A 55,758-nucleotide genomic window follows, 5' to 3' on the forward strand; every position below is an offset into this window, starting at 1 on the left:
GGTGACGTGTTGTCAAGGCGGGAAAGCGTGCCTTGACAACACGTCGCCGGCCGCAAGGAGGCTTCGGATCGGGGTGCCGGGGTGGGGCTGGGTGCAGGTTCCGTCGCGTGGGTGGGTGGCGGTTGCGAGGGTGGACGCGGCCTGAGTGGGGGGTGATTCGGGCAGGTGGGTGGCGGTTGGTGGGGTCGTCAAAGTGCCCCGGTGCGGCGTTTGGGTGCGTTGGGTGCACCCGACGCCGCATTGGGGCGAGGCGTGGGGCTTGGGGGCTAGGCCGAGTAGGAGGCGGCCAGTTCCACCAGGGTGCGGGCGGCGAAGCCGGAGGCGCCGGGGACCACGTCGTCGTAGGTCTTGTCGGCGCGGGCGGGGCCGGCGATGTCCAGGTGGGCCCAGGGCAATCCGGCGGTGAACTCGCGGAGGAAGAGGGCGGCCATGATGCCGCCGGGGCCGCCGGGGGCCTGGCGGACGTCGCCGAGTTCGCCTTCGATGCCGGGGGCGTAGTCGTCGACCAGGGGCATGCGCCACCAGGATTCGCCGGCGCGGGTGCCCGCTTCGATCACGCGGGCGGCCAGGGCGTCGTCGGTGGAGAACAGGCCGCCGGTGCGCAATCCCAACGAGACCTTCATGGCGCCGGTGAGGGTGGCGGCGTCCACGACGAGATCGGGTTTGTACGTGTGGATCCCGTAGGCGAGCGCGTCGGCCATGACCATGCGGCCCTCGGCGTCGGTGTTGCCGACCTCGGTGGTGCGGCCGCCGTAGTGGCGGACGATGTCGCCGGGGCGGTACGAACCACCGGAGACGTGGTTCTCGGCGGCGGGGACCAACGCCGTCACGCGCACCGCCAGACCCAGCGCGGCGATGGCGCGCACGGAGGCGATCACGGCCGCGCCGCCCGCCATGTCGGTGCGCATGAGGTGCATGCCGTCGGCGGGCTTGACCGACAGACCGCCGGTGTCGAAGGTGATGCCCTTGCCCACGAACAGCAGGTGAGTCTTGGCGCCGCGCGGGCGGTACTCGAGCTCGATCAGGCGCGGCGGGGAATCCGAGCCGCCGCCGACGGCGAGCACGCCGCCGAAGCCGTTGTCCGCGAGCCACTTCTCGTCGCGCACGTTCACGGTCACCGCGGCCGAGCCGACGACCTTCGCGGCGGTGTTCGCGAGCCACGCGGGGTTCTTGATGTTCGACGGTGCGTTGGCCAGGTCCCGCGTCAGCGCGGCGGCGGCCGCGAGCTCACGAACGCGGGCGACCTCGTCTGCGTACGCCGCGGCCGAAGGACTCACCAGCCGGACGGTCTGCACCGCGGGCTTCGGGTCCTCTGTGGTCACGACGAACCGGTAGCCGCCCAGGAACAAGCCCATCGCGAGCTCGCCGACGTGCGCGGCGGACACGTCCTCGGGCAGCCCCACCTGGACGGTCCGAACCGGCTGGTCCACCGAGGACACCGCGCGCGCCAGCGCCGCCCCCGCCCGGCGGTAGTCGCGCGGTTCGCCCGCGCCGAGGCCGGCGACCCAGCGCACCGCGCCGTCGGCCGGGACTTCCTGCACGTCACCTGCCTTGCCGGTCGCCTTCACCCCGCCGAGTTCCACCTCTGCGGACGAAAGCGCCAGCACCACTTGCGGGGCCCCGCGCCGAAACGCGTCGGCGACCTCGATCTCGGGCAGTTTGGTCGGGACAGGCGGTAGCGAGTTACGCACAGTGAGCAACCTTCGGGCGCAGATGAACCGCGACCCCGGCCTCCATGAGGAGACCGGGGTTCGGTGAGTGGATGGGGAGGGGAGCCGGAATCAGCCGGTGACCTCCTGAAGTGCTGCGCCGAGGTCCTTCGCTTCTTCCGCGGAGAGCTCGACGACGAGACGGCCGCCACCTTCCAATGGCACCCGCATCACGAGGCCCCGCCCCTCCTTGGTCACTTCGAGGGGACCATCTCCGGTCCGGGGCTTCATGGCCGCCATAGCGTGCTCCCTCCGTCTCAACCGGCGCGCCCGGGTCGCGCACTCCCATGCCAGCCGGGTCTTGACCCCCATTGTCCCTCATCAGCGGCCGGGCGCGAACGCGGACCGATCATTTGCCGCCGTATCGGTGCTGGTATGCGCCACGCGGGGCTGAAAGACTCGGCGGAGGACCCACGATTACGCCAAGAGGAGCACCACAGTGACCACACCCGACGTCCTCCTGACCGCCGACGCCGACGGCGTGCGCACCCTGACCCTGAACCGGCCGGAGGCGTACAACTCGCTGACCGTCGAGCTCAAGGAACGGCTGCTCGCCGAGCTGCGCGCCGCGGCCGACGACGCGGACGTGCGCGCGATCGTGCTCACCGGAGCGGGCAAGGCGTTCTGCGCGGGACAGGACCTGAAGGAACACGTCGGGCTGCTGCAGGCGAACGACCCGGCCCCGCTGCACACGGTGAGCGACCACTACAACCCGATCGTCAAGGCCATCGTGGACATGCCGAAGCCGGTCATCGCCGCGGTCAACGGCACGGCCGCCGGCGCGGGCGCCGCCTTCGCCTACGCGAGCGACCTGCGGATCGCCGCCGAGTCGTCGTCGTTCCTGATGGCCTTCGCGAACGTCGGGCTCGGCCCGGACTCCGGCGCGTCGTGGACGCTGCAGCGGCTCATCGGCCTCGGCCGGGCCGCCGAGCTGATGCTGCTGGCCCGCACCGTCGACTCCGCCGAGGCGCAACGCATCGGCCTGGTCGGCGAGGTCGTGTCCGACGAGGAACTCGCCGCGCGCGCCCAGGCCGTGGCCGCGAAGCTGGCCGCCGGCCCGACGGTGGCGTACTCGAAGATCAAGCACGTGCTCGCTGTCTCCGCGCAGTCCTCTCTGGACGAAGCGCTCGCGGCCGAGGACGAGGCCCAGACCGCGCTCGGCGCCACCGCCGACCACACCGAGGCGGTGGAGGCCTTCGTCGGCAAGCGCAAGCCGAACTTCCAGGGCAAGTAGTCCGCCTGGGTGTTCCGTCCGGCCAAAACCGGACGGAACACTCACGAGCGGTTCGCCCGGAAGCAGCCCGAGACGTGGTCGTCGACCATGCCGGTCGCCTGCATCAGCGCGTAACAAGTGGTCGGGCCGAGGAACGCGAAGCCGCGCTTCTTCAGCTCCTTCGCCATCGCCTTCGACTCGTCGGTCACGGCCGGCACGTCGGCCATCGTCCGCGGCCGCTTGTGCTTCGCCGGGGCGAACGACCACAGCAGTTCGTCGAGCGGCACATCCAGATCAGCGATCGCGCGCGCGTTGTTGACGGCCGCCAGGATCTTCGCGCGGTTGCGCACGATGCCGGCGTCGGCCATCAGCCGCTCGATGTCGGCGTCGCCGAAGCGCGCGACCTTCGCCGGCTGGAACTTGCGGAACGCTTTGCGGAAGTTCTCCCGTTTGCGCAGGATCGTGATCCACGACAGTCCCGACTGGAACGACTCGAGCGACAGCCGCTCGTACAGCGCGGCCTCACCGTGCAGCGGCTTGCCCCACTCCTCGTCGTGGTAGGCGGTGTAGTCCGGCGTCGAGTTCCCCCAGGAGCAGCGCTTGACGCCGTCCTGGCCCAGCAGTTCGGTCACCGCTCACCGACCGAATAATCCTGCACGAACTTCGCGAACCGCTTCATCGACTGGTGCACCCCGAGCGAGAACGCCGGGCGCACCACGGGCCAGCCCAGGCGTCCGATCAGCCCGAACGGCAGGTCGAGGTGCTCGGCCCAGACGAACGTGGAGCGGGTCGGCCCGTTGGCCACGACCTGGAACGCCGCCGTGCCGCGCACGAGGCTGCCAAGGTGGCGCATGGTCACCCGCAGCGGCGGCTCCCACGCGGTGACCTCCATGGTGTCGGTGAACCCGAGGCCGCCGATCCCCGTGGTGGCCGCGATCTTCGAGCCGACGCTGCGTCCGTTGCCCTCGAGCACGCGCACGGTGGTGCCGAGCACCCACTCGCTCTGGCGCGGCCAGTCGGTGAGCGCCAGCCACGTCGTGCCCGCCGGTGCCTCGACCTCGACGGACAGGATCAGGTCACTACTCACCCGCGGGCCTCGGCTCCGGCTGGGCGGCTTCGAGCTCCGCGACGCGGACGCGCAGCTCGTCGAGCTCCACGCCGAGCCGGCGCATCACCCAGTCCACTTCGGACATCTTGTACCCGCGCAGCACGAGCTGGTAGCGCACGTGACGCACGTCCTCGCCGGTGATGTCCTCGGCAGGCAGGCGCGTGGGCGAGCTGCCCGGCGGCAGCGGGGCCAGCTCCTCGCCCCGGCCGAACACCACGGCGGCGAGCAGGAACACCACGGCGGCCACCAGCAGCATGACTACGAGGTAGATCAGCGCGGTCGTCACGCCACGATCGTGGCACACCGGCCCCAGGAACGTCGCGCGAGCACGACCAGACGCACCGACAGCAGTACATACGCCACCATCAGCAACACGCACGGAACGGACAGGAACAGCCGCGAGACGTCCACGAACCCCGTCGCCACCACGAGAGTGAGCACCGAAGCGAGGTTCACGCCGACAGCGCCGGCGATGAAGTACCCGCACGTGCGCGCCAGGCGAACGCCGTCGACGCGACGGCTCAGCCAGCGCGCGCAGACCAGCGCGATAAGACCCACGGCCGGGACCACGAACACCGCACCGTGGGAGAAGTGCGTGGCCACGCGGTACCACTCGGGCGTCGGGGTCGACAGCTTCGTCCAGTCGCCGAAGGTGAGGATCCGGGCGAAGTCCCAGGAAAGCTGCATCGCGGGCACGCCGAGCACGAGCTTCCACAGCGTGCGCACGCCGCTGTGCATGGACAGCTCGGCCTGGTAGTCGTCGGCGACCACCGCGACGCCGCCGAAGTCGGCCACCGCGCGGCGCTCGGCTTCCTCGGCCGGCCAGCCGCCTTCGCGGTACGCGTCGGCCGCGTCGTGCAGGCCGTCGCGTGCTTCGGAGAGCAGGTCGTCCTTCGTCGACCGGCAGCCGACGAGCCGCCGGTCGAGATCCGTCAAGTACCCCTCGATCGCGTTCACACGCACCTCCCCCGCCGTCATGCCTCCGCCCGCAGGACGCCGCCGATCACGGTGGTGAACTCCCGCCACTCGGCCCGCTCGGCGGCGAGCGCCTGCTGCCCGGAGCGGGTGAGCCGGTAGGTGCGGCGCTTGCGCCCCGACACTACGTCCCACTCGCTGGCCAGGTAGCCGGCTCGCTCCAGCCTGCGCAGCGCCGGGTACACGGTCCCGGTCGGCAGGTCGAGCGCGCCGTCACTCCGCAGCGAGAGCGCCTCGATGATCGCGTAACCGTGCAGCTTCCGGCCGTCGAGCACAGCCAGCAGCAGCGCGTCGAGGTGCCCGCGCAACGTGTCCGCCTTCATAGGTGGGCAGTCTACTCATGTCGTCCCCGGAAGCATAATCCCCCGTTCCACGCCGGGAACCCGGGGAAAACCCTGAAATGACCCGGATCTCCTAGATTTCTCTGCTACATGTAGCCGCGCTACCTATACACTCGCTCGCCATGGACCCCTTACCCATCGCGAGACTCCAGTTCGCGACCACGACGTCGTTCCACTTCCTGTTCGTGCTGCTCACGCTGGGCTTAGTGACCGTCACAGCGGTCATGCAGACGCGTGCGACGATCAGCGGCACTCCGCAACTGCTCCGCATGACCCGGTTCTGGGGCAAGCTGTACGTGATCAATTACGCGCTGGGCATCGCGACCGGAATCGTGATGGAATTCCAGTTCGGGCTCACCTGGACCGGGCTCTCCGCATTCGCCGGCGACGTATTCGGCGCACCGCTGGCGATCGAGACGCTGGTGGCGTTCTTTTTCGAGTCCACATTCCTGGGGCTGTGGATCTTCGGCTGGGGCCGGCTCAACAAGTGGCTGCACCTGGCGCTGATCTGGCTGGTCACGCTCACCGCGTACGCGTCGGCGCTGTTCATCATGGTCGCCAACTCGTTCCTGCAGAACCCGGTCGGCAGCCACCTGCAGGGCGGGCAGCTGCACCTCGACGACTTCGGCGCGCTGCTCACCAACCCCGCCCTCGTGGCGTCGCTGCCGCACGTCATCGGCGGCGCGTTGATGACCGGCGGCTTCTTCGTGACCGGCGTGAGCGCGTACCACTTCCTCAAGCGAACCGCGGAGGTCGACTTCTTCACCCGCTCGATGCGGTTCGGCGTGGTCACGGCGCTGATCGGCAGCATCGTCACGATCAACCAGGGCTTCGAGCAGTTCGGCGAGCTGGCGAAGTACCAGCCGGACAAGTTGGGCGAGAGCGCCGTCGGGGTGCCGCTGGCGGTGATGATGGGGATCGGGTTCGTCGCGCTGCTGTGCTCGCTGGCCGGCACGATCCTGCTGATCCGCAACTGGCTGATGCGGGCGAGGTTCCTGCACTACCTGATGGTCCCGGCGATCGTGCTGCCGTTCGCGGCCGCGATCGCCGGCTGGCTCGTGCGGGAGCTCGGCCGCCAGCCGTGGCTGATCTGGGGCAAGCTGCGCACGGCCGACGCGGTCGCCGACGTGCCCGGCGGCCAGGTCCTGTTCTCCTTCATCGCGTTCGGCGTGCTGTTCGCGGCACTCGCCCTGGCCGATTGGGTGCTGATGTCGCGGGTCGCGCGGCGCGGGCCCGAACCGGAAGAGGCGCGCGCGGAGCCCGAACTTCCCGTACTGAGCGGAGTCTGACGATGACGACCATCTGGTGGGGTGTGCTCGGGCTGCTGCTCGGCGGGTACTTCGCGCTGGCCGGCTACGACTACGGCGTGGGCTTCCTGCTGCCGGGCCTCGGCCGCGACGAGGCGAAGCAACGGCGGGCGCTGGGTGCGCTCGGGCCGTTCTTCCTGGCCAACGAGGTGTGGCTGATCGCCGCCGTCGGGGTGCTGTTCGGCGTGTTCCCGCACCTGGAGGGCCGGGTGTTCGCCGGCGCGTACGTGCTGGTGGTGGCGCTGCTGCTGGGGCTCGTGACGTTCACCGCGTCGGTGCAGCTGCGCAGCCGCCGGCCCGACGCGCGCCGCGGCCCGTGGTCGTTCGGCATCACGGCGGGCGCGCTCGTGACCACGCTGGCGTGGGGCCTGTTCCTGGGCAACCTCGTGCTCGGCCTGCCGGTCGACGCCCAGGGCAACCCGGTCGACGACGTGCTCGCGCTCTTCGATCCGTACGCCGTGTTGTGGGGGCTCGGGTTCGTGGCGCTGTTCGGGCTGCAGGCCGCGGTGTTCCTCGCCGTGCGCGGCCCGGCGGAGCTCGCCGGCCGGGCGGGGCGGTTCGCGAAGACGTTCGCGACGCCGGTCGGCACGTTCCTGGTGGTGGCCACGGTGTGGGGTGCGCTGGCGGTGTCGGCGATCTCGTGGGCCGCGATCGCGGTGACGGCTGTGGCGTTCGTCGCGTTCGGGACCGTCCTGTTCGGACTGCGGTCCAAGCGGTACCGGCTCGCGCTGCCCGCGGCGATGCTGCTGTCGGCGACCCCGGCGCTGGTGGTGGGCGCGCTGCGGTTCCCGACGATTCTGGTGTCCACTTCGGACCCCGGTTACGCGCTGACCGTTTCCGACGCCTTCACCGCGCCCGAGACAGCGGGACTGCTCGCGTGGTTCGCGGTGCCCGTGCTCGTGGTGCTGGTGGTTGTGCAGTGGCTGACCTGGCGGGCGAACCGCGGGCCCGTCGACCGGCAGTCGTTGCTGCACTTCTAGGGGGAAGAAATGCCGTCACTGCCCGGCTCGCGCCGATACCTGGTCGTGCTCGGAGTCCTCGGCACGCTGACCGCCGGCGTGGTCCTCCTGCAGGCCGAAGGCCTCGCGACGCTGCTCACCGGCGGCGGCCTGGGCGTCACGCTCCTTGTCGCCGTGGGCGCGCGCGTGCTGCTCACGCTGGGGCAAAACGTGGTCACGGGCCGGTTCGCGGCCGACGCCCAGGCCGGGTTGCGCCGACGGCTGCTCGGGTCGACGGCCGACGCGGGCGTGGTCACCACGCAGGTCACGAAGGGCGTCGACGCGACCACGGCGTACCTCACCGGCTACCTGCCGGCGCTCGTCGCGTCAGTGCTCGTGCCGGTCGCCGTGGTGGTGCGGCTGGTCACGACGGACCTCACGTCGGCGCTGATCGTGGTGGCCACGCTGCCGTTGATCCCGGTGTTCGCCGCCCTGGTCGGGGCTCGCGCGAAGGCGCGCACGGAACGGCAGTGGGCGCTGCTCACACGGCTGGGCGGGCACTTCCTCGACGCCGTGCGTGGCCTGCCGACGTTGAAGTTGTTCGGCCGCGCCCGCGCGCAAGCCCAGCACGTGCGCGCGATGGCCGACGCGCACGCCGACGCGACGCTGGGGACGCTGCGCGTCGCGTTCCTGTCCTCGCTGGTCCTGGAACTGGTGGCCACGCTGTCGATCGCGCTGATCGCCGTGCCCATCGGGTTCCGCCTGCTCGAAGGCTCCCTCACCGCGCACACGGCGATGCTCGTGCTGGTGCTCGCCCCCGAGGCGTACCTGCCGTTGCGCGCGGCGGGGGCGAAGTTCCACGCGGCGGCCGAAGGGCTCACGGCGTTGCGCGAAGCCCTGGCCACTCCCCTGCCGGCCCGGCGCGGTGGCACGGTGACCCGGCCGGCGGGTCCGCCGGAGATCGAGCTCGACGGTGTTTCCGTGCGCTACGGCGAGGTCGCCGCACTGTCCGAAGCGGACCTCGTGATCGGTCGCGGTGACCACGTCGCCATCACCGGGCCGAGTGGTGCCGGGAAGTCGACGCTGCTGGCCGTGCTGCTGGGGTTCGTCACGCCGACAACCGGCCGGGTGCTCGTGGACGGCGTCGACCTGCGGTCCCTCGACCACGCGGCTTGGCTGCGCGACACGGCGTGGCTGCCGCAGCGGCCGACGTTGTTCAGCGGCACCGTCGCGGAGAACATCGCACTCGGTTCCGGAGCCGACGTACCCGCCGCCGCCCGCGCTGCCGCGCTCGACGAGGTCGTTGCCGAGCTGCCCGAGGGCTACGCGACGCGCATCGGCGAGCTGGGTGCGGGATTGTCGGCGGGGCAACGGCAACGCGTCGGCCTCGCCCGCGCGCTCGCTCGAACCGGCGCCGGACTCGTGCTGCTCGACGAACCGACCGCGCGGCTCGACCGGCGCACCGAACAGGCCGTGCTCGATGGGACAAAGTCCCTACTGCCCGGCCGCACGGCGTTGTTCGTGGCGCACCACCCCGCGCTGGCCGCGATGGCCACGCGTTCCGTCCCGCTCGTGGGCGGCCGAGTTCCGCTGGGGGTCCGATGAACGTCGCGCGACTGCTCCGAGCCGCCCTGCTCGCGGCCGGGGCCGAGATCTCCGGGCTGGCACTGACCGGCACGGCGGCGTGGCTGCTGATGCGGGCGGCCGAGCGGCCGCCGCTCGCCGCGCTGACCGTCGCGATCGTGGCGGTGCGCGTTTTCGCCTTGGCTCGCGGTGGTTTGCGGTACGCCGAGCGCCTGGCCGGGCACGAGGTCGTGCTGCGTTATCTCGGCGCGTTACGGGCCCGGGTGTACGGCGCGCTCGTGCCGCGGCGCGTCGCCGAACATTCCGGCGCCGACCTCGTGACGCGGCTGGTGTCCGATGTGGACGCCGTGCAGGACGCCGTGCTGCGGTTGGCACTTCCGGCTGCGGTGGCGGGAATCGTCGGGCTGGCGTTGACCGTGGTCACGGCATTCGTGAGTCTCTCCGCCGCGGCGGTGCTCGTGGCCGGCCTGCTCATCGCCGGTGGGCTGCTGCCGTGGCTGGCCGCACGCGTCACGGCGAAGAGCCAGGCCCTCACCTCGCCCGCTCGGCAGAAGCTGGCCGAACGCACGGTCGAGCTGGTCACCGGCCGCCACGAACTCGTGGCTCACGGCGCCGAACCTCAGGCGACGAAAGCCGCCGAGACCGTGATCAACGGGATCGCCGCGCGGGCCCGCAGCGTCTCGACCCGGCTGTCGACGCTGACCGCTGCCGGCGCCTTCATCCAGCTCGCGACGACCGCAGCCGTGGCTCTCCTGGCCGGCGCGAATCTGCCGGTGACCGCCGCGTTGACACTGGCCGTGCTGGCGCTGTTCGAGATCGTCCTGCCCCTGATCGCCGCGGCCCAGCGAGCCCCCGAGCTGCGGACGTCATGGGGCCGCGTGCGCGAACTGCTGGCGAACACCCCGCCGGAGACTCCCGAACACACCGGGCCCGGTCACCTGAAGCTGGAAAACGTGACAGTCCGGTATCCGGGCCGCCGGCCCGCCCTCGAAGGCATCGATCTCGACCTCCCACCAGGAGCTCGGCTGGGCGTGCTCGGCCCGTCAGGGGCGGGCAAAACCACCCTGCTCCACGTGCTGCTCGGCTTCACCCCACCCACGTCCGGCCAGGCCACAGTGGACGGTCATCCGATCCACGGCCCCAGCCCCGAGGTGGTCTCCGGCGCCCTCGCCGACGCCCACGTCTTCGCCACCACCGTCCGCGAAAACCTCCTCATCGCCTCGCCAAGCGCGACCGACGAAGACCTCCACAACGCCTGCACCGTCACCGACCTCGACGTCCCCCTGGACCGCGACGCCACCACCCTCTCCGGCGGCCAGCGCCAGCGCCTGGTCCTCACGCGCACTGTTCTCTCCGCCCCGCCGGTCCTCGTCCTCGACGAGCCGGTGGAAGGCCTCGACGAAACCCACGGCGACGAGGTCCTCGCCCGCGTTCTCGCGAACGCGGAAGGAACCGTCGTCCTCGTGACGCACCGCCCTGAGCACCTGGCCGGCTTCGACCACGTGCTCAGCCTCGAGGACGGGCGGCCCGCACCTGCGCCATCGGCGGCCGGTCCAGCACGGGGATCTCGCTGACGTCGGGCAGCCACTCCCCCGACACCTGCACGAACTGCGTCAGCCGCGCGTCGGCGTCGGTCGGCACGCCGCAGCGCGCCAGGGCCGTGCCGAGGATCTGCCGAGCCATCACGCCCAGCTGCAGCAGCGAGCGGTTGCGGTGCTTGCGGACGCCGAGGTTGACCTGGGCGAGCCCGTCGAGGCCGTAGCGCTGTTCGGCGTCGAGCAGCAGGCCGATCTCCACGCCGTAGCCGCCGGCGAAGGGCACCGACTCGAAGAACTCGCGCGTGCCCGCGTACTCGCCGCCGAGCGGCTGCACGAGCTCGCCCAGCGCCGGGCGCAGCGCGGACAGCACCGGCCGGGCCAGCAGCTCCGTCACGCGGCCGCCGCCCGTGCTCTCCAGCCGCAGCGGACGCCGGTAGAAGCCCTTCACCAGGTGCACGCCGGGTTCGGTGAGCAGCGGCCCGAGCAGCGCCGGCACGAACGCCTGGTCCGGGTCCACGAGGTCCGAGTCGAGGAAGACCACGAGGTCGCCGGTCGTCGCGGCCAGTGACCGCCACAGCACCTCGCCCTTGCCGGGGCGCGGCGGCAGCTCGGACAGCACGTCCTCGCGGTGCACCACCCGCGCGCCGGCCGCGGCCGCGACCTCGGCGGTGGCGTCGGTGGAGCCGGAGTCGACCACCACCAGCTCGTCGACGACGTTGCCCAGCAGTGGCCGCACCGAAGCGACGACGTCACCGACCGTTCGCTCTTCGTCCAGCGCCGGCAGCACCACGGAAACCGTGCGGTCACGCTTGGCCGCCAGTATGTCAGCGGGCGTCCACGCGGGTTCCTGCCAGGTGCGACGTTCGAACCAGCTCATCGGCCGATCGTGCCATGCTGGTGCCACCGACCTGTCCGCCGGAGGGAGACCCCTTGCTGCCCCTGCTCGTCCGTTTCGTGCTCGGCCCGCTGGTCCGCACGATCTACCGCCCCGAGGTCGAGGGTGTGGAGAACGTGCCGGCAGACGGACCGGTGCTGCTCGCGGCCAACCACCGCGCGGCGCTGGACACCGGCGTGATCACCTTCACCACGCCGCGCAAGGTGCGTTTCCTCAGCAAGGCCGAGTACTTCACCGGCACGGGCCTGAAGGGCCGTTTCATCGCCAACTCGCTCGACGCGCTGGGCTACATCCCCGTCGAGCGCGGCAGCGCGTCGGCCGGCCTCGCCGCCCTGGAAGCCGGGCGGCGCGTGCTGGAAAACGGCGGCGTCTTCGCGATCTACCCCGAGGGCACGCGCTCGCTCGACGGCCGCCTGCACCGCGGCCACACTGGCGTCGCGGCGCTCGCGCTGTCCACCGGCGCGAAGGTCGTGCCCGTCGCGTTGTGGGGCACCGAGGGCATCCAGCCCGACGGCTCGAAGATCCCGCACGTGTGCAAGATCAAGATCAAGTTCGGCGCCCCGCTGGACTTCTCCCGCTACGAGGGCCAGGACTCGTCGTCGGCCATCCGCCGCTCCGTAACCGACGAGGTCATGTACTCGATCCTCGAGCTTTCGGGCCAGGAGTACGTGGACACCTACCACAAGCGCCCGAGCGAGGGCGCCGCCTGAGTCAGTCCCACTTCGGCGGCGTCGGCGGTGCGTAACCGGCGAACCGATCCAGCAGCGCCGACGCGTCGGCGTCGACCAGCAGCAGGTCGCGGTAACCGGCGCCCAGGAACCCTTCGGTGACCATGTGGTCGGAGAAGGACACGAGCGGGCCGTAGTAACCGCCGACGTCGACGAGGCCGATGGGCTTCGAGTGCAGGCCGAGCTGGGCCCAGGTCCACACCTCGAACAGCTCCTCCAACGTCCCCGCGCCGCCGGGCAGCGCGAGAAAACCGTCGGACAGCGCGGCCATCTTGGCCTTGCGCTGGTGCATGTCGGGGACCACGTGCAGCTCGGTGAGGCCCGCGTGCGCGATCTCCACACTGGACAGCGCCTCGGGGATCACACCGATCACCTCACCGCCCGCCGCCAGCGCGGCGTCGGCGACCACGCCCATCGTGCCGACGCTCGCACCGCCGTACACGAGGCCGATGCCGCGCTGGGCCAGCAGTTTGCCCAGTTCGGCGGCGGCCTCCGCGTACGCCGGGGTAAAGCCCATCGAGGACCCGCAGAAGACGCAGACCCGGCGCAACGAGCTCATCAGTGGGTGTCCTCCCAGGCCTGGTACGACTCCTCGACCACGCGCACGGCGTCGTCGATGTCGTCGGTGAGGTGCAGCAGGTCGAGATCCTTCTCGCTGATCTTGCCGCCGTCGAGCACCGACTTCGAGATCCAGTCGTAAAGCCCGCCCCAGTACTCGGTGCCGAACAGCACCACCGGGAATTTGGTCACCTTCTTGGTCTGGACCAGAACCAGCGCCTCGAACAGCTCGTCGAGCGTGCCGAAGCCGCCGGGCAGGCAGATGAAGGCCTGCGAATACTTGATGAACATCGTCTTGCGCGCGAAGAAGTAGCGAAAGTTCACGCCCAGGTCGACCCACGGGTTCAAGCCCTGCTCGAACGGCAGCTCGATGCCGAGGCCCACGGAGAAGCCGCCGGCCTCGTTCGCACCGCGGTTCACGGCCTCCATCGCGCCCGGCCCACCGCCGGTGATCACGGCGAAGCCGGCTTCGGCGAGCGCGCCGCCGATCTTGCGGCCCAGGTCGTATTCGGGGTCGTCACGCTTGGTCCGCGCGGAGCCGAACACGGTCACCGCGCGCGGCACCTCCGCGAGCGCGCCGAAGCCCTCCACGAACTCGGCCTGGATGCGCAGCACCCGCCACGGGTCGGTGTGCACCCAGTCGCTCGGGCCGCGCGCGTCCAGGAGCCGCTGGTCGGTGGTGCTGCCCTGGTCACGACGGTCGCGCCGAAGCACGACCGGGCCCTTGTGGCGCTCCACCGGGCGCTCGGGGTACTGGCCGTCCGGAAACTCAGACTGTTCACTCACCAACCCAGCCTACGGGCCGCCCCGCCAGGCAGAACCCCAGCGTCGCCACCATCGGGCGACGTCGGTGACGGCGAGGTGAACGGTCCCTTGTGGACCACCGGTCCACACCTACCAACGGCCCGTTCACGGCAAGTCCCGACGAGGGTAGCGCCGCGTACCGCGGACCGGTAAACGCCCTGATGTTCAAAGGTTTTTCCGGTTAATTAATGCCCGAGTAATGCTTTCCTGGGCCATTCGGAGCATTGACCATCCCCGTGACGACTCCTTTACTCACGGTGATCACCCCCTCCGCGCTCGCCGTCCCGGCGGCGACCGCCACTGGTTCTACCCGCCGACCGAGGGTTCGGCGCCCGTCGGCAACCCGGCGAGCCCGACGTGCAACGGCGCCACCGTGCCCGGGATCGGCATCCGGAAGGCCGACAAGATCTTCTACAACGCGCTGCTGAAGAAGTCTCCAACGGCACTCCTGGACGTTGACGGTCCAGCGCCGCCAGCATCACCTGCTACAAGAAACTCACCAAGTGAGACACGCTCTTAGCTGGAGACCATCGCCCGCCACAACGGCGGCAACCGCTCGGCCGGCGGCGGCTACGCGGCGTCAGTGTCCTATGTGGAGGGTAAGCTGCGCGCCGCCGGCTACACCGTGACACGCCAGACGTGCACGAGCCGCGCCGGACGCACGCAGAACCTCATCGCGGAATGGCCGAAGGGCGACGCGAACCGCGTGCTCATGCTGGGCGCGCACCTCGACAGCATGAGCGCCGGGCCGGGCATCAGCGACAACGGTTCCGGCAGCGCGTCGATCCTGGAGGTCGCGCTGACGCTGGCCCACCGACCCGGCGATGGCCCAGCGCGCGAGGGCGACCGCGAAGGCGACGGGCGCTCGGACCACGCCTCGTTCAAGAGCGCGGGCATCCCCGTCGGCAGCCTGGCCACCGGTGCGGGCGACGTGAAGACCGCCGCACAGCAACGCAAGTGGGGCGGGACGGCGGGAGCGGCGTTCGACAACTGCTACCACCGCGCGTGCGACACCGTCGCGAACATCCCGGACGCGCCGCTGGAGCGCAACAGCGACGCGATCGGTTACGCGGTCTGGCAGCTGGCGACCACGTGACCACCTGAGCACAGGCCGAATCGGCGGCGCCGGCCCGGCTCGCTTGTCCAGACCACTTATTTGTCTAGACCACCCATTCGCAGGTAGTCAACTACTCCGTGCGCCACCTAACGTTCACCGAAATGCCGCGTGCTGGGACAGCGTTGTCGCGAGACGGGAGCCGGTATGTTCGGTCGCAAGTCACGGATCTTCGGCGCGGTGGTGGCCGCTGCGCTCGCCCTGCCGCTGGCGGGGCTCACGGGGACCGCCGACGCGTCGGTGCAGGCCGACACGTGCGCGGTGAAGTCGAAGCCCGCCGGGAAGGTGCTGCAGGGCTACTGGGAGAACTGGGACGGCGCCGCCAACGGCGTGCACCCCGGCCTCGGCTGGGTCCCGATCACCGACGCCCGCATCTCCTCGCACGGCTACAACGTGATCAACGCGGCCTTCCCCGTCATCCGCTCGGACGGCACGGTGCTGTGGGAAGACGGCATGGACGCCGGTGTGAAGGTGGCGACCCCGGCCGACATGTGCGCCGCGAAGGCCTCGGGCGCCACGATCCTGATGTCCATCGGCGGCGCGGCGGCGGGCATCGACCTGTCGTCGTCGACGGTGGCGGACAAGTTCGTGAGCACGATCGTGCCGATCCTCAAGAAGTACAACTTCGACGGCATCGACATCGACATCGAGACCGGCCTGACCGGCAGCGGGAACATCAACTCGCTCTCGGCTTCGCAGTCGAACCTCATCCGCATCATCGACGGCGTGCTCGCGCAGATGCCGTCGAACTTCGGCCTCACGATGGCGCCCGAAACCGCCTACGTGACCGGCGGCAGCGTCACCTACGGCTCGATCTGGGGCTCGTACCTGCCGATCGTCAAGAAGTACGCCGACAACGGCCGCCTGTGGTGGCTGAACATGCAGTACTACAACGGTTCCATGTACGGCTGCTCCGGCGACTCCTACGAGGCCGGCACCGTGCAGGGCTTCACCACGCAGACCAACTGCCTCGCCAACGGCCTGGTCGTGCAGGGCACGACGGTGAAGGTGCCGCTCGACAAGCAGGTGCCCGGGCTGCCGGCCCAACAGGGCGCGGGCGGTGGGTACATGGCGCCGAACCTCGTCGCGCAGGCCTACCGTGCCGTTTCGGGCGTAAAGGGCCTGATGACCTGGTCCATCAACTGGGACGGCTCGAAGAACTGGACGTTCGGCGACAACGTCCGCTCGCTCGAAGGCCGCTGAAATCCGGCGCCGGGGCCTGAAACACCAGGCCCGGCGCCGGAACCGCTACCGGGATTCCGCTGTGGCCCAGGGCTTGTCGTTGACGTCGCTGATAACGTGCCCCGACAATGTCGAGCAGAGGAGACAACGTGTTCGGGCGCAAGCGAAGCAACGGACAGCGTGGCGGGCCCGTGACGTTCAACGCCGATGCCGGGCTCCTCAGCGTGCGGGTCGGTGACGAGAACGGCCGCCCGCTCCCGGGCACGCAGATGGTGATGCTGCACAAGCGCACCCAGCGTCAGACGAAGGCCGTCGCGGACGAGTTCGGCCTGGCAGTGAGCACCTTGTCGGCCGGGACATACGCGGTGTCCGTGAGCGCGAGCGGCTACCAGGCGCAAAACAGCACCGTCGAGGTCGTGAGCGGCGACCACACCTCGCTCGCGGACCTGCGGCTCGTGCCGGACGACAACCGTCAGCTCCCGGACCCGGGCGAATGGGTGCTCGACCCCGACCACACGGCCATCCGGTTCATCGCGCGGCACATCGGGCTGTGTGAGGTCCACGGCCGGTTCCGCAGCTTCCAGGGCAGCATCGTCGTCGGCAAGCAGATCGAGGACTCCACCGTCGAGGTCGTGATCGACGCCGCGAGCATCGACACCTCGGCCGACAAGCGCGACGACCACCTGCGATCCCCGGACTTCCTAGATGTGCGCCGCTTCCCGCAGATCCGCTTCCACGGGCACCGGTTCCGCCGCGCGCCCGGCGACCGCTGGAGCATCGACGGCACGCTCAACCTGCACGGAGCCAGCCGCGGCGTGCGGCTGGACGCCGGCTACCTGGGCCTGCGGACGTGGAACGGCGACCGGCTCGGCGCCGTCGCCACGACCGAGCTGCACCGCGAGGACTTCACGATCAACTGGCAGCAGACGCTGGCCAAAGGCCTGGTCATGGTCGGCTCGACGATCGAGATCAAGCTCGACATCCAGGCCGTTCGCGCTTAGGGCATGTCTGACAATGCCTTGGTCCAGGCGACCACGGCATGCAGGACGACCGCTGATCGGTAGACGATGGCCCACTTGTCGTAGCGAGTGGCCAGGCCACGCCACTGTTTGAGCAGGCTGAACCGTCGTTCGACGACGTTGCGGCCGCGGTAGTCAACCGAGTCGAAGGCAGGTGGGCTCCCGCCGCGGGAAGCGCGGCGCTTGCGATGCCCAGCCTGATCAGCTGGCCGCGGGATCAGGCGGCTCGGTCAGCACATCCGTGTAGTTCGACCCAGCCCCCTGTGGGGCGGGTGATGTTGGTGGCGCGCCGATGGGCGCGGGCGATCGTGGAATCCACCGACACCGACCCATCCACCAGCCCGGCCGCGTCGGCGCTGGTGAGCAGGCGGTGCAGCACGGTGTCCCACGTGCCGTCGCCGGCCATCCGACGATGCCAGGTCCAGATCGTCTGCCACGGACCGAACACCGCCGGCACATCCCGCCACGCAATCCCGCATCGATACCGGTAGATGATCCCTTCAACCATCGCCCGCGCATCGGAGAACGGTCGGCCTTGTTTCCCGGTACGGACCGGGAGCACGTCCTCGATCAACGCCCACTGATCATCTGAGAGCAGCTGAAACCGCGACACACCGGGCAGCATCTCAGCCACTGACCGAGACCTTTGTCAGACACGCCCCAGCCATCCTGGCGCGGCGGCCGGCCGTCAGCTCAGGAACTTGCGCAGGACGTCGGTCACCTGGCGGATCTCCGCCACGTGCACGTGTTCCTGCTGTGTGTGCGCGAGGCTCGGGTTGCCGGGGCCGAAGTTGACGGCCGGCATGCCCAGCGCCGCGAAGCGCGCGACGTCGGTCCAGCCGAGCTTGGCGGCGGCGCGGCCACCGGCGGCGGCCACGAGCTCGGCAGCCGCCGGGGCCGAAAGGCCGGGCAGCGCGCCCGGCGAGAGGTCCGTGAGCGTGACGTCGTAGCCGTCGAAGACCTCGCGCACGTGGGCTTCGGCCTGCGCGGGGTTGCGGTCCGGGGCGAAGCGGAAGTTGACCGTGAGCACGGCGGCGTCCGGCACGACGTTGCCGGCCACACCGCCGGAGATCTTCGTGGCCTGCAGGCCTTCGCGGTAGGTGAGGCCGTCGATGTCGACCACGCGCGGCGCGTATTCGGCGAGCCGGCGCAAGGGCTCGGCCAGCGCGTGGATCGCGTTCTCGCCCATCCACGCGCGGGCGGTGTGCGCGCGGGTCCCGCTCGTGCGGATCTCGACGCGCAGCGTGCCCTGGCAGCCGGCCTCGATCGTGCCGTTGGAGGGCTCGCCGACCACGGCCAGGTCGCCGGCCAGCCACTCGGGCAGCTCACGTTCGATGCGGCCGAGGCCGTTCTTGACCGCTTCGACCTCTTCGTTGTCGTAGAAGACGAAGGTGATGTCGTGCTTCGGTTCGGGCAGCGTGGCGGCGAGGTGCAGGAACACCGCGTCGCCGCCCTTCATGTCGACGGAGCCGAGGCCGTGGAGCAGCTCGTCGTCGCCGGAACCGGTGCGGTGTGACGGGAGGTTGGCGTTCTCCGGCACGGTGTCGAGGTGCCCGGCGAGGATCACGCGCGAGCCGCGGCCGAGGTTCGTGCGCGCGAGCACCGCGTCGCCGTTGCGGACCACCTCGAGGTGCGGCGCCTGCTGGGTGAGCGCGGCCTGCACGGCGTCGGCGAGCCGTCCCTCCTCGCCGGAGACGCTGAACGCGTCGACGAGGGCGGCGGTGAGGTCGGCGGGGTCGGCGCGCAGGTCCAGCGAGGTCATACCGGCACCGTACCGACCCGGTGCGAGGGCTACCGTGAGGGACGTGCGCACGCGAAGCTCCCTGGTCGCTCTCGGCGGCGTCCTGCTGACCCTGGTCCTGACCGGCTGCGGCTCCGAGGCGGGCCCCACGCCCGGTCCGAACCCCGGCTCGCCGGGCCCGGACGCCCTGCCGATCAAGCTCGACGCGCTGTCCGCCGACGCCTGCTACACGAGCCCGCAGACGCAGCTGCCGAAGGGCTGCGAGAAGTTCGTCACGGAGGTCGGCGGCACGGCCGCGTCGGTGCACGCGCGCGCGGCGGCCGGCAAGACCGTCGACGTCGCGCTCGACCACGCGGCGGCCGCGCTCGACCAGGGCGTGAGCGCGTTCCGCGGGGCGGGCTGCACCACCGTGCCCACCGCGGGCGGCGCCTGCACGCAGGCGCTGATCACCATCTCGGGCGCGCTCACGTCGGTGAAGAAACTCGTGAACCAGCAGGCCACCACGGGTTGAGGCGCGTCACTCGACTACCGTGACCGGCGTGAGCGAGCAGACCCCTGACCCCGAAACGACCGGCGCCGTCGGCGTCGGGCTGGCCACCGTCGCCTCCGACGGGACGGTGCTGGACACCTGGTACCCGCACCCGAAGCTGACCGGCACCGGCACCAGTGGCACCGAGCGGCTGTCGGCCGCCGAGACCAGCGAGCTGCTCGGCGACGCCGCGGCGGCGCTGCTCGGACCCGACACCGACCGCGGTGTCGAGGTCGTCGCGGTGCGCGTGACGATCGGCAGCCTGGCCACGGCCCCGGCCGATGCGTACGACACCTACCTGCGGCTGCACCTGCTGTCGCACCGGCTCGTGCAGCCCCACGGGCAGAACCTCGACGGCATCTTCGGCAAGCTGGCCAACGTCGTGTGGACGAGCCATGGCCCGTGCCCCGTCGAGGGTTTCGAGCAGACCCGGCTGCGGCTGCGCATCCGCGGCACGGTGACCGTGTACGGCGTGGACAAGTTCCCGCGGATGGTCGACTACGTGCTGCCCACGGGCGTGCGCATCGCCGACGCCGACCGCGTGCGCTTGGGCGCGCACCTCGCCTCCGGCACGACCGTGATGCACGAGGGCTTCGTGAACTTCAACGCCGGCACGCTCGGTGCGTCCATGGTCGAGGGCCGCATCTCGGCGGGCGTGGTCGTGGGCGACGGCAGCGACGTCGGCGGCGGCGCGTCGATCATGGGCACGCTCTCGGGCGGTGGCAAGGAGGTCATCGGGATCGGCGAGCGCTGCCTGATCGGCGCCAACGGCGGCGTCGGGATCTCCCTCGGCGACGACTCCGTGATCGAGGCCGGGCTCTACATCACGGCCGGCACGAAGGTCGTCGTCGACGGCAAGACCGTGAAGGCGCGGGAGATCTCGGGTATTTCGGGAGCCCTGTTCCGGCGGAACTCGGCGACGGGTGCGGTGGAAGTCGTCTCGCGCACCGGCGTCGGGATCGAGCTGAACGAAGCGCTGCACGCGAACTGATCGTCTTCCGGCTGATCCGTTTACCCTGACCCTCTGCGAAAAAGGGCGCGCTCCACCAGGGGCACGCCCTTTTTCGTCACACGTCACGACCATTCTGCCTGCGGATTCACCTACCATTCATGTCGTGACCACCGAACCGTTGCCCTCCTCGACCCGCCGCCGCGCACCTGAGCCGACGACCCCGGCCGAGCTCGGCCTACCCGACGAACCGGCGAAAGCCGGCCCCCGGGATCCGGCGGCCACCCACATCCGGGCCAAGCTGGACCACGAGCTGCGCGAGCTGCTCGCCCGCGAGCCCGGTACCCGCAGCGGCGCGGATCCCGAAGACCTGCACCAGATGCGCGTCGCCCTCCGGCGGATGCGCAGTGTGCTGAAGACCTCCGGAGCGCTCATCGGCGAATCCGCCGAGCCCGTGCGCGTCGAGCTGGGCTGGCTCGGCCAGTCCCTCGGCGAGGTCCGCGACTACGACGTGCTGATCGGCAACCTGCGCGAGGTGATCGCCACCTTCGAGGTCCGCGACCAACCCGCGGGCCGCCGCCTGGTCTCGAAGTTCGTCACCGAACGCGGCGCCGCCCGCCGACGCCTGACGCGCGCCCTGTCGAGCGCCCGCTACGCCGTGCTGCTGCAGAGCATCGCCCAGCTCACGCGCACGCCGGACCACGAGCTCGACCCCACGCCGCTCGGGTCGAACAACCTCGCCACCGATGTCCGCAAGCCCTACCGCCGCCTTTTCAAGGCCGTGCGCGCCCTGCCGCCCGACCCGCCGGACGACGACCTGCACGCGCTGCGCATCTACGGCAAGAAGCTGCGCTACACCGCCGAGTTGGCCCAATCGTCGGCGAAAAACAAGCAGGCCGCCGCCCTCACCGACCTGGTCAAGGCGGCCCGCAAACTCCAAACCGTCCTCGGCGACCACCAAGACGCGGTGATCGCGGCGGAGAAGGTGCGCTCCGTCCTGCCCGGCGCCGACAGCGAGATCGGCTTCATCGCGGGCCGGATAGCCGAGCACGAGCTACTGAAGCGCACCGAGGCGCGGGCGGCTTGGCCGGCGGTGTGGACCCGGATCGACAAAGCGGCAAACGCGGCTCTCTGACCGGACACAGCCAGATCACTCAGCCGTGATCGACCAGACGTAGCCGTCCGGCCGGATCAGGACCCGGCGGCCCGCTGCGGCCTCGTAAGCCGCGTACGCGTGCCCGCCGACGTCCACCAGGTCCGGGCCCGAAGCCACCGACCCGGCAGGCAGGATCCGGTACCCCGGGGCGCCTGAATCCACCACACCCGAACCGAAAACCAGCTCCGTGGCGTGCGGCCCCCGGAACAGCTCAAACAGGCGCACCGACTTGCCGTTCGCATCCACCAGCGGCGCATCCGGAGCCCGGTCTCCCGCCCGAAGCGAGCCGGCACCAGCGCCGGCCAACGGCCCACCCCGGTACCCGACATCCAACTGCTGCGTCTCCGACCCCCGACGATGCGCGTCCTCGTCCCCGTCGGTGTACTTCTCCAGCAAAGCCGTCGAAACCCAGCACCCGCGCCGCGACCGCGCGCCGCTCGGGCTCGTAGCTGTCCAGCAGGTCGGCAGACCCGGAGGCCAGCTTCCACCCCAGGTTGTACGCGTCCTGGACGCCGGTGTTCAGCCCCTGCCCGCCCGTCGGCGGGTGCACGTGCGCGGCGTCCCCAGCCAGGAACACCCGCCCGACGCGGAAGGAAGCGGCCAGGCGGATGTTCGGCCGCCACACGGTCGACCAAGCCAGGTCGAACAGCCGGATCCCCCCGCCCGACACGGAGTCCAGCCGCGCCTGCAACGCCGGCAGCGAAGTCTCCACCGCCAGATCCCCATCCCCCAGCGGCGCTCCGAACTGGAAGTGCGGGGTACCGGCGAGCGGCGTGAACGCCACCCCGCTCATCGGCGACGAAGCCGGCGCGAACCAGTACGACGAGTCGGGCGAAAGCCCCGATGCCTGGACGTCCCCCAGCAACATCCGGATCGACTCGTCGGTCGTGCCCTCGAACGGAACCCCCAGCGCCTTGCGCACGAAGCTCTTGCCGCCGTCGGCGCCGACCAAGTAGGCAGCCTCCACCGTCTCCCCCGTCGACAGCGAAGCCGTCACACCCGAAGAAGACTGCGTGAAGCCCACCAGCCCCACCCCGAGCTCCACCTGCACTCCGAACGCCGACAGCCGCTCCCGCAGGATGCCTTCCGTCTGCGACTGCCCCAGGAACCAGATGTTGGGGTACGGCACCGCGGGCGTCGGCTCGACGGTGTCGCTGATCCAGCGCTCCTGCACGAACTCGCCGTCCAGGTAGACCTTCGTCGGGTACTGCGGCGAGCCCGCGGCCAGCACCGCGTCGAGCACACCCAGGTCCTCGAAAACCTCCAGCGTGCGGGGCTGCAGGCCGTCGCCGCGGGAGCCGTTGAAGAACGCCGACGCCTTGTCGATGAGCCGGACCGCGACATCGCGCCGGGCCAGTTCGATGGCCAGCGTCAGGCCGGTCGGACCCGCTCCCGCGATCAGCACCGTGGTGTCCATGTCCCCTCCAGTGAATTAGAATTCAGTGAATCTTGATTCAAGATGCGCGCTGCTAGCGTTCCTGTCAAGGGAGGTGCCGAGATGACGGCGACGAGCCGCAAGGAGAAGGCCGCCGAGACGGAGACCGCGCTCAAGGAGGCCGCCAAGCGCGTGTTCGCGCGCAAGGGCTACCTGAACACGAAGATCACCGACATCACGGCGGAAGCCGGCCGCGCGGCGGGCTCGTTCTACAACCACTTCGCCGGCAAAGAGGAACTGCTCGAAGCGCTCCTGGGCGACCTGGCCGCGGCGGGCGACGAGGAGGCGGCGTCGGCGGGCCACCTGTCGGACTTCAGCGACCCCGAGGCCGTCCGCTGGCACGTGCGCCAGTACTGGGATTTCTACAAGGCCAACGCGGCCACGATGCAGGCGCTGCGTCAAGCGTCGATGGTCCACGACGGGTTCGCGCGCACGCTCTCGAGCTTCGGCGTCACGCAGGCGGCCGACATCACGGGCCACCTCGAGCGCGTCACGGCCGCCGGTTACGAGCTGCCCGCGTCGACGCAGCTGAGCATCGTGATGATGTACCAGCTGATCGACAACTTCGCGCAGATGTGGCTGAGCGCCCCACCACCCACGGGCTGGGCGGCGCCGAGCGACGACGAGGCCGTCGAGGCGCTCACGAGGTTCGTCTACCGGGGCTTCACGGGACGCGATTTCTGAGCGGGCGCACCGAAGCGCGCCCGCTCGGCAATCAGGAGTTCAACCGCTCCGCGGCAGCGTCGATGCGCTCGTCGGTGGCGGTCAGGGCCACGCGCACGTGGTTGCCGCCGGCCGGGCCGTAGAACGTGCCCGGCGCCACGAGGATGCCGCGCTCGGCCAGCCACGCGACGGTGTCCAGCGCCGGTTCCCCGCGAGTGGACCAGAGATAGAGCCCGGCTTCGGAGTGGGAAATCTCGAAACCGTTGTCCTGCAACGCTTTCCGCAACACGAGCCGGCGGCGAAGGTAGCGCTCGCGCTGCGCGGCCACGGCCTCGTCGTCGGTCAGGCCGGCCACCATGGCCTCCTGCACCGGACGCGGCACGATCATCCCGGCGTGCTTGCGGATCTCCAGCAGCTGCTTGACCAGCCGGGGATCGCCGGCGACGAAGCCCGCGCGGTAGCTCGCGAGGTTCGCCGACTTCGACAATGAGTGCACGGCCAGCAGCCCGTCGAGCCGTCCACCGTGGACGGACGGGTGCAGCACCGACACGGGCTCGGCGTCCCAGCCGAGCGAGAGGTAGCACTCGTCCGACGCCACGATCACGTCGCGCTCACGCGCCCACTCCACGACCTTGCGCAGGTGCTCGACCCCGAGCACCTTGCCGGTCGGATTCGACGGCGAGTTGAGCCAGATCATGGCCGGACGCTGCGGACCGAGCTGCGTGAGCCCATCCGCGCGGATGACGTCGGCACCGGCGAGCAGCGCACCCACCTCGTAGGTCGGGTACGCCAGCTCGGGGATCACGACGGTGTCGCCCTGGCCGAGACCGAGCAGCCGAGGCAGCCAGGCCACGGCTTCCTTCGACCCGATCGTCGGCAGCACTGCGTCGGGCTCGAGACCCTCGACGCCGTAGCGGCGGCCGAGCGACTCGACCGCGGTGGTCCGCAGCGCGGGCGTGCCGTGGGTGGCCGGGTAGCCCGGGATCTCCGAGACCGACGCCAGCGCGTCGCGGATCCCGGCCGGAACCGGGTCCACGGGCGTGCCGACGGAGAGGTCGACGATGCCACCGGGATGCGCCTGCGCGCGGGCCTTGACCTCGGCGAGCGAATCCCAGGGGAAGTCGGGCAGGGGGCGGGTCGTCATTCGCCCTGCGGGGGCAGCGCCTTGATGAAGGCGGGGTCGTGGCTGGTCTTGCCGACCTTGGAGGCACCGCCGGGCGAGCCCAGCGTGTCGAAGAAGTCGACGTTGGCCTTGGTGTAGTCGGACCAGTTGTCGGGGACGTCGTCCTCGTAGTAGATCGCCTCGACCGGGCAGACCGGTTCGCAGGCGCCGCAGTCGACGCACTCGTCGGGGTGGATGTACAGCATCCGCTCGCCCTCGTAGATGCAGTCCACGGGGCACTCGTCGATACACGCCTTGTCGAGCACGTCGACGCAGGGCTCGGCGATCACGTAGGTCACTGCGTACTCCTGCTTTTCTCTGCTTAGCCAGTCCCTGCGGACATTACGCGCTTCCCGAGGCACCGGTAGTGCTTAGGCAACCCTTAGCCATACCCCTGGTATGGGGCCGAATGTCCCGCTCAGCGGTCCCGGCGGCGGGGCTTCGGGGCGTTGCGTGAGTCGCCGGTGATGGTGAAGCCCGGGCCGGTGGGCTTGGTGTCGCCCTCGCGCTTCTCCTTGAGGGTGCGTTCGAACCCGTCGGCGATCTCGTCGACCAGGTCGTCGTTGTGCCGGTCGTCCCTGCGCGCGTAGCTCATCGGTTCTCCCTGCGGAAATGGGGCCGCGGCCGCGTTGCCGCCTCCGCCACAATCTAACCGTGAACGACTCGGAAATGCTCGAAATCGTGTGTGCGAGGGCCTGGCCCCCGGTGGTCGACGAACCCCTCGGCGAGTGGCGCCTGCGCTGGGCCGACGGCTTCACCGGGCGCGCCAACAGCGCACTCGCCGTGGGCGATCCCGGCCGGAGCGTGGCTGTCGCGTTGAAAGCCGTCTGTGACTTCGCCCACGATCGGGGGATCCCCCCGGTCGTCCAGGTGATCCAGGACAGCGACCTCGAGCGCGAGGTGGCCGCCGCCGGATGGCACGAGTGGACCGACCACGCCGCGGGTTACCAGGTGTCCGTGCTCGTCGGACCGCTGCCGGCCGGGCCCGCGAAGGACGCCGAAGTCCTCGACGAGCCGACCCCGGCGTGGTGGGAACTGGCGGCCGACAACCCGTCGCCGGGCGCGGCCGAACGGCACGTGCTCAGCACCGGGAAGGTGGGTTACGGCGTGGTTGACGTGGACGCCGTCACCGCCGGCGCTGTGCGCGGTGCCATCGTGGACGGGTGGCTGCACGTGTCGCGCCTGGCCGTGCGGCCGGAGTTCCGCCGGCGCGGGCTCGCGTCGGCGATGATGTCCGCGCTGGCCGAGTGGGGCCGCGCGCACGGTGCGGAGAGGTGGGTGTTGCAGGTGGCCGTAGCTAACGAAGGCGCGTTGACGTTGTATTCCGCGCTCGGCTGTACGGAGCACCACAGGTACCGCTACTGGGGCCCGGGACCCGGCGCGTGCGAGGATCCGCAGTCGTGAAGATCGTCGTACTGGTCGGTGGAGTCGGAGGCGCGCGCTTCCTGCTCGGCGTGAAGACCGCGCTCGGGATGCCCGCGATCGGCGAGCCGGCGAGCCCGTCCCCGCACGAGGTCACGGCGCTGGTGAACACCGGCGACGACGTGTGGATGCACGGCCTGCGCATCTGCCCCGACCTCGACACCTGCATGTACACCCTCGGCGGTGGCATCGACACCGAACGCGGGTGGGGCCACGCGGGCGAGACGTGGGTCGTCAAGGAGGAGCTCGCCGCGTACGGCGCGGAGCCGACGTGGTTCGGGCTGGGCGACAAGGACATCGCGACGCACCTGATCCGCTCGCGGATGCTGCGTGCGGGCTACCCGCTCTCGGCCGTCACCGAGGCGCTGTGCGACCGCTGGCGCCCGGGCGTGCGCCTGCTGCCGATGTCGGACGACCGCGTGGAGACCCACGTCGTGATCGACGACCCGGACCAGCCGGAGCAGCAGAAGGCGATCCACTTCCAGGAGTGGTGGGTGCGCTACCGCGCCGACCGGCCGGCGCACTCGATCGTCTCGGTCGGTGCCGACGAGGCCAAGCCCGGGCCGGGGGTGCTCGAGGCACTGGGCGAGGCCGACCTGGTGCTGTTCGCGCCGTCGAACCCGGTGGTGAGCGTCGGCACGACGCTAGGGGTGCCGGGCGTGCGCGAAGCGCTGCGCAAGTCTCGCGCGAAGGTCGTGGGGATCTCGCCGATCATCGGTGGCAAGGCGCTGCGCGGCATGGCCGACGCGTGCCTCACGGCGATCGGCGTGGAGACCTCCGCCGAGGCCGTGGGCCGGCACTACGGCGCCCGCTCCGACGGCGGGGTGCTGGACGGCTGGCTCGTCGCCGAGGAGGACCACGACGTGACCGTGCCGGGTGTGGCCGTGCGCGCGGTGCCGCTGCTGATGTCCGATGTGGACGCGACCGCCGCGATGGTGCGGGCGGCCTTCGACGTTGCGGGAGTGTCCGGTGTCTGAGTACAGCAAGCCCGAGTTCAACGACCACGCCTCGGCCAAGGTCGAGATCCTGCCCGTGACCGGGCTGCCCGAGTTCCGTCCGGGAGACGACCTCACCGGCGCCCTCGTCGCGGCCGCGCCGTGGCTGCGGTCCGGCGACGTCGTGGTGGTGACGAGCAAGGTGTTCTCGAAGGTCGAGGGCCGGCTCGTGCGCGTGCCGAGCGACCCCGAGGCCCGCGACGCGGCGCGGCGCGAGCTGATCGACCAGGAGACGGTGCGGGTCGTCGCGCGAGTGGCGCGCACGGTGATCACGGAGAACCCGCTGGGGATCGTTCAGGCGGCTTCGGGGATCGACGCGTCGAACGTGCAGGGCGACGAAGTCGCGCTGCTGCCCACGGACCCGGACGCCTCGGCGCACGCGCTTCGGGGCGGGCTGCGGGAACGGCTGGGTGTCGAGGTCGCCGTGGTCATCACGGACACGATGGGCCGCGCGTGGCGCATCGGGCAGACCGACGCGGCGATCGGCGCTTCGGGCCTGCGCGTGCTGCACGCGTACGCGGGGCAGGTCGATTCGCAGGGCAACGAGCTGGCTGTCACGGAGATCGCGGTGGCCGACGAGCTCGCGGCCGCCGCGGACCTGGTGAAGGGCAAGCTGGGCGGCCTGCCGGTGGCGGTCGTGCGCGGCCTGCAGCTCACCGACGACGGCTCCACGGCGCGGAACCTGATCCGGCCCGTCGACGAGGATCTGTTCCGCTTGGGTACCAACGAAGCTCTGGCGCAAGGGCGGCGCGAAGCCGTGCCGCACCGGCGTTCCGTGCGCGCGTTCTCCGACGCGCCGGTGGATCCGTCGGTGGTTCGGCGGGCGGTCGCGGCGGCGTTGACCGCGCCCGCGCCGCACCACACGCACCCCGTGCGGTTCGTGTGGCTGCGCGACGCCGGGTTGCGCGCGAAGCTGCTGGACGCCATGCGCGAATCGTGGCGCGCTGACCTTTCGAATGACGACTTCACGCCGTCGCAGATCGAGAAACGCTTGTCGCGCGGGGACATTCTGTATCGCGCGCCCGAGGTCGTGATCCCGTTCCTCGTACCCGAAGGCGCTCACACCTACCGCGACCAGCGGCGCAACGACTGCGAGCACACGATGTTCACGGTCGCCGCCGGTGCCGCGGTGCAGGGCCTGCTGGTCGCGTTGGCCGCGGAGGACCTCGGCTCGTGCTGGATCGGGTCGACGATCTTCGCGGCCGACCTCGTGCGGTCGACGCTGGGCCTGGATTCGCGCTGGGAGCCGCTGGGCGCAGTCGCGATCGGGCACCCACTGGAGACGCCGCCCGTGCGTTCACTGGGCGAGCCGGGCGAAGGTCTGGTGGAGCTGTGAACTTGCACTCGGACGCTGTGGAGACGCTCGCGGCTTGGGCCCCTTCGCTCGGCTCGCAGGAATCTCTGCGCCAGGCGTTTCTGGGTTTCCTGGCGACGCGGGACGACACCGTGCAGCGGTCGTGCGAGGCCGGGCACCTCACGGCGTCGGCCGTGGTCCTGGACTCGACGGGTACGCAGGTGCTGCTGACGCTGCACCCGCGCGTGGGCCGCTGGCTGCAGCTGGGCGGGCATTGCGAGCCGTCGGACCCGTCGGTCGGCGCCGCTGCGCTGCGCGAGGCGACGGAGGAGTCGGGCATGACGGGCCTGGAGATCGGCGCGGCACCCGTGCACCTCGACGTCCACCCGATCACGTGCTCCCTCGGCGTGCCGACGCGACACTTCGACGTGCGCTACGCGGTCCGCGCGCCGGCGGGGGCGTTGCCCGTCCGCAGCGACGAGTCCGACGACCTGCGCTGGTGGCCGGTCGACGCCCTGCCCGCGGGGTCGGAGGATCTGGCCGAACTCGTGAACGCGGCCGTTTCGTCCCGTTAGCATGGCGGGCATGCCCCTGGTGTCTGCCAACCCGCACATCCACACCGGCGACGGCGGTTTCGTGAGCGGCTGGGTGGTGGCCGTGGGGTTCGGAGTGGCGATCGTGCTGGTGGTGGTGGGTGTGATCGTCAGCCTGCGCAGGAAGCGCCGGCGTTAGGGGGTTTTTGACCGTGACCGTGAGCTACGACAGCGCGTCTTCGGTGCCGCCGTTCGAGCAGGTGCGCTCGTCGATCGCCGCGCAGATCAACGACGGCTCCCTCGCCGTCGGCGCCAAGCTCCCCACCGTGCGCGCGCTGGCCTCGGACCTGGGCGTCGCCCCGAACACGGTGGCGCGCGCCTATCGGGAACTCGAGGAAGCCGGCCTGATCGAAACGCGCGGCCGGGCCGGGAGTTTCGTGGGGGCTTCAGGGGATGAGTCGCGTTCGCGGGCTCTCGCGGCGGCTGCGGATTACGCAGCGGTGACGCGGCGGCTGGGGCTGTCGACGAACGAGGCGCTGGCCATCGTGACGGCCGCACTGCGCTGACCGTTTCGGTTTCGTCCGGCCCCTGACGGCCGGTCCCCCTACGATGGCGATGGCCTGTGGCCGGGGAGAGGGGACTTTTCGTGAATGCCATTCAGCCTCGGCATCTCATCATCTCGTTGCTGCCGGCGGGCATCGCAGGCGACTCGTGAACATCAACAATCTCGTCACGCCCATCCTCCTGGTGCCTCTGCTCGTGATCCTTCTTGTCCTGAGCTCACGGTGTGGAGCCGAAGCAACCGCCGTACCCGCCGCAGCAGTCAGGTCAACAACCGCCGTCCGGATTCGGGAACTGAAAAGGAGATTCAGCCGCCGTGTTGCGTTTTGCACTCCCAGCGCTGCTGATCATCGTGCTGGTGGTCATCCTCGTGCTGAAGTTCACCGTGGGGCGGAAGCCGAAGCAGCAGCCTGGCCCGCAGTACCCGCCGCAGCAGCAGTTTCCGCCGCAGCAGTTTCCGCAGCAGCAGCCGATGCAGCCGGGGCAGTACCCGCAGCAGCCGGGATATCCCGGGCAACAACCAGGGCAGCAACAGCCAGGGCAATATCCGCAGCAGGGATATCCCACGCAGCAGCAAGGTCAGCCGAACCAGCAAGTCGCGCAGAACTGGCAGCCTTACCCTTCACCGCAGCAGCCAGGTCAGCCCGGCCAGCCAGGTCAGCAACAGCCGAACCAACAGCCGGGCCAGGGTCAGCAGCCGCCACGGTAGGTCACATCGCGCGGTAGTCGCGGAGTTGGATGCGGGGTCCGAAGCGAGGCGCACGGGCCCCGCCGACTTCCAGGTACCGGATCGCGCGCTGGCGTTGCGGGGCGTAGGGCGCGAGGAGTTCGGCCATGGCCTCGTCGTCGATGCGGCGGCCGAGGAGCGTGTGGCCGACCATCGAGGGGATGTTGTAGTCGCCGAAGCTGACCGCGTCCGGGTCGCCCCAGGCGCGCTGGGCGATTTCGGCGGCGGTCCACACGCCGATGCCCGAGACCTTGCGCAGCAGGGCCCGGCCCGCGGAACCCCGTAGCGCCACCGCTTCCTCCAGCCGTGGAGCCACGCGCGCGGCGTTGATCAGCGCCGTCCGGCGTTTGAGGTCCACGCCGATGCGGTGCCAGTTCCAGTCCACAATGGACCGGATCGCGACCGGTGACGGTGGCACGCGCAGCGAAGCGGGCCCCGGGCCGGGCGCGAGCGTGCCGAACCAGCGGCACAGCTCGGCCCACGACCGGATCGCCTCCTTGCCCGAGACCTTCTGCTCCAGCACCGCCAGCACGAGCGAGTCCCACACGCGCCGCGTCGAGCCGAGGCGCAGGCCGGGGGCGTCGTGGCGCGCGCGGGCGACCACGGGGTGGTGCGCGACGAAGCCGGTGTCGTCGTCCTCGGCGCCCAGCAACGCCGGCACACCGTCGAGCAGGAACTCCGCGCCGGGGCCCCACGCGTCGGCCTCGACGACGCCGTCGGGCCGGCGCAGCAGAGCCAGCGTGCCCTCGCCGGACGGCGTGTTGGCGGCCAGCCACCAGACGCCGCGGTCACCGCGGAAGTTCAGCGAACCGCGCCCGCGGCTGAGTGGGCCCAGCACCGCGGCCAGGTCCAGGGGGAAGGGCGGTCGCCACTCGATCATGCGTCGCTCGAGAACCGGATACCGCCGTCGGGCAGGGTGACGCCGGGCCAGACGCGGGCGCCGTCGAGGAGTTCGCAGCCCGCGCCGACGGACGCGCCGTCGCCCAGGACCACGCCACGCAGCACGGCGCCCGCCCCGACGAACGCCCCGCGGCCCAGCACCGAACGCTCCACAGTGGCCCCGGCCTCGACCACAGCCTCGTCGAACACGACCGAACCGTCGACGGTCGCACCGTCGCCGATCACGGCCTTCTCGCCGACCGTCGTCCCACCCGTCAGCTGAGCCGACGAAGCCACCGAAGCACCGTCGAGCACCAGCGACTCGCCGGTCGGGCCGGCCAACGCGGACGTCGGCGCGATGCCGCGCACGAGGTCCGCACTGCCGCGCACGAACGCCTCGGGCGTGCCGACGTCGAGCCAGTACGAGGAGTCGACAAAGCCGTGCAGGTGCGCGCCGGCTTCGAGGAGTCCGGGGAACGTCTCGCGCTCCACCGACACGCGCCGGCCCGCCGGGATGGTCTCGACCACTGAGCGGCGGAAGACGTAGCAACCGGCGTTGATCTGATCGGTCGGCGGGTTGGGTGTCTTCTCGAGGAACGCCTGCACGCGGCCGTGCTCGTCCGTGGGGACGGAGCCGAAGCGGCTCGGGTCGGGCACGCGCTGGAGGTGGAGGGTGACGTCGGCGCCGGTGTCCACATGGGTCTGAAGCTGGTGGCGCAGGTCGGCGCCGGAGAGGATGTCGCCGTTGAAAATGATCGCGTGGTCCGCGCGCAACCTGTCGTACACGTTGCGGATCGCGCCGCCGGTGTCGAGCGGCTCGTCCTCGACCACGTACTCGAGCTCGAGGCCGAGGGCCGCCCCGTCGCCGAAGTACTCCTCGAAGACTTCGGCGCGGTAGGACGTGCCGAGCACGACGTGGCGGATCCCGGCCGCACGAATTCGCGAGAACAGGTGACTCAAGTAGGGGGTGCCGGCCGTCGGCAACATCGGCTTCGGCGCGGACAGGGTGAGCGGCCGCAGGCGGGTGCCCTTGCCCCCGACCAGCACGACGGCGTCGACCTCGAGCTCGGACGTCACAGAAAACTCCTCTTGTATCACGCACCGCTGAGCGACAAGCCGCGGGAAACGCTGACGGTTGCGCCCCCGAGGGCCTACCCTAGACAGGAAACAGGTGGGCCTTTCCCCAGAGGCCCCGGGTCAGTCGGGAGGCCGAGGGGATGGACCCCCGCGATCGCGCGGACGCTTTGCTCGCACGCGCACGTTCCCGCGGCGCCTTCGTGGTGACGCCGGACAACATGACATCGCCGATGGACGCCTCCAACACGCAGCAGATCCCGAGATCCGTGGTCTCGGAGCTCGACCAGCAGGATCCCGACACGACGACGCAGCTGCCGGCGTCGTTGATCGCGGAGAACGACGAGCACCCGCTGGCGAAGCCGAACACGACCACGCCGCTGGAGGTGCCGGCCGCGCAGGTGACCACGCCGCTGGTGGCGCGCCCGCAGGCCGCGCCCGTGCCGAGTCCCCTGCGGGAGCCCGCCGAGGAAGAGCTGACCGGGCTGGTGCCGACGATCAAGCAGAGCAGCGGCCGGTCGAACCTCTCACGGCGTCTCGACGGGCTGTGATCACGCGCCCTCGAGCTTGACGCGAACGGCCAGCCCGAGCTTCACCGCCGCTAGCAAGGGCTTCCACAGCACGCCCTGGTGCCGGTCGGCGAGGTAGCGGTAGGCGCTGGCGTGGTGCGCGCGCAGCATCTTCTTCGACACGCGCGCCGTCGACACGCCGCCGATGTGCATCACGCTCGACGAGGGGGCGTAGACGTTCAGCCAGCCGGCCTTCGCCAGGCGGTCGCCGAGGTCGACGTCTTCGAAGTACATGAAGTAGCGCGTGTCGAAGCCGCCGACCGAGTCGAACGCCTCGCGCCGGAACAGCTGGCACGAACCGCTCAGCCACTCGGACGTGCGCTCCTGCGGTGTGGCGTTCTCCTGGCGGTACTGGCGCGTCCACGGGTTGCCCGGCCAGACCTTCGCGAAGACGGCGTGCCCGATCCCCCGCCCGAACGACGGCAGAAGACGGGCGGACGGGTAGACGGTCCCGTCGAGGTCGTGGATCAACGGCCCGAACGCACCCCCACGCGGCCACCGCTTCGCGACCTCGAGGAGCGCGTCCAGCGACCCCGGCTCCCACTCCAGGTCGGGGTTGACCACGACGACCCACCCGTAGCTGTCGTCGAGCGCCGCCACGCCGCGGTTGGCGGCAGTGCCGTAGCCGACGTTCTCGCCGATGCTGACCAGCTGGACGTTCCCGCGCTCCGCCGCCTTCTCGGGCCCACCGTCCGTGGACGCGTTGTCCGCGACCACCACGCGGACGTCCCGGTCGGTCGCCTTTTCCAGCGTGTCGAGGAACTTCTCGAGCATGTCGCCGGGAAAGTAGGTCACGGTCACGACGGCCAGATTGTCGCCGTAGCTGCGCTGCTCAGTCACGGCACCCATTGTCCCCCGCTCACACACGGCTACGGCCATGCATCGACCCCGTCACCGAGGGTGATTTCCGTCGGGCGAGAATGTGCGGATGTCCGCGCACGCTTTCGTCGATGAATCGGCCCGCAACCGGCAGTTCCTGCTGTGCGTCACGCTTGTCGAGCCCGCCCATCTGCGTCCGACACGGCGCGCGTTGACGGAGCTGCTCCTCCGTGGCGCGCGGGAGCTGCATTTCAAGAAGGAGAAGGAGCCTCGTCGAAGACAACTCATCGATCAGATGGCCAAGATGTCGGTCTCTGTTCGCATGTACACGGGATCGTGCTCACCCAAGACCGAAGAGGCAGTGCGGCAGCAATGCCTGCGTCAGATGGCCGAGGACCTGCTGGCGGTCGGCGCACACCGGCTGGTGCTGGACACGCGCAACGAGCGAGATGCGCACGACCACCGGACACTTTGGCAAACGCTGGGCTCACGACCGTCGAAAACCGAGCTGACGTACGAGCACCTCGACTCGACGCTGGAACCGATCCTGTGGATCTCCGACGCGGTCGCCTGGTGCTTCGGCGCCGGCGGCGGCTGGGCGCAACGCGTCGCAGGGCTCATAGATGCGCACATCAAGCTCTGAACAGGCGAAAAGCCTGTGAGACGACCGTCCGGACGCATCACAGGCTCTCATACTCAGTCCTACGAGGACCTCGCGCGATCATGGTAGCAGAACATGGCAGAACATGGCAGCCGGTCAGTGCATTCGGCGATGCCGGTCCCAAGCCTTCGCGTACGCCTCCCGATGACGCTCCGCCGTCGTCGCCCAGGAGAAGTCCTTGGCGCGCTGCTGGGCGGCCGCCGACAGGAAGGCGCGGCGGGACGGGTCGGCGAGGAGCTCGGTGATCGCGGCGGCCACGTCGCCCGCGCCGACGCCGCAGTAGGCGACGGCGTCGCCGCCGACTTCCGGTAGCGACAAGCGGCGGGTGGTGAGGACGGCGGCGCCGCAGGCCATGGCTTCGAGCACGGGCAGGCCGAAGCCCTCGCCCAGGGACGGGTAGGCGACCAGTTCGGCGCCGCCCAGGAAGCCCGCGAGAGTCCCGAAGGGCAGGTACCCGGCGCGGATCACGCGCAGGCGGTGAGGCACGGCGTCGAGGGCGCGTTCGACTTGCGTGTCCCAGCCCGGCTGGCCGGCGAGCACCAGAGCGGGGGCGTCGCGCTCGCCCGACATCGCGCGGGCGTAGCCCCGGATCAAGGCCGGCACGTTTTTGCGCGGCTCGAGCGCCCCGAGGAACGCGATGTACGGCGTCCGCCTGATGCCGACGGCCGCGCGAGCCGCGGCGATCTCCTCGGGGGACGGCGGGTGAAAACGTTCCGTGTCCACGCCGTGGTGGATGATTTCCAGTTCCGCGTGCCGAACGGGAGTCACGCGGCCCAGCTCCAGCGCCGTCGCCTGGCTCGGGACGACGCACAGCGTCGCACGGCGCAGCGCGGCCACGGTCCACGCGCGGAAGAACCGCGCCTTCACCGACGAGTGCAGCACGGGGTCGGTGAAGAACGTCGCGTCGTGCAGCGTCACGACCGAAGCCGCGCCGCTCGCGAGGGGCATCGTGTAGTGCGGCGAGTGGACGACGTCGGCCGCCAGCCGTCGCACGAGCCGCGGCAATGTCGTCTGTTCCCAGGTCAGACGGGCCGTGCGGGTGGACGTCGCGGGCGACGCGGGCACCACGCGCGCGCCGGGGGCGAGCCGGTCGTACAGCGACAGGTCACGGGGCTGGCACACGACCGTCAGCCGCGCACCGTCCTGGTCCAACGCCGCGACGAGCGAGTCCACGTACCGGCCGACGCCACCCCGATCCGCGGGCACCGCGGTCGCGTCGATCAACACACGGGGATCACCGGTCACGTGAGCAGAGTACGGCGATCACCCAGCGCGCAGGTGAGGAACCGACGAACTGCGTCATCTGCCTCGGCTCCGCCGAGGCGGCGAGATCGCCGCAAGCCGGCTTCCCTCCCGTTTTCGCTCGGCCCGGGGCCGAGCGAAAACGCTCAGTCCAGAAGCCGGCGCGATCTCGCAGGCAGCTCAGGTTCGTCGCCCGAGCCCAGGCGGTCCGGTCACGAGATCGCGCTCAGGCCGGCGCCCACACGCAGACGGGCTATCGGCAAACCTGCCCTCGCGTCGGGCGGCAGCTCACGAGCGGTACTCACGCAGAGCGACGGCCCATTGCCAGCGCCGGCACGCAAATCAGGTTCGCTTCCGATGCGCCGCCCACACGGCTTCCGCCGCGGCGCGCCACGTGAACTCGCGCGCGCGGTCGCGGCCCAGCCGCGCCAGTTCCGCCGCCCGCGAAGGCGACCCGAGCACCTCACGCAGCCCGGCAGCCAACGCCACCGCATCACCCCGCGGCACGACCACCCCCGCACCACCGGCGACCTCCACCAGCGCCGGCACGTCCGTGTGCACCACAGGCACTCCGGAGGCCATCGCCTCCAAAACCGGCAGCCCGAAGCCCTCCGCCAAACTGGGCACGGCCAGGACGCTCGCGCCACGCAGGGCCGTGGCCAGTTCCGCGTCCGTGACCTTGCCCAGGACGTGCACGTCCGTCAGGCCGCGCGAAGCCGCGACCTGCACCGGGTCGATGCCGCCCCAGCCGGGCTGCCCGGCGAACACCAGGGCGACATCGCCCACCGCGGCGACGGCGTCCACCAGCACGTCGATGCCCTTGCGCGGCTCGATCGTGCCGATGGCCAGGACGTACTTCGACGGCAGATCGAGCGCCACCGAACCCTGAGGCACTGTCACGCCGTGGGGCACGACGCGCACCGGCACGGTCACGTCCACCAGCACGGCCAGCTCGTCGGCCACCGCTCGCGTGGGCACGATCAAGGTCGACGCCCGGCGCGCCGCCCGCGCGATCATCGACCGGTGCCAGCTCACGCCGCGGGCGGTCAGGGTCTCGGGGTGCGTCCACGGCACGGTGTCGTGGACCGTCACGGTGAGCGTCCGGCCCGCGGGCGGGCGGGGCGGCGCGAAGGGCGTCGGCGCGTGGACCGCGTCGCCGCCCGGCCACCAGGGCACGCCGAGCTGCCACAGGCCGACCAGGGCGCGCGGCGGCACCGGGAGCACGCGCGGCCCCTCGACGCCTTCGAACTCAATGGAGGAAACCGCCGCGTCGTCTCTGTGGCGCGCGACCACGCTCGACACCGTCCAGCCCGGCGGCGCGGTGCGCGCCAGCGCGGGCAGCAGTTCGGCGGTGTATCGGCCCGTACCACCCGGGACGGGGGCGAGCAGCTGCTCGGCGAGCACTACCAGTTCGGGCACGCCGCTATTCTCACCCAGGTGACCAGCGCGGAAACCGGCAGCACCGTCGTCGTGGTCACCTGGCGTGGCGCGGCTCACGTCGAAGCCTGCCTTGACGCCCTCGCCGCCCAGACGCGTCCACATCGGACGCTCGTGATCGACAACGCCTCCGACGACGGCACGGCCGCCCTCCTGACGGCCCACCCGTCGAACCCGCAGGTCGTCCGGCTCAGGCGCAACACGGGCTACGCGGGCGCGATGGCCGTGGCCCTCGAGCGCACGACAACGCCGACCATCGCCTGGCTCAACGACGACGCCGCGCCCGAACCCACCTGGCTCGCCGAGCTCGAAGACACCCTCGACGAACAGCCGCTCGCCGCCGCCGTCACGAGCCATCTGGAGCTCGCCGACGGCACCACGCAGTCGACCGGCGTCCGCCTCACCGCCGACGGCCACGGCGCCGACCTCACCGAATCCGTCGACGAGGTGTTCGGCTTCTGCGGCGGCGCCGCGCTCCTGCGGGCCGACGCCGTGCGCGCCGTCGGCGGCGTCCCAGCGAGCTTCTTCTGCTACTACGAAGACACCGACACCGCGTGGCGCCTGCGCCTGGCCGGGTGGCACGTTGTCACGGCCCCGAAGGCCCGCGTCCGCCACCTCCACGGCGCGAGCACGAAACCCGGCTCGCCCCTGTTCCACCGCTGGAACGAACGCAACCGTCTCCTCATGCTCCTGCGCTGCGCCCCGGCCGTGATCGCCGTGCGCGAAATCGTCCGCTTCGCCCTGATCACCGCCCTGCTCCCCCTCCGCCGCAACAAGTCCGACGCCGCCAACTTCCACGTCGGCCTTCGCGCTCGTGTGCTGGCCGAAGTCGCGATCAGGCTCCCTGCCACCCTGCGCGCCCGCAGACGCACAGGCGCGATCACCACCCTCGGCCGAGGGGCGATCTGGGACGCCTGGGCGGGCCTTTAAGCTGGGCGGGCCCGACATCACGGACAGGAGCTCGTTTTGCCGCTGGGGGAACCGCAACCGCTCGTCTCGGTGATCGTGGTGAACTACCGCGGCGCCGAAGACACGATCACCTGCCTTCGCGCGCTGTCGGCCGAGCTGGACTACAAGCACGTCGAGCTGATCTGCGTCGAGAACGCCTCCGGGGGCGACGACGCCGAGCGCATCCGCGCCGCCGTGCCGGACGTGACGCTGATCGAGTCGCCCGTGAACAGCGGCTTCGCCGGGGGCTGCAACCTCGGCGCGAAGCACGCGGGAGGCACCGTCCTCGCCTTCCTCAACAATGACGCGCGCCCAGCGCCCGCGTGGGTCTCCGCGGCCGTCGCGGAGCTGCGGGCGCAGCCGACCGTCGCGGCGGTGGCCAGCAAGGTCGTCGACTGGGACGGCACCGGCACCGACTTCGTCGACGCGGGCCTGACCTGGTTCGGCATGGGCTACAAGCGTCACGCGGGCAGCCCGCTGGCCGACGTGCCCGAGGCGGAGCACGACGTCGCCAAGGACGTCCTGTTCGGCACCGGCTCGGCGATGTTCGTGCGCGCTTCGGTGTTCGCCGAGCTCGGCGGCTTCGACGAACGATTCTTCATGTTCTACGAGGACGTCGACCTGGGCTGGCGGCTGAACCTGCGCGGCTGGCGCGTGCGCTACGTGCCGGAATCCCTGGCGTATCACCGCCACCACGGCACGATGTCGGCCGTCGACGCGCCCGAGACCGGCCGCGAGACCTTCCTGCTGGAACGCAACGCGCTCGCCGCGCTCTACAAGAACCTGTCCGACGAGTCGCTGGCCAAGGCCCTGCCCGCGGCACTCGCACTGGCGGTCCGGCGCGCCACCGCCCGCGGCGGGCTGGATCCCGAGCAGCTCAACCTCGAAAAGGGCGTCGGCCCGGTCGAGACGGGCGATCTCGCGGTGCCCCGGACGACGGTCGCGGGTGTGCTGGCCATCGACCGGTTCGTGGAGATGATGCCGTCGCTCGCCGAGTCCCGCGCCGAGGAGCAGGCCGCTCGCGTCCGCACCGACGCCGACCTGCTTCCCTTGCTGCGCAAGGCTTTGGAGCCCGCGTATCCCCTGCCCGACTACCTGCGCGCCCACGACATCCTCGTGGCAGCCTTCGGCATCGAGGCCGTGTTCGGCCGGCGCCGCAAGATCCTCGTGCTCACGGGCGACTCGATCACCGAGCGCATGGCCGGCCCGGCGATCCGCGCGTGGAACATCGCCGCCACGCTCGCCGCCGAGCACGAAGTGCACCTGATGACCACCAACCCGCTGCTGTCGCCGCCTCCCGCGGCCTTCAAGATCAGCTCGGGTAAGTTCCGCGACCTGGACGCGCCCGTCGAGTGGGCCGACGTGATCATCCTGCAGGGCCACGTCCTGGAGCTCGCGCCGACGCTGAAGAAGCAGCACGCGAACAAGATCGTGGTCGCCGACGTCTACGACCCCATGCACCTCGAGCTCCTGGAGCAGGGCAAGGGCGTGGCCGACGACCAGCGCGCGCTCGACCTCGCGGGCGTCACGAAGGTCCTCGACGCACAGCTGGAGCGCGCCGACTTCTTCCTCTGCGCGTCAGAGCGGCAGCGCCACTTCTGGCTGGGCCACCTCGCCGCGCTGGGCCGGCTGTCGCCGCGGCTCTACGACGCCGACCCGACCACGCAGTCACTGCTGGCCGTGGTGCCCTTCGGCCTTTCGCCGCAGGAACCCGTGCGCACCGGCCCCGGCCTGCGCGCGTCGCTGGGCCTCGGCGAGTCCGACCGCGTGGTGCTGTGGGCCGGCGGCGTGTACAGCTGGTTCGACCCGCTCACGCTCATCCGCGCGATGGATCTGCTCCGCCAGAACCGGGACGACGCACGGCTCGTGTTCCTGGGCATGAAGCACCCGAACCCCGAGGTCGCCGAAATGGACATCGGCGCCCGCACCATCCGCCTGGCCGACTCTTTGGGCCTCACCGACAAGCACGTGTTCTTCAACGAGCAGTGGGTCCCGTACGGCGAGCGCCAGAACTGGCTGCTCGACGCCAACTGCGGCGTGACCACGCACTACGAGCACGTCGAGACCACGTTCGCCTTCCGCACGCGCGTGCTCGACTACCTGTGGGCGGGCCTGCCGATCGTCACCACCGACGGCGACGCGTTCGCCGACCTCGTCCGCACCGAGCGGCTCGGGGTCGTCGTGCCGGCCGAGGACGCGGAGGCGCTGGCGGCCGCGCTGGAGAAATCGCTGTACGACGAGGAGTTCGCGGCCGGCTGCGTCGAGCGGATCGCCGAGGTCGCGCGCCGCTACGCGTGGCCGGAAGCGCTGAAGCCCCTGGTGGAGTTCTGCCGCAACCCGCGGCCCGCCGCCGACCGGCTGCCGGGCACCGCGGACCTCACGACCACCGCCCCGGTCCGCGGCACGGCGCTGGTCCGCCGCGACGTCGACCTCGTCCGCGAGTACCTCGCGCAGGGCGGCCCGAGCGAGCTGGCCCGCCGCGTCGGCGGCCGCGTCGTGAAGGTCGCCCGGCAACGGTTGCGCCGTGGCTGACCGACCGCTGCGCGTGCTGCTCGACGGCACCCCGCTGCTCGGCTCCCGCACGGGCATCGGCCGCTACACGGCGGCGTTGAGCGAGGAACTGGCGTCGATGTCCGAAGTGGACCCTCGCGCGGTGGCGTTCACGTTGCGCGGCTGGCGAAAGCTGCGCGGCGTCCTGCCCCACGGCGCGCGGGCCCGTGGCATGCCGGTGCCCGCGCGGCTGTTGCGCCGCGCGTGGCTGCGTTCCGAGCTCCCGCCGGTCGAGTTGTTCGCCGGCCCCACCGACGTCGTCCACGGCACCAACTTCGTCCTCCCCGGCCGCCTGCGCGCCGCCGGCGTGCTGACCATCCACGACCTGGCTTTCCTCGACGAACCCGGTGAGCTCGCGCCGTCCGACCGGACGCTGCCGGAGCTGGTGCGCCGCGGCGCCCGCCGCGCCGACGTGATCTGCACACCCACCTCGGCCGTCGCCGACTCGGTGGCCGAGCGCCTGGACGTCTCGCGCGACAAGATCGTCGTCACCCCGCTCGGCGTGAACCCGGCGTGGTTCACCGCGCGCCCGCCGGACGACGGCCAGCGCGCGAAGCTTCGCCTGCCCGAGAAGTACCTGCTGTTCGCCGGTGCCGCCGGGCCGCGCAAGGGCCTCGACTGGCTGGCCCGCACACACGCGTCGGCGCCTGATCTGCCGCCGCTGGTCTTCGCCGGGCCGGGTCCGTTCCCGCGGCTGCCGCGGTCCGGGCAGACGGGCTATCTGTCCGATGTGGACCTCAGGACCGTCGTCGCCGGGGCGGCCGCGTTGGTGCTGCCCTCACGTGACGAGGGCTTCGGGCTGCCGGTGCTGGAGGCCATGGCGTCCGACGTTCCCGTGGTCTGCACGGACATTCCGGCGCTGCGGGAAGTGGCCGGTCCGTGTGCGACGCTCGTGCCCTACGACGACGTCGACGGGTTGGCGACGGCGTTGCGGCAAGCCGTGCTCGATCCGCACGCGACGGCCACGTCCACGGCCCGCCGCACGCACGCCGCCGGCTTCACCTGGCGCAATTGCGCGACGCTGACCGTCGAGGCCTACCGCCGGGCCGCCGACCGCTGATCCGCTCGTGAGGGCGCCCGCCGACGGAACCGGCGCGCGCCCTCGCGAGTCAGCTCCGGAAGTACTCCGCCAGCGCCTCGCGCCACGGCCGCAACGGCGTCAGCCCCGCCTCGCGCCAGGATGCATTGGACAGCACCGAATACGCGGGCCGCGGCGCCGGCCGCGGAAACTCTTCGGTCGTGCACGGCCGCACCCGCTCGGGATCAGCGCCGATCTCCTCGAAGATCGCCTTTGCGAACCCGCACCACGTCACCTCGCCCTCGCCGGTGCAGTGCAGCACCCGCGACGACGGACCCTCGCCGGCCGCGATCCGCCCGGCCAGCTCCACCAGCCCACCGGCCAGGTCCGCGGACCACGTCGGCGACCCGACCTGGTCGTCCACCACGGTCAGCTGCTCCTTCTCGCCCTCCAGCCGCTGGATGGTCTTGACGAAATTGGCCCCGTTCTTGCCGTAGACCCAGCTCGTGCGCACCACCCAGGCCGACGCGCCGGATCCGAGCACCGCGTCCTCGCCGGCCGCCTTGGTCCGCCCGTACGCGCTCTTCGGGCCCAGCTCGTCCGTGACCTCGTACGGCCGCGAAGCGTCGCCCGGGAACACGTAGTCCGTCGACACGTGCACCAGCGGCACCCGCCGCGACGAGCACACCGCGGCGAGCACCCGCGGCCCGTCGGCGTTCACGCCGAACGCACGAACCTCGTCCTGCTCGGCCGCGTCGACCGCCGTGTAGGCCGCCGCGTTCACGACCACCGGGGCCGCACCCGAGGCGGCGGCGCGGGAAACCAGGGCGTCGAGCGCCCTGACGACCTCACCGGCCGAGCGGAGATCCAGCTCCGCCGAAGCCGGCGCGACCACCTCCACCTCGGAACCCGCGAGCGCTGCCAGGTCGCGGCCGAGCTGGCCGGAACCGCCGGGGACGAGCAGAGCGAGCCGCACCGTCTTACCTCCACACAGGAAACTTCGAGAACGTCAGGACGTGCCGAGCGCGGCGCGGCCCTTCAGCGGCTCCCACCACGCGCGGTTGTCGGCGTACCAGCGCACCGTACCCGCCAGACCGTCCTCGAAGGACACCCGCGGAGCGTAACCGAGCTCGGAGCTGATCTTGCTGATGTCGACGCTGTAGCGCCGGTCGTGGCCCTTGCGGTCTTCCACGGGCTCCACCCGCTCCCAGCCGACGCCCACCGCGTCGAGCAGCCGGCCGGTGAGCTCGCGGTTGGTGAGCTCCGTGCCACCGCCGATGTTGTAGATCTCGCCGGCCCGTCCGCCGTCGGCGACGAGCTGGATGCCGTGGCAGTGGTCGTCGACGTGGAGCCAGTCGCGCACGTTCAGGCCGTCGCCGTAGAGGGGCACTTTCAGCCCGTCGAGGAGGTTGGTGACGAAGAGCGGGATGACCTTTTCAGGGAACTGGTACGGGCCGTAGTTGTTCGAGCACCGCGTGACGCACACGGGCAGCCCGTGCGTGCGGAAGAAGGAGCGCGCGATCAGGTCCGACGACGCCTTCGAGGCCGAGTACGGCGAATTCGGCTCCAGCACGTGGTCTTCCGACCACGAACCGTCCGCGATGGACCCGTAGACCTCGTCGGTGGACACGTGCACGAACTTGCCGACGCCCGCCTCCAGCGCGGCCTGCAGCAGGGTCTGGGTACCCAGCACGTTGGTGAGCACGAAGTCGGCCGAGCCCAGGATCGAACGGTCCACATGCGACTCCGCCGCGAAGTGCACCACCAGGTCGACGCCGCGCATCAGGTCCGAGACCAGGGGGGCGTCGCAGATGTCGCCGCGGACGAACCGCAGGCGGGGGCTGCCGGCGACCGGGTCGAGGTTCGCCTCGTTGCCGGCGTAGGTGAGCTTGTCCAGCACCACGACCTCGGCGTCACGCAGCGTCGGGTAGGCACCCGAAACCACCTGCCGGACGTAGTGCGATCCGATGAACCCTGCACCGCCCGTGACCAGGACTCGCATCCTTCTCCACCCTTCGTGCCCGCTTCTCGTGCCCGACCGGGCAATCCGACCACCAGACTACGGATGACTCACACGAGACTCGGTAGAGTCTCCTGGAGGCACTCCGGTGCCCCCGAGGGCATGGGTGGGGGAGGAACGCGTGACCGAGTGGCCTGGGTCGCCGCTGCCGTCGCAGCGGGTACCGGCAACGCACGGCCGCGGCGTGCTCGTGGTGCTGCGCCGCGGTGGCAAGGTCGTGCTCTCGATGTTCTCGATCGTGGTCCTGGCGCTGACCTGGTACGGCTGGCAGTTCATCGGCGACCCGCAGACCGGGTTCACGACCACGCAGATCTTCGACCAGCCCGAGGCGCACGCCAAACCGCTCGACGGCGCCATCGACATCCTCCTCGTGGGCCAGGACAGCCGCACCGACGCGCAGGGCAACCCGCTGCCGCGCGAGGTGCTCGACATGCTCCACGCCGGCATCGCGGACGGTGAAAAGCAGACCGACACGATGATCCTGGTGCACATTCCCCAGAACGGGGAGCACGCGGTCGCCATCTCGTTCCCGCGCGACTCGTGGGTGGAGATCACCGGCGGCTTCGGCAAGCACAAGCTCAACAGCGCTTATGTGTACGCCTACAACGACACGTTCAAGACGCTGCAGAACAAGGGCGACGCCGACCTCAAGGACGTCGACGAGAAGTCCAAGGTGGCCGGTCGCAAGAACCTCGTGGCCACGCTGGAGAAGTTCATCGGCAAGCCGGGCATGATCGACCGCTACGCCGAGGTGAACCTCGCGAGCTTCTACGAGATCACGAAGGCCATCGACGGCGTGGACGTATGCCTGAAGGCGCCGGTGAAGGAGAAGAAGTCCGGCGTGGACCTGCCGGCGGGCCGCCAGAGCATCTCGGGTGTGCAGGCGCTCGCGTTCGTGCGCCAGCGCTACGGCCTGCCCAACGGCGACCTCGACCGCATCGGGCGCCAGCAGGCGTTCCTCTCGGGACTGGCCAACAAGGTCCTCTCCGGCGACGTGCTCACCAACCCGGCCAAGATCGCGCAGCTCGTGGCCGCGGTGAAGAAGTCCGTGGTGCTTTCCGAGGGCTGGGACCTCACCGAGTTCGCGGAGCAGATGCGCGGCCTGACCGGCGGCAACGTCGAGTTCCACACCATCCCCACGCAGGGCAACGCGGTGATCGGCGGCGCCGACGTGCTGCGCGTCGACCCGGCCCAGGTGCAGGCGGAAGTCGACCGGCTCACCTCCGACGGCACGCCCGACACCCCCACCTCGACGCCCGCCACGCTGCCCGGCGCCGGCGCCGTGACGGTCGAGCTGTTCGACGGCAGCGGTGCCGACGTCGCCACGCAGACCCACACCCTGTTGCAGGGCAAGGGTTTCAAGCTCGCGGGCGACACGAAGCTGTCCACCCGGGCGAGCACGGTGATCCGCTACAACCCGGCCGACGACGCCGCGCTCGCGCTGGTCCGCCAGGCCCTCGGCGGTGACCTCGAGGCCGAGCCGGACTCCGACGTCACCGCCGGGCACGTGCGCGTGCTGCTGGGCAAGGACCGCCGAGGAGCGGGTGCCGGGTCGGGGTCGACCCCGACCGTGACGAGCACCCCGACCAAACCCAGCGCGCCGGCCGCACCACCAGCTCCGCCGATTACGGCCGGCGGAGTGCCCTGCGTCAACTAGAGTCGGGCACTCAGCGTGGCGGCCGGGGGCGGCCTCTAGGCTGGGCTATGGGGAGGTACGTGGGGTGGACGAGAACGAGGACAAGCCGGACCGGGCCGAGGGCGCGGAGCCGACTGAGCCGTCGTCGGGCGAAGCCGTCGAGTCGGCTGAGGCTGCCGAGACGCCGGATTCGGACACGGACAGTGACGAATCGGTACAGCCTTCCGATTGGAAGCCGTCGCCCTACCCCCGGTTGGACCTGCCGCAGCCGACGGTGCGGACCCCGCGTGTCCGTCCGGGCCGCGCCGGCCGGATCACCCGCCGGATCGCGCTCGGGCTCGTATCGGTGCTGGCGCTGGGCGCCACCGGTTACGCATACGTGACGAAGGACCAACTGCAGAGCAACGTCCCCACCACCGACGTCCTCACCCCCCGCGCGGGTGAACCTCCGGCCCCGCCCGCCGACGACGGCGCCACCGACATCCTGCTCGTCGGCAGCGACGCACGCACTGACGCGCAGGGCAACCCGCTGCCGCTGAGCATGCTGAAGTCGCTGCGCACCGAGGAGAAGGCGGGGATCAACACCGACACGATCATCCTGCTGCGCTTCCCGAAGGACGGCAGCAAGCCGTCGGGTGTCTCGATCCCGCGGGACAGCTGGGTCGACATCCCTGGCCGCGGCCAGGCGAAGATCAACTCGGCGTACGGCGTGGCGAAGGCCAAGTTCGCCGACGCCGAGCGCGCCAAGGGCGAGCGCGACCAGGCGAAGATCGAGCGCGACTCCGACAGCGAGGGCCGGCGCGTACTGGTCCAGACCGTGCAGGACCTCACGAAGATCCGGGTGGACCACTACGCCGAGATCAACCTGCTGGGCTTCTACCTGCTCACCGAGGCGCTCGGGGGCGTGAAGGTGTGCCTGAACCACTCGACGTCGGACAAGGACTCGGGTGCGGACTTCCGCCGCGGCGTGCAGACGGTGTCGGGCGGCGAGGCGCTTTCGTTCGTACGCCAGCGCAAGAACCTGCCCCACGGCGACCTCGACCGGATCGTGCGGCAGCAGGCGTTCCTGTCCTCGGCGCTGCACCAGGTGCTGTCGGCGGGCACGCTGACCAGCCCGTCGACGATGAGCAGCCTCATGGACGCCGTGCACCGCTCGATCACGCTCGACGACGGCCTCGACGTGCTCGACTTCGCGCAGCAGGTGAAAGGCGTGGCGTCCGGCGATCTGAACTTCACGACCGTGCCGGTGATCACGGCCAACGGCCGCAGCGCCGACGGGCAGAGCATCGTCGAGATCGACCCGGCGGCGGTGCGCAAGTTCGTCGCCGGCCTGGTCGGACGTGCGCCCACCGGCGGCGGTGGGGCTGCGGCCGGCGCGCCCGCAGCGCAGCTGCAGTCGGGCATCCCCGGCGTGCCCTGCGTCGACTGAGGCCCCGGCTAGCCTGGGGTTCATGAGCCTTACGGAACAGCTGCTGCGCCCGCTGCTGGCGTCGCCCGCGAAACCGCTGATCACGCACTACGACGACCAGCTCGGCAGCCGCGTCGAGCTGTCGGTGGCGACCACGCTGAACTGGGCCGCGAAGACCGCCAACTGGCTCGTCGACGAGTTCGACGTCGAACCGGGCGACGACGTCGCCGTGCAGCTGCCCGCCCACTGGCAGACCGCCGGCATCCTGCTCGGCGCCTGGTGGTGCGGCGCCCGCGTGGTTCCCGAACCCAACGGCGCGCGTGTGGTGTTCATCGGGCCGGACGCTTCCGTCGACGCCCCGGCCGTCGCCGTGGTCTCCCTCGACCCGATGGGCCGGGGCCTGTCCGCTCCCCCGGCGGGCGGCGCCCTCGACTACCTCACCGAGGCGCGGATGTCGGGCGACCAGTTCACACCGATGTCCCCCATCCCCGGGGACACTCCCGCGCTCGGCTCGTCCACAGTGGACGAGGTGCTCGCGGAAGCCCGCGCGCGCGCCGAAAAGCTGGGTCTGAGCGCCACCGACCGCACCCTGTCGACGCTGGACTGGACCATCCCCGACGGCGTCCTGGACGGCTTCCTCGTGCCCCTGGCCGCGAGCGCCCACCTCGTCCAGGTCACCCACGCGGACCAAGCGAAGCTCGACCGCAAACGCGACGCCGAACGCACCACCACCGACCTCGGTTGACCGGCCGCGGCGGAAACCCGGTTGACGGCCAACGGTTTCCCCGGGTCGGATGACGTGCCATGACCCCCGCACAACCGCACCCCCTCGACGACGACCTCGTCCGGCGGCTGGTCGCCGAGCAGTTCCCGAGGTGGGCGGCGCTGCCCGTGCGGCGCCATCCCTCGGGCGGCACGGTCAACGCCGTGTACCGGCTCGGCGAGAACTTGGCCGTGCGACTGCCGCTGCTCGAAAGCGGGGCGAAGGACGTCGCACTGGAGCAGGAGTGGCTGCCTCGCCTCGCCCCGCGCCTGCCGACCGCCATTCCGGAGGTGGCCGGGCCGGCGAGCCCGCCGAGGGGTATCCGTGGCCGTGGTCGGTCTACGGCTGGCGCACCGGTGAACACCCCGAAGCGGAAGCGCTCGCCGAGCCGCTGGCGCTGGCCGAGGACCTGGCCGCGTTCGTGGCGGCCATGCGGAGCATCACCGTGCCGCGAGCGCCGCGGGCCCACCGCGGCGGACCGCTCATCGAGCTCGATCCGTGGACGCGGGCCGCGATCGGCGAACTCCGTGGCCTGCCTCAGGAGGGCGTCGACTGCGACGCCGCGCTCGCCGTGTGGGAGCACGCGCTGCGCGCGCCGGGCTGGACCGGAGAGCCGGTGTGGCTGCACGCCGATCTCATGCCGGGAAACCTGCTGCTCGAGAACGGCCGGCTGACTTCGGTGATCGACTTCGGCTGCACGGGGACGGGTGATCCGGCCTGCGATCTGTTCCCCGCGTGGAACCTGCTGCCGGCCGGTGCGCGGGAGGTCTTCCGCGAGGCGCTCGGCGTGGACGACGCGACCTGGGCCCGACGCCGGGCCCGCACGCTTTCCCAGGCGCTGGTCGCCCTGCCGTACTACCGGGAGACGAATCCGGCGATGGCGAACACCGCCCGGCACGTGATCCGGACGGTGCTGGCCGAAGCCCGCTGACGCTGTGGTTACACGGTTTCCAGCTCGGCCATCGGGGTGGCGCGGGCCTCGCGCTTGCGCCAGAACAGGACGTGGTCCAGGGAAAGCCGCCCGCCGTTGAAGCCGAGGGCGAGGGCGGCCAGGCCGAGCACCAGGACGAGCTCGTAGCCGCCCGTTCCGGTGAGGCCGTTGGGCGCGTGGACGGAGAGCAGCGCGCCCGCCATGTCGACGACGTAGCCGACCGCGAGCAGCGGCAGCAGGAAGCCGGCGACGAACGCGATCGAGCCGAGCACCTCGAGGATGATCACGAAGACCGCCGCGATCGTGGGCAGCGGCACGCCGACCTGGCCGAAGAAGTCCGCGGTGGCGCCCACCCCGCTGTTCCACTTCTGCAGGCCGTGGGCGAAGAACACCACAGCCACGCCGATGCGGCCGAGCAGCAGTGCGACGTCCTTGACTCGAGCGAACATGAAAACTCCTGATCGGTGATCTTCCCACTGTCCCGGCCCACAGTAGGTCGGAGGGCGCCGCCGAAGCCCGCTTCGGCGAGTGATCGACAGGAAACCGACAGGCACCGGAAAATACTCGCTGTACGCGTCCGTCACCGAGCGGTATCGTGCCGACCGCCCTGTTCGAGACGGTGAGGAGACCCCGATGCGCCGACAGTCCGACCGACCCCAGTTCGGCCTGTCCATCGCATCGATGAGGACCTCACCCGTTCATGACCCCGCAACTGAAGACACTCACCCTTGGCATCCTCGCGCACGTCGACGCCGGTAAAACCAGCCTGACCGAGCGCCTGCTCTTCGAGACCGGCGTGATCCGCCACCTCGGCAGCGTCGACTCCGGCGACACCCAGACCGACTCCCTGGAGCTAGAACGCCGCCGCGGAATCACCATCAAGTCGGCTGTGGTCGCCGTGACCACAGGCGAGCACCGGCTCACGCTCGTGGACACCCCCGGCCACTCCGACTTCATCGCCGAGGTCGAACGCGCCCTCGGTGTGCTGGACGGCGCCGTGCTCGTGGTGTCCGCGGCCGACGGCGTTCAAGCGCAGACCCGCGTGCTCATGCGGACCCTGACACGCCTCGGCATCCCCGTGCTCGTGTTCGTGAACAAGATCGACCGCGTGGGCGCGCAGGAATCCACCCTGCTCGACGCCCTGCGCACGCGGCTTTCCCCGCGCTGCGTCGCACTCGACACCGTGACCGGACTCGGGACACCGCAGGCGAAACCCGTGCCGCTGCCACCCGGCGACGAGCTGGCCGAAGCGCTGGCGGACGACGACGAGTTCTTGGCGTCCTATGTGGAGGGACGCGAGCCGGACTACCGAGCGGCCCTGGTCCGCCAGGTCGCGCGCGGAGCCGTGCACCCGGTGGTTTTCGGCTCGGCGATCACCGGCTCGGGCGTGGCCGCGCTCGTCTCGCGCGTGCGGGAGCTGTTCCCGGCAAAGGAACGCACCGAGGCCGGCGAGCTGGCCGCCACCGTGTTCAAGATCGAACGCGGGCGCGCCGGGGAAAAGATCGCGTACGTCCGGGTGCGGTCGGGTTCACTGAGCCCGCGCACGCCGTTTCCCTTCCACCGCCGCGAACCCGACGGCACGGTCACCGAGCTGACCGGCCGCGCGTCCGCCGTGCGCGTCTACGAACACGGCGCCACCCCGGTCGACGGCCCGGCGCACGCCGGCGACGTCGCCCGCGTGTGGGGTCTCAAGGACGTGCGGATCGGCGACCACCTGGGTCCCTCCGGCACGCTGGTCGAGCCCGGATTTTTCGCCCCGCCCAGCCTGGAGACGGTGGTGCGGCCCGTCGACCCGGACGACGCCGTGGCCCTCTACTCGGCGCTGGAACGACTGTCCGAACAGGACCCCTTGATCAGCGTCCGCCGCCACGAACACGAAGTCTCCGTGCGGCTCTACGGCGAGGTCCAGAAAGAGGTGATCCGCTCGACGCTGGCCGAGGACTTCGGCCTGGCCGCGGAGTTCGAGGAGTCCCGCATCCTGCTCGTCGAACGCCTCTGCCGTGCGGGCCACGCCGTGGGCCACCGCGCGCCTGACCAACGCGTGTACTTCTGGGCCACCGTCGGACTGCGCGTGGAACCCGGTCCGCCCGCCTCCGGCGTCGCGTACCGGCTGGCAGTGCACCTCGGCTCACTGCCGCTGGCGTTCCACAAGGCCATCGAGGAGACCGTGCACGAACAGCTGCGCCACCGTCCGCGCCCGGTGATCGACTGCGTGGTGACCCTGACCGAGGCCGCGTTCTTCCCGCCACTCACCACGGCCGGCGACTTCCGCGGCATGACCGCGCTCACGCTCGCCGAAGCCCTGCGCGCAGCCGCCACCCGCGTGCACGAACCCGTGCACAGCTTCGAAGCCGAGGCCCCGGCGAACGCGGTGAGCGGCGTGCTCCGCAAGCTCGTGGAGCTTCGCGCGGTGCCCGACGAGCCCACGGTCACGGCCACCGGCTGCACCGTCACCGGCACGATCCCGGCCGCGTCCGTGCACGAGTTCGAGCAGGCGTTGCCCGCACTGACGCAGGGCGAGGGGGTGTTCTTCAGTGAGTTCGCCGAGTACCGGCCGCGCTGAGCATCACCGCCGGTGCGCCCACGCGGCCCCGAAGCAGTACGCGCCGAACGCGGCGAGTCCTAACGCGACGATCGTGAGCAGCACCGTGCCGAACGGCTGCCCGGCCAACGTCCGCAGCGCCGCGTCGAGGCCACCGGCCGCACGCGCGTCCGACCGCAGACCGGCGTACCCCAGCAGGACGGCGATCACGGCGAAAACCACGCCTTTCGCCAGGTAACCGCCGGTGCCGAGGCGGGCCACCCAGCGCCGGGTGGCCCGCGGCAGCTCGAAGGTGTCGAGGTCCTCCATAAACGACCGCCGCACGCCCTTCACGCCGGCCGCGACGGCCACCGCGGCCACGCAACAAGCCGCCACCACGACGATCGCCGGCCCGGCCGGCAGCGAGAGGAGTTCCGCCGTGGCCTCCTGCTGACGCTGGTTGCCCGCGGCCGAACCGGCGCCCACGGCGATCCGGATCGCGCTGTAGCCCAGCGCGAACACCACGATCGCGCGCCCGGCCGAGCCGAGGCGCTTGCGGACCCGTTCGCCGCCGGACACCCACTGGTAGCCGGTCGCGGCCATGAGCACCTGCCACAACCCGAACGCGAGCAGCCCGATCGCGAGCACCCACAGGACTACGCGGCCGGCCGCGTTCGAGCCGATCTCCTGCAGCGCACCGTTCTGGTCCGCGGGTACACCGCTGCCACCGCCGAACGCGATGCGCAGCGCGAGATACGCGACGATCAGGTGCACCACCCCGTAACAGGCCATGCCGGCGCGGCCGAGTGCTCGCGCGGTCGTGCTGCCGCGGGTGTGGCCGATCGGGATTCTCGTTCTGAGTGCGTTCATCCGGGCACCTCCGTTGCCGGAGTGCCCGGGTTTCGCCCGCGTGACACGAAAACCGGGGCCGATTGGGCCATTCAGCGCAACCGGACTGTCCCGAATGGACTCAGGCCGGGCGGCGGCGTACCGAGTCGAGCGCGGCCCAGCCGCCGTGGGTGGCCAGCAGCGTCAGCACCTGCTCGGCGTGCGCGGCGAAGCGCTGCAGATCTTCGTGGAGTTTGGGCGCACGGTCGGAGTCCAGTGGCGCGAAGTCGTCCCACCACAGCCCGATCACGGCGCTCGCGCACAGCGCCAGCGACTGGATGACGTGCACGAACTCCTCCGACGGGTCGGTGGAGGTCTCGCGGTACACGGTCTCGATGTCGTCGCACGCGTCGAGCAGTTCGCGCAGCTGCTTGACCGCGTCGGCGGGTGTGCCGTCCCACGCGGCCGTGGGCCAGGCGCGGTCGCTCAGCTCGAGCCACAGGCGCCAGCCGGCGACCAGCTCGGCGTCGTCGCTCGGCTTCCAGGTGTCAGGGACCGGCCAGAACATGTCGACGACTGTGACACTCGGCCGCGGGCCTGCACAACTGGAATGGCACAACGGGACGAAAAGAGTTCGCGTTTGTACCTACTTCTGGAATCCTCGTTACGTGCTGATCCGCGACGCGACGGGCCAAGACTGGCCTGCCATCTGGCCGTTCCTGCACGACATCGCCGCCGCCGGCGAGACCTACGCCCTGCCCCGCGACCTGGGCGAACAGGCCGCGCGCGACTTCTGGATGATGTCCTCGCCCGGCCGCACCGTTGTCGCTGGAAACGATTCCGACGACATTCTCGGCTCGGCGAAGATGGGACCGAACCGCGACGGACCAGGCTCGCACATCGCGACCGCGAGCTTTATGGTGGCGCCCGCTTCCGTCGGTCGAGGCGTCGGCCGCGCGCTCGGCACGCACATGCTGGAGTGGGCGCGCGCCGAGGGCTACCGCGGGGTGCAGTTCAACGCCGTGGTCGAAACCAACACCCGTGCGGTCACCCTGTGGAAGTCACTCGGCTTCACCGTGATCGGCACGGTGCCCGGGGCGTTCCACCACCCGGTGCACGGGTACGTGGGGCTGCACGTGATGTTCCAGTCGCTCAGCTGATCACCGGGGGCACGAACACGCACTTCGGAGTCTGCGCGTGCGCCGGGTCGAGCGCGTTGAGCACCTCGCGCTCGGCGATCGGGTCGTACGGAATGCCCAGGTGGTCGGTGAAGTCCGCCGAGCAGACGTTCTGCAGCACGATGTTCTTGACGTTCGAAGCCGGCTTGAGGAACGCGTTGGTGTAGGGCGTGACCACGTCGTCGTACTTGGTCTGGATCACGGTGTAGTCGATGCCGGGCACCGTGTCGCCGCCGGCGTTGAGGTCGGTCAGGAACGCCGAACCGGTGGACTGCTCGTTGCACGACGCGCACGCCAGGCCCACGAGGTCACGCACCGGCGGGATGGCCTGCAGCGTGCTGAGGAGGCCGTACAGGCTCGTGCCGTAGTTCGACGGCGACAGGCCGATGAGCTTGCCGATCTTCGAGGCGCCGCCGAGGTACTTGATCCAGTAGCGCGGGTTCATGCCGCCCTGGGAGTGCCCGACGACGTCGAGCTTCGCCGCCCCCGTGGCCGCGAGGACCTTGTCCCCGAACGCCGCGAGCTGCGCGGCCGTGCTCGCGACCGGGCCGACGGTCTGCAGGAAGCTGCCCGGCGAGCCGCCGAAGTTGCCGGCGAACACGCAGTAACCGTGGTCGGCGAGCACCTTCGAGAGGTTGGCCCAGTTCTCGTAGGCGTTGGCGGTGGTGCCGTTGGACAGCAAAACGGGGTTGGGGTGTTCGGCCGACGGCTCGCAGTTCCAGTCGTTGGCGCCGGGTGGGGCGATCGTCGGCTGCACCACGGAGTACAGCGCGGCCGAGATGATGTTCGGCTGGACCGGACCGGTCGGCTCCTTCACCGCCGCGTCCGCGGTGCCGCTACTCAGGGCGGCCGCTCCCAGCGCCGCCACGAAAACCACCACCCGACGCCCGAACGCGCGCACACCCATCCGCTCCACCTCTCTGTGAACCGATGGTGACCCCAGTCACCTGATCAGTTAACGCGTCGCGAGAGGAACGGAAACTCCTCCGAGTGGGTTACTTGCCCGCGGCGTGGGCTTCGAGGAATTTCTTCAGGTGCGGGTACACGTCCGACGCGTGGGTGAGGCTGAGGAAGTGCGCACCGCTCACGATCGTGACCAGCGGTTCGGCGTTGGGCAGCGCGGCCACGAGCGACTCGGCGCGAGCCATCGGATACTCGTTGTCGCCGCTGCCGTGCAGCACGAGCACCGGCACCTGGATCTCGCCCGCGCGTTCGAGCACACTGTCGCGGCTGACGAGCGTTTCCATGATCCGCTGGAACTTCTCCCCCGGGACCTCGAGCCACTTCGTTTTCCACGCGGACGCTTCGTAGTCGCCGAGGCAGAAGGTGGCAACGCCGTCGACCAGCGGCTCCGGCCCGGCTTCGAGCCAGGCGGCGATCAGATGCCGGTAGACCGTGGCGGTGCCTTCGGCTTCCTTCTCTGCGGAAGTGCCGAGCACGGCCAACGCGGTCACGCGCTCGGGCTGGAGCAAAGCCATCCGCAGGGCGATGAACCCGCCCTGGCTCGTGCCGATCACGGCGGCCCGCTCGATGCCGAGGTGGTCCAGCACGCCGAAGGCGTCGCGGGCGACGTCCCAGTAGTCGAAGTCCGCGTCGGCCGGAGTGCCGCCGTGGCCGCGTTCGTCGATCGCGATGAGCCGGTAGTCCGCGCCGAAGGACTGAACCTGTGGCTCCCACATGTCGATGTCCATCAGGAAGCTGTGCAGCAGCACGACAGCGGGGCCATCACCGCCGTAGTCGACGAAATGCACCTGCTGCCCACCGTTGACAGTCACCGTCGCCATCCGACACCTCCGCGTTGGGGATCAGCATGGCACATGTCTCACATGCGCCCGGATCGGGCAAGAGGCAGGGAAATCCTCACCCGAATGCCCGACGGTGCCGCGGTTTCGCCGGTGCCGCGCGGGTCAGTTCACGGCCGTGTGCGCGGCGAGGAAACCCTTGAGGTGCGGGTTGACGTCGGCGGCGTGGGTGAGGCTGAGGAAGTGCGCGCCGTCTGCGATCGTGACCAGCGGCTTCGCGTTCGGCAGGCCGTTGACGAGCTCCTCCGCCTTCTCGATGGGGTAGGCGCGGTCCGCCGTGCCGTGCAGGACCAGCACCGGGGTCTGGATTTCGCCGAGGCGGTCGAGGAGGCTGTCGCGGCCGGCGAGGACGCCGATCAGCAGGCCGGCTTGCTCGCCCTGGTAGTGCTCGCGCCACTTGGCCTTCCACGCCGCGGCGTCGAAGCTGTCGCCGAAGCAGATGGCGGCGACGCCGTCGATCACGCCGTCGGGGCCGTTCTGCGCCCACACGTCGCCGAGCTGCCGGTAGACGGCGGCGACCTCGTCGGGCTCGGCGTCGGCCGACGTGCCGAGCACGGCCAGCGCGGTCACGCGCTCGGGGGCGAGCAGCGCCATGCGCAGGCCGACGAACCCGCCCTGGCTGGTGCCGATCACCGCGGCGCGGTCGAAGCCGAGGTGGTCGAGCACCGCGAGCGCGTCGCGGGCGACGTCCCAGTAGTCGAAGGGCCCGTCGGCCGGGGTCTCGCCGTGGCCGCGCTCGTCGATCGCGATCAGCCGGTGGTCCCCGCGGAACGCCTCGACCTGCGGGAGCCACATGTCGACGTCCATCAGGAAGCTGTGCAGCAGGACGACGGCCGGGCCGTCGCCACCGTGGTCGACGTAGTGGACCTGTTGCCCACCGTTCACGGTCACCGTGGCCACACCGCACCTCCGCATTGAGACAGTCAGACGTTTTGTCTCACGTTCAGGGTGTTTTGGCAAGCGGACTCGGCCATACTGCGCGGATGACCGGCCCTCCCTCCACCGACGACGTCGTCCGCGCGGCGACCGAGGCGTACCTGCGCGGCCGGACGATCGACATGTCGGCACTCGCGACCGAGCTCGGCTTGAGCCGCGCGACGCTGTACCGCCGCGTCGGCAACCACGAGCAGCTGCTCGGGCGCGTGCTCGCCGACAGCACCGAACGGACCTACCTCGCGATCGAGGCCGGCGTGACCGGTCCCCCGGGACTCGCGCGGACGCTGGTGGTGGTCGAGCGGTTCATGCGCACCGTCGTCACGCTCGCGCCGCTGAAGGACCTAGCCCGGCGCGACCC

At 70.8% G+C, this 55,758-nt stretch carries 60 protein-coding genes and 2 pseudogenes (1 of these 62 only partly in view); 32 read left to right on the top strand and 30 right to left on the bottom strand.

The genetic code is table 11. From position 1 onward, the window contains the following. Positions 1-266: 266 nt before the first annotated feature. Positions 267-1,691: a leucyl aminopeptidase family protein gene (locus AB0M56_RS41710; RefSeq protein WP_364186579.1), complete on the bottom strand. Its 1,425-nt coding sequence runs from the start codon at positions 1,689-1,691 to the stop codon at positions 267-269. Positions 1,692-1,781: 90 nt separating this feature from the next. Next, complete coding sequence (locus tag AB0M56_RS41715; RefSeq protein ID WP_005155393.1) at positions 1,782-1,949, bottom strand: DUF3117 domain-containing protein; 168 nt, start codon at positions 1,947-1,949, stop codon at positions 1,782-1,784. Between the two features lie 199 nt (positions 1,950-2,148). On the opposite strand from AB0M56_RS41715, the gene AB0M56_RS41720 reads away from it, so the two are divergent. Then, positions 2,149-2,943 (top strand): enoyl-CoA hydratase-related protein, encoded by a 795-nt coding sequence (locus AB0M56_RS41720; RefSeq protein WP_364186581.1) that lies wholly within the window; start codon positions 2,149-2,151, stop codon positions 2,941-2,943. A gap of 41 nt (positions 2,944-2,984) precedes the next feature. Here the strand turns inward: AB0M56_RS41720 and AB0M56_RS41725 are convergent, their stop codons facing one another. Genes AB0M56_RS41725 through AB0M56_RS41745 form a run of 5 tightly spaced genes read right to left on the bottom strand, consistent with a single transcriptional unit; the run spans position 2,985 to position 5,328 of the window. Next, the gene (locus AB0M56_RS41725; RefSeq protein WP_364186583.1) at positions 2,985-3,554 is read right to left on the bottom strand and encodes a DNA-3-methyladenine glycosylase I; all 570 of its coding nucleotides are present in this window, start codon (positions 3,552-3,554) and stop codon (positions 2,985-2,987) included. Continuing rightward, entirely contained in the window at positions 3,551-4,009 is a 459-nt protein-coding gene (locus AB0M56_RS41730) for an SRPBCC family protein (RefSeq protein WP_364186587.1), read from the bottom strand. Before AB0M56_RS41730 ends, AB0M56_RS41725 begins: the two co-directional genes overlap by 4 nt. Beyond that, positions 4,002-4,316, bottom strand: a complete 315-nt coding sequence (locus AB0M56_RS41735) for a DivIVA domain-containing protein (RefSeq protein ID WP_220246407.1) — start codon at positions 4,314-4,316, stop codon at positions 4,002-4,004. The genes AB0M56_RS41730 and AB0M56_RS41735 overlap by 8 nt, the downstream gene beginning before the upstream one ends. Beyond that, positions 4,313-4,987: a permease prefix domain 1-containing protein gene (locus AB0M56_RS41740; RefSeq protein WP_364186589.1), complete on the bottom strand. Its 675-nt coding sequence runs from the start codon at positions 4,985-4,987 to the stop codon at positions 4,313-4,315. Before AB0M56_RS41740 ends, AB0M56_RS41735 begins: the two co-directional genes overlap by 4 nt. A gap of 17 nt (positions 4,988-5,004) precedes the next feature. Then, a complete protein-coding gene (locus tag AB0M56_RS41745) occupies positions 5,005-5,328 on the bottom strand; it encodes a helix-turn-helix transcriptional regulator (RefSeq protein ID WP_220246405.1) in 324 nt (107 codons plus the stop codon). Between the two features lie 140 nt (positions 5,329-5,468). Between AB0M56_RS41745 and AB0M56_RS41750 the strand changes: the two genes are divergently transcribed. From AB0M56_RS41750 to cydC, 4 genes are read left to right on the top strand one after another with little or no spacing between them, the layout of a single operon-like run. Beyond that, entirely contained in the window at positions 5,469-6,635 is a 1,167-nt protein-coding gene (locus tag AB0M56_RS41750) for a cytochrome ubiquinol oxidase subunit I (RefSeq protein WP_364186590.1), read from the top strand. A 2-nt stretch (positions 6,636-6,637) separates the two neighbouring features. After that, positions 6,638-7,633, top strand: coding sequence for a cytochrome d ubiquinol oxidase subunit II (locus AB0M56_RS41755; RefSeq protein ID WP_364186592.1), 996 nt, complete (start codon positions 6,638-6,640; stop codon positions 7,631-7,633). A 9-nt stretch (positions 7,634-7,642) separates the two neighbouring features. After that, a complete protein-coding gene (gene cydD / locus AB0M56_RS41760; RefSeq protein WP_364186593.1) occupies positions 7,643-9,196 on the top strand; it encodes a thiol reductant ABC exporter subunit CydD in 1,554 nt (517 codons plus the stop codon). After that, positions 9,193-10,749, top strand: coding sequence for a thiol reductant ABC exporter subunit CydC (gene cydC / locus AB0M56_RS41765; RefSeq protein WP_364186595.1), 1,557 nt, complete (start codon positions 9,193-9,195; stop codon positions 10,747-10,749). The genes cydD and cydC overlap by 4 nt, the downstream gene beginning before the upstream one ends. Here the strand turns inward: cydC and AB0M56_RS41770 are convergent. Then, positions 10,682-11,590: a glucosyl-3-phosphoglycerate synthase gene (locus AB0M56_RS41770; RefSeq protein ID WP_364186597.1), complete on the bottom strand. Its 909-nt coding sequence runs from the start codon at positions 11,588-11,590 to the stop codon at positions 10,682-10,684. The two genes, cydC and AB0M56_RS41770, sit on opposite strands and share 68 nt — an antisense overlap. 53 nt (positions 11,591-11,643) lie before the next feature. On the opposite strand from AB0M56_RS41770, the gene AB0M56_RS41775 reads away from it, so the two are divergent. Beyond that, positions 11,644-12,318: a lysophospholipid acyltransferase family protein gene (locus AB0M56_RS41775; protein ID WP_364186600.1), complete on the top strand. Its 675-nt coding sequence runs from the start codon at positions 11,644-11,646 to the stop codon at positions 12,316-12,318. A gap of 1 nt (position 12,319) precedes the next feature. Here the strand turns inward: AB0M56_RS41775 and AB0M56_RS41780 are convergent, their stop codons facing one another. Beyond that, on the bottom strand, positions 12,320-12,895 hold the full coding sequence (locus tag AB0M56_RS41780; RefSeq protein ID WP_364186602.1) for a TIGR00730 family Rossman fold protein: 576 nt from the start codon (positions 12,893-12,895) through the stop codon (positions 12,320-12,322). Continuing rightward, the gene (locus tag AB0M56_RS41785) at positions 12,895-13,680 is read right to left on the bottom strand and encodes a TIGR00730 family Rossman fold protein (RefSeq protein ID WP_354871266.1); all 786 of its coding nucleotides are present in this window, start codon (positions 13,678-13,680) and stop codon (positions 12,895-12,897) included. The genes AB0M56_RS41780 and AB0M56_RS41785 overlap by 1 nt, the downstream gene beginning before the upstream one ends. Positions 13,681-14,281: 601 nt before the next feature. Between AB0M56_RS41785 and AB0M56_RS41790 the strand changes: the two genes are divergently transcribed. The 3 genes from AB0M56_RS41790 (at position 14,282) to AB0M56_RS41800 (ending at position 16,995) form a co-directional block, all read left to right on the top strand. Beyond that, positions 14,282-14,794: a M28 family peptidase gene (locus AB0M56_RS41790; protein WP_364186605.1), complete on the top strand. Its 513-nt coding sequence runs from the start codon at positions 14,282-14,284 to the stop codon at positions 14,792-14,794. Between the two features lie 165 nt (positions 14,795-14,959). Beyond that, positions 14,960-16,015: a chitinase gene (locus AB0M56_RS41795; RefSeq protein ID WP_364186608.1), complete on the top strand. Its 1,056-nt coding sequence runs from the start codon at positions 14,960-14,962 to the stop codon at positions 16,013-16,015. A 107-nt stretch (positions 16,016-16,122) separates the two neighbouring features. After that, positions 16,123-16,995 carry a YceI family protein gene (locus AB0M56_RS41800; RefSeq protein ID WP_364186611.1) on the top strand — a complete coding sequence of 291 codons (873 nt, stop codon included), beginning with the start codon at positions 16,123-16,125 and terminating at the stop codon, positions 16,993-16,995. Here the strand turns inward: AB0M56_RS41800 and AB0M56_RS41805 are convergent. The 3 genes from AB0M56_RS41805 to dapE all read right to left on the bottom strand — a co-directional run bounded on the left by AB0M56_RS41805 (position 16,992) and on the right by dapE (position 18,775). Then, positions 16,992-17,234, bottom strand: coding sequence for a transposase (locus AB0M56_RS41805; protein ID WP_364186791.1), 243 nt, complete (start codon positions 17,232-17,234; stop codon positions 16,992-16,994). The two genes, AB0M56_RS41800 and AB0M56_RS41805, sit on opposite strands and share 4 nt — an antisense overlap. After that, a complete protein-coding gene (locus AB0M56_RS41810; RefSeq protein ID WP_364186794.1) occupies positions 17,231-17,638 on the bottom strand; it encodes a transposase in 408 nt (135 codons plus the stop codon). The genes AB0M56_RS41805 and AB0M56_RS41810 overlap by 4 nt, the downstream gene beginning before the upstream one ends. A 63-nt stretch (positions 17,639-17,701) precedes the next feature. After that, a complete protein-coding gene (gene dapE / locus AB0M56_RS41815) occupies positions 17,702-18,775 on the bottom strand; it encodes a succinyl-diaminopimelate desuccinylase (protein WP_364186614.1) in 1,074 nt (357 codons plus the stop codon). A gap of 43 nt (positions 18,776-18,818) precedes the next feature. Here dapE and AB0M56_RS41820 point away from each other — a divergent pair, with 43 nt between their 5' ends. The 3 genes from AB0M56_RS41820 (at position 18,819) to AB0M56_RS41830 (ending at position 21,367) form a co-directional block, all read left to right on the top strand. Then, positions 18,819-19,265 (top strand): hypothetical protein, encoded by a 447-nt coding sequence (locus AB0M56_RS41820; RefSeq protein ID WP_364186617.1) that lies wholly within the window; start codon positions 18,819-18,821, stop codon positions 19,263-19,265. Positions 19,266-19,293: 28 nt separating this feature from the next. Beyond that, entirely contained in the window at positions 19,294-20,274 is a 981-nt protein-coding gene (gene dapD, locus AB0M56_RS41825) for a 2,3,4,5-tetrahydropyridine-2,6-dicarboxylate N-succinyltransferase (protein ID WP_364186619.1), read from the top strand. Positions 20,275-20,398: 124 nt separating this feature from the next. Then, complete coding sequence (locus AB0M56_RS41830) at positions 20,399-21,367, top strand: CHAD domain-containing protein (protein ID WP_364186622.1); 969 nt, start codon at positions 20,399-20,401, stop codon at positions 21,365-21,367. A 15-nt stretch (positions 21,368-21,382) separates the two neighbouring features. On the opposite strand, the pseudogene AB0M56_RS41835 reads toward AB0M56_RS41830, so the two are convergent. Continuing rightward, positions 21,383-22,805: pseudogene (locus AB0M56_RS41835) on the bottom strand (FAD-dependent monooxygenase). An 81-nt stretch (positions 22,806-22,886) separates the two neighbouring features. Between AB0M56_RS41835 and AB0M56_RS41840 the strand changes: the two are divergent. Beyond that, positions 22,887-23,507, top strand: coding sequence for a TetR/AcrR family transcriptional regulator (locus tag AB0M56_RS41840; RefSeq protein ID WP_364186625.1), 621 nt, complete (start codon positions 22,887-22,889; stop codon positions 23,505-23,507). 31 nt (positions 23,508-23,538) lie between these two features. Here AB0M56_RS41840 and dapC read toward each other — a convergent pair whose 3' ends face one another. The 3 genes from dapC to AB0M56_RS41855 form a co-directional block, all read right to left on the bottom strand. Further along, on the bottom strand, positions 23,539-24,630 hold the full coding sequence (dapC, locus tag AB0M56_RS41845; RefSeq protein ID WP_364186627.1) for a succinyldiaminopimelate transaminase: 1,092 nt from the start codon (positions 24,628-24,630) through the stop codon (positions 23,539-23,541). Beyond that, on the bottom strand, positions 24,627-24,947 hold the full coding sequence (gene fdxA, locus AB0M56_RS41850) for a ferredoxin (RefSeq protein WP_220246384.1): 321 nt from the start codon (positions 24,945-24,947) through the stop codon (positions 24,627-24,629). Before fdxA ends, dapC begins: the two co-directional genes overlap by 4 nt. 119 nt (positions 24,948-25,066) lie before the next feature. Then, the gene (locus AB0M56_RS41855) at positions 25,067-25,243 is read right to left on the bottom strand and encodes a hypothetical protein (RefSeq protein ID WP_364186630.1); all 177 of its coding nucleotides are present in this window, start codon (positions 25,241-25,243) and stop codon (positions 25,067-25,069) included. A gap of 59 nt (positions 25,244-25,302) precedes the next feature. Here AB0M56_RS41855 and AB0M56_RS41860 point away from each other — a divergent pair, with 59 nt between their 5' ends. The 7 genes from AB0M56_RS41860 to AB0M56_RS41890 all read left to right on the top strand — a co-directional run bounded on the left by AB0M56_RS41860 (position 25,303) and on the right by AB0M56_RS41890 (position 30,162). Continuing rightward, entirely contained in the window at positions 25,303-26,052 is a 750-nt protein-coding gene (locus AB0M56_RS41860) for a GNAT family N-acetyltransferase (RefSeq protein WP_364186633.1), read from the top strand. Continuing rightward, positions 26,049-27,047 carry a 2-phospho-L-lactate transferase gene (gene cofD / locus AB0M56_RS41865; protein ID WP_364186636.1) on the top strand — a complete coding sequence of 333 codons (999 nt, stop codon included), beginning with the start codon at positions 26,049-26,051 and terminating at the stop codon, positions 27,045-27,047. Before AB0M56_RS41860 ends, cofD begins: the two co-directional genes overlap by 4 nt. Continuing rightward, positions 27,040-28,401: a coenzyme F420-0:L-glutamate ligase gene (locus AB0M56_RS41870; protein ID WP_364186639.1), complete on the top strand. Its 1,362-nt coding sequence runs from the start codon at positions 27,040-27,042 to the stop codon at positions 28,399-28,401. The genes cofD and AB0M56_RS41870 overlap by 8 nt, the downstream gene beginning before the upstream one ends. Continuing rightward, positions 28,398-28,934 carry an NUDIX hydrolase gene (locus tag AB0M56_RS41875; RefSeq protein WP_364186642.1) on the top strand — a complete coding sequence of 179 codons (537 nt, stop codon included), beginning with the start codon at positions 28,398-28,400 and terminating at the stop codon, positions 28,932-28,934. The genes AB0M56_RS41870 and AB0M56_RS41875 overlap by 4 nt, the downstream gene beginning before the upstream one ends. A 10-nt stretch (positions 28,935-28,944) precedes the next feature. Then, the gene (locus AB0M56_RS41880) at positions 28,945-29,091 is read left to right on the top strand and encodes a hypothetical protein (RefSeq protein WP_364186645.1); all 147 of its coding nucleotides are present in this window, start codon (positions 28,945-28,947) and stop codon (positions 29,089-29,091) included. A 13-nt stretch (positions 29,092-29,104) separates the two neighbouring features. Then, on the top strand, positions 29,105-29,458 hold the full coding sequence (locus AB0M56_RS41885; RefSeq protein WP_364186648.1) for a GntR family transcriptional regulator: 354 nt from the start codon (positions 29,105-29,107) through the stop codon (positions 29,456-29,458). A gap of 311 nt (positions 29,459-29,769) precedes the next feature. Beyond that, positions 29,770-30,162, top strand: coding sequence for a hypothetical protein (locus AB0M56_RS41890; protein ID WP_364186651.1), 393 nt, complete (start codon positions 29,770-29,772; stop codon positions 30,160-30,162). A gap of 1 nt (position 30,163) precedes the next feature. Here AB0M56_RS41890 and AB0M56_RS41895 read toward each other — a convergent pair whose 3' ends face one another. After that, a complete protein-coding gene (locus AB0M56_RS41895) occupies positions 30,164-31,057 on the bottom strand; it encodes a DNA-3-methyladenine glycosylase 2 family protein (RefSeq protein WP_364186797.1) in 894 nt (297 codons plus the stop codon). Continuing rightward, positions 31,057-32,136, bottom strand: a complete 1,080-nt coding sequence (locus AB0M56_RS41900; RefSeq protein WP_220246374.1) for an NDP-sugar synthase — start codon at positions 32,134-32,136, stop codon at positions 31,057-31,059. The genes AB0M56_RS41895 and AB0M56_RS41900 overlap by 1 nt, the downstream gene beginning before the upstream one ends. Positions 32,137-32,276: 140 nt before the next feature. On the opposite strand from AB0M56_RS41900, the gene AB0M56_RS41905 reads away from it, so the two are divergent. Beyond that, entirely contained in the window at positions 32,277-32,684 is a 408-nt protein-coding gene (locus AB0M56_RS41905; RefSeq protein ID WP_364186654.1) for a hypothetical protein, read from the top strand. Here the strand turns inward: AB0M56_RS41905 and AB0M56_RS41910 are convergent, their stop codons facing one another. Then, on the bottom strand, positions 32,685-33,542 hold the full coding sequence (locus tag AB0M56_RS41910; RefSeq protein WP_364186656.1) for a glycosyltransferase family 2 protein: 858 nt from the start codon (positions 33,540-33,542) through the stop codon (positions 32,685-32,687). An 88-nt stretch (positions 33,543-33,630) separates the two neighbouring features. On the opposite strand from AB0M56_RS41910, the gene AB0M56_RS41915 reads away from it, so the two are divergent. Then, entirely contained in the window at positions 33,631-34,164 is a 534-nt protein-coding gene (locus tag AB0M56_RS41915; protein ID WP_364186659.1) for a hypothetical protein, read from the top strand. Between the two features lie 114 nt (positions 34,165-34,278). Here the strand turns inward: AB0M56_RS41915 and AB0M56_RS41920 are convergent, their stop codons facing one another. Together AB0M56_RS41920 and AB0M56_RS41925 are read right to left on the bottom strand one after the other, a co-directional pair. Further along, the gene (locus AB0M56_RS41920; RefSeq protein WP_364186800.1) at positions 34,279-35,409 is read right to left on the bottom strand and encodes a glycosyltransferase family 1 protein; all 1,131 of its coding nucleotides are present in this window, start codon (positions 35,407-35,409) and stop codon (positions 34,279-34,281) included. Positions 35,410-35,766: 357 nt separating this feature from the next. Continuing rightward, a complete protein-coding gene (locus tag AB0M56_RS41925; protein ID WP_364186662.1) occupies positions 35,767-36,843 on the bottom strand; it encodes a glycosyltransferase family 1 protein in 1,077 nt (358 codons plus the stop codon). 18 nt (positions 36,844-36,861) lie between these two features. On the opposite strand from AB0M56_RS41925, the gene AB0M56_RS41930 reads away from it, so the two are divergent. From AB0M56_RS41930 to AB0M56_RS41940, 3 genes are read left to right on the top strand one after another with little or no spacing between them, the layout of a single operon-like run. Then, entirely contained in the window at positions 36,862-37,791 is a 930-nt protein-coding gene (locus AB0M56_RS41930; RefSeq protein WP_364186664.1) for a glycosyltransferase family 2 protein, read from the top strand. Between the two features lie 36 nt (positions 37,792-37,827). Beyond that, positions 37,828-40,341 carry a glycosyltransferase gene (locus AB0M56_RS41935; RefSeq protein WP_364186667.1) on the top strand — a complete coding sequence of 838 codons (2,514 nt, stop codon included), beginning with the start codon at positions 37,828-37,830 and terminating at the stop codon, positions 40,339-40,341. Further along, positions 40,334-41,419, top strand: a complete 1,086-nt coding sequence (locus AB0M56_RS41940; protein WP_364186670.1) for a glycosyltransferase family 1 protein — start codon at positions 40,334-40,336, stop codon at positions 41,417-41,419. The genes AB0M56_RS41935 and AB0M56_RS41940 overlap by 8 nt, the downstream gene beginning before the upstream one ends. Positions 41,420-41,468: 49 nt before the next feature. On the opposite strand, the gene rfbD is transcribed toward AB0M56_RS41940, so the two are convergent. Together rfbD and rfbB are read right to left on the bottom strand one after the other, a co-directional pair. Next, positions 41,469-42,353 (bottom strand): dTDP-4-dehydrorhamnose reductase, encoded by an 885-nt coding sequence (gene rfbD, locus AB0M56_RS41945; RefSeq protein ID WP_364186673.1) that lies wholly within the window; start codon positions 42,351-42,353, stop codon positions 41,469-41,471. 33 nt (positions 42,354-42,386) lie between these two features. After that, the gene (rfbB, locus tag AB0M56_RS41950) at positions 42,387-43,379 is read right to left on the bottom strand and encodes a dTDP-glucose 4,6-dehydratase (protein WP_364186675.1); all 993 of its coding nucleotides are present in this window, start codon (positions 43,377-43,379) and stop codon (positions 42,387-42,389) included. 139 nt (positions 43,380-43,518) lie between these two features. On the opposite strand from rfbB, the gene AB0M56_RS41955 reads away from it, so the two are divergent. The 4 genes and pseudogenes from AB0M56_RS41955 to AB0M56_RS41970 all read left to right on the top strand — a co-directional run bounded on the left by AB0M56_RS41955 (position 43,519) and on the right by AB0M56_RS41970 (position 48,135). Continuing rightward, positions 43,519-45,054 carry an LCP family protein gene (locus AB0M56_RS41955; RefSeq protein ID WP_364186678.1) on the top strand — a complete coding sequence of 512 codons (1,536 nt, stop codon included), beginning with the start codon at positions 43,519-43,521 and terminating at the stop codon, positions 45,052-45,054. 253 nt (positions 45,055-45,307) lie between these two features. Beyond that, positions 45,308-46,462, top strand: coding sequence for an LCP family protein (locus tag AB0M56_RS41960; RefSeq protein WP_364186803.1), 1,155 nt, complete (start codon positions 45,308-45,310; stop codon positions 46,460-46,462). A 22-nt stretch (positions 46,463-46,484) separates the two neighbouring features. Continuing rightward, the gene (locus AB0M56_RS41965) at positions 46,485-47,186 is read left to right on the top strand and encodes a TIGR03089 family protein (protein ID WP_364186681.1); all 702 of its coding nucleotides are present in this window, start codon (positions 46,485-46,487) and stop codon (positions 47,184-47,186) included. A 59-nt stretch (positions 47,187-47,245) separates the two neighbouring features. Beyond that, positions 47,246-48,135 (top strand): annotated as a pseudogene (locus AB0M56_RS41970) (aminoglycoside phosphotransferase family protein). 8 nt (positions 48,136-48,143) lie between these two features. Here AB0M56_RS41970 and AB0M56_RS41975 read toward each other — a convergent pair. Continuing rightward, entirely contained in the window at positions 48,144-48,584 is a 441-nt protein-coding gene (locus AB0M56_RS41975; protein WP_364186684.1) for a DoxX family protein, read from the bottom strand. Positions 48,585-48,835: 251 nt separating this feature from the next. Here AB0M56_RS41975 and AB0M56_RS41980 point away from each other — a divergent pair, with 251 nt between their 5' ends. After that, positions 48,836-50,698 (top strand): translation factor GTPase family protein, encoded by a 1,863-nt coding sequence (locus AB0M56_RS41980; RefSeq protein WP_364186686.1) that lies wholly within the window; start codon positions 48,836-48,838, stop codon positions 50,696-50,698. A 3-nt stretch (positions 50,699-50,701) separates the two neighbouring features. Here the strand turns inward: AB0M56_RS41980 and AB0M56_RS41985 are convergent, their stop codons facing one another. Continuing rightward, the gene (locus AB0M56_RS41985) at positions 50,702-51,526 is read right to left on the bottom strand and encodes a DUF1206 domain-containing protein (RefSeq protein WP_364186689.1); all 825 of its coding nucleotides are present in this window, start codon (positions 51,524-51,526) and stop codon (positions 50,702-50,704) included. Between the two features lie 100 nt (positions 51,527-51,626). Continuing rightward, a complete protein-coding gene (locus tag AB0M56_RS41990; RefSeq protein WP_364186690.1) occupies positions 51,627-52,052 on the bottom strand; it encodes a hypothetical protein in 426 nt (141 codons plus the stop codon). A gap of 100 nt (positions 52,053-52,152) precedes the next feature. Here AB0M56_RS41990 and AB0M56_RS41995 point away from each other — a divergent pair, with 100 nt between their 5' ends. Then, on the top strand, positions 52,153-52,644 hold the full coding sequence (locus AB0M56_RS41995; protein ID WP_364186693.1) for a GNAT family N-acetyltransferase: 492 nt from the start codon (positions 52,153-52,155) through the stop codon (positions 52,642-52,644). Here AB0M56_RS41995 and AB0M56_RS42000 read toward each other — a convergent pair. The 3 genes from AB0M56_RS42000 to AB0M56_RS42010 form a co-directional block, all read right to left on the bottom strand. Next, on the bottom strand, positions 52,637-53,569 hold the full coding sequence (locus tag AB0M56_RS42000; RefSeq protein WP_364186695.1) for an alpha/beta fold hydrolase: 933 nt from the start codon (positions 53,567-53,569) through the stop codon (positions 52,637-52,639). The genes AB0M56_RS41995 and AB0M56_RS42000 overlap by 8 nt on opposite strands. 88 nt (positions 53,570-53,657) lie before the next feature. After that, the gene (locus AB0M56_RS42005; protein ID WP_364186698.1) at positions 53,658-54,446 is read right to left on the bottom strand and encodes an alpha/beta hydrolase; all 789 of its coding nucleotides are present in this window, start codon (positions 54,444-54,446) and stop codon (positions 53,658-53,660) included. Between the two features lie 123 nt (positions 54,447-54,569). Beyond that, positions 54,570-55,364: an alpha/beta hydrolase gene (locus tag AB0M56_RS42010; RefSeq protein ID WP_364186701.1), complete on the bottom strand. Its 795-nt coding sequence runs from the start codon at positions 55,362-55,364 to the stop codon at positions 54,570-54,572. 83 nt (positions 55,365-55,447) lie between these two features. Between AB0M56_RS42010 and AB0M56_RS42015 the strand changes: the two genes are divergently transcribed. After that, positions 55,448-55,758: the 5' portion of a QsdR family transcriptional regulator gene (locus AB0M56_RS42015; protein ID WP_364186703.1), read on the top strand. It continues 235 nt past the right edge of the window; 311 of the gene's 546 nt are visible here — the first part of the coding sequence; its start codon is at positions 55,448-55,450; the stop codon falls past the right edge of the window.

The sequence above is a fragment of the Amycolatopsis sp. NPDC051372 genome, assembly GCF_040682095.1.
Lineage (GTDB): Bacteria > Actinomycetota > Actinomycetes > Mycobacteriales > Pseudonocardiaceae > Amycolatopsis.

Bases quoted from the DNA above. Each gene is read 5' to 3' on its own strand.
- AB0M56_RS41715 (WP_005155393.1), bottom strand. From the start codon at position 1,949: ATGGCGGCCATGAAGCCCCGGACCGGAGATGGTCCCCTCGAAGTGACC.
- AB0M56_RS41745 (WP_220246405.1), bottom strand. From the start codon at position 5,328: ATGAAGGCGGACACGTTGCGCGGGCACCTCGACGCGCTGCTGCTGGCT.
- AB0M56_RS41750 (WP_364186590.1), top strand. From the start codon at position 5,469: ATGGACCCCTTACCCATCGCGAGACTCCAGTTCGCGACCACGACGTCG.
- AB0M56_RS41755 (WP_364186592.1), top strand. From the start codon at position 6,638: ATGACGACCATCTGGTGGGGTGTGCTCGGGCTGCTGCTCGGCGGGTAC.
- cydD (WP_364186593.1), top strand. From the start codon at position 7,643: ATGCCGTCACTGCCCGGCTCGCGCCGATACCTGGTCGTGCTCGGAGTC.
- cydC (WP_364186595.1), top strand. From the start codon at position 9,193: ATGAACGTCGCGCGACTGCTCCGAGCCGCCCTGCTCGCGGCCGGGGCC.
- AB0M56_RS41770 (WP_364186597.1), bottom strand. From the start codon at position 11,590: ATGAGCTGGTTCGAACGTCGCACCTGGCAGGAACCCGCGTGGACGCCC.
- AB0M56_RS41780 (WP_364186602.1), bottom strand. From the start codon at position 12,895: ATGAGCTCGTTGCGCCGGGTCTGCGTCTTCTGCGGGTCCTCGATGGGC.
- AB0M56_RS41795 (WP_364186608.1), top strand. From the start codon at position 14,960: ATGTTCGGTCGCAAGTCACGGATCTTCGGCGCGGTGGTGGCCGCTGCG.
- AB0M56_RS41800 (WP_364186611.1), top strand. From the start codon at position 16,123: ATGTCGAGCAGAGGAGACAACGTGTTCGGGCGCAAGCGAAGCAACGGA.
- AB0M56_RS41810 (WP_364186794.1), bottom strand. From the start codon at position 17,638: ATGCTGCCCGGTGTGTCGCGGTTTCAGCTGCTCTCAGATGATCAGTGG.
- dapE (WP_364186614.1), bottom strand. From the start codon at position 18,775: ATGACCTCGCTGGACCTGCGCGCCGACCCCGCCGACCTCACCGCCGCC.
- AB0M56_RS41840 (WP_364186625.1), top strand. From the start codon at position 22,887: ATGACGGCGACGAGCCGCAAGGAGAAGGCCGCCGAGACGGAGACCGCG.
- dapC (WP_364186627.1), bottom strand. From the start codon at position 24,630: ATGACGACCCGCCCCCTGCCCGACTTCCCCTGGGATTCGCTCGCCGAG.
- AB0M56_RS41855 (WP_364186630.1), bottom strand. From the start codon at position 25,243: ATGAGCTACGCGCGCAGGGACGACCGGCACAACGACGACCTGGTCGAC.
- AB0M56_RS41880 (WP_364186645.1), top strand. From the start codon at position 28,945: ATGCCCCTGGTGTCTGCCAACCCGCACATCCACACCGGCGACGGCGGT.
- AB0M56_RS41905 (WP_364186654.1), top strand. From the start codon at position 32,277: ATGGACCCCCGCGATCGCGCGGACGCTTTGCTCGCACGCGCACGTTCC.
- AB0M56_RS41915 (WP_364186659.1), top strand. From the start codon at position 33,631: ATGTCCGCGCACGCTTTCGTCGATGAATCGGCCCGCAACCGGCAGTTC.
- rfbB (WP_364186675.1), bottom strand. From the start codon at position 43,379: ATGCGAGTCCTGGTCACGGGCGGTGCAGGGTTCATCGGATCGCACTAC.
- AB0M56_RS41965 (WP_364186681.1), top strand. From the start codon at position 46,485: ATGAGCCTTACGGAACAGCTGCTGCGCCCGCTGCTGGCGTCGCCCGCG.
- AB0M56_RS41975 (WP_364186684.1), bottom strand. From the start codon at position 48,584: ATGTTCGCTCGAGTCAAGGACGTCGCACTGCTGCTCGGCCGCATCGGC.
- AB0M56_RS41980 (WP_364186686.1), top strand. From the start codon at position 48,836: ATGACCCCGCAACTGAAGACACTCACCCTTGGCATCCTCGCGCACGTC.
- AB0M56_RS41985 (WP_364186689.1), bottom strand. From the start codon at position 51,526: ATGAACGCACTCAGAACGAGAATCCCGATCGGCCACACCCGCGGCAGC.
- AB0M56_RS41990 (WP_364186690.1), bottom strand. From the start codon at position 52,052: ATGTTCTGGCCGGTCCCTGACACCTGGAAGCCGAGCGACGACGCCGAG.
- AB0M56_RS42000 (WP_364186695.1), bottom strand. From the start codon at position 53,569: ATGGGTGTGCGCGCGTTCGGGCGTCGGGTGGTGGTTTTCGTGGCGGCG.
- AB0M56_RS42005 (WP_364186698.1), bottom strand. From the start codon at position 54,446: ATGGCGACGGTGACTGTCAACGGTGGGCAGCAGGTGCATTTCGTCGAC.